The 57,671-nt window shown below is 50.6% G+C and carries 47 protein-coding genes and 2 tRNA genes (1 of these 49 running past the window's edge); 33 read left to right on the plus strand and 16 right to left on the minus strand.

All coding sequences use genetic code 11. From position 1 onward, the window contains the following. Positions 1–76 (minus strand) — tRNA-Glu (locus ACTZWV_RS09340). A 14-nt stretch (positions 77–90) separates the two neighbouring features. Further along, positions 91–166: transfer RNA gene (locus ACTZWV_RS09345), tRNA-Ala, on the minus strand. A 342-nt stretch (positions 167–508) separates the two neighbouring features. Here ACTZWV_RS09345 and ACTZWV_RS09350 point away from each other — a divergent pair. Beyond that, positions 509–1,510, plus strand: coding sequence for an ExeA family protein (locus ACTZWV_RS09350; protein WP_444786283.1), 1,002 nt, complete (start codon positions 509–511; stop codon positions 1,508–1,510). A 23-nt stretch (positions 1,511–1,533) separates the two neighbouring features. Here the strand turns inward: ACTZWV_RS09350 and ACTZWV_RS09355 are convergent, their stop codons facing one another. Genes ACTZWV_RS09355 through ACTZWV_RS09370 form a run of 4 tightly spaced genes read right to left on the minus strand, consistent with a single transcriptional unit; the run spans position 1,534 to position 6,311 of the window. Further along, entirely contained in the window at positions 1,534–3,183 is a 1,650-nt protein-coding gene (locus tag ACTZWV_RS09355) for a TIGR03016 family PEP-CTERM system-associated outer membrane protein (RefSeq protein WP_444786284.1), read from the minus strand. Continuing rightward, the gene (locus ACTZWV_RS09360) at positions 3,152–4,048 is read right to left on the minus strand and encodes an XrtA-associated tyrosine autokinase (protein ID WP_444786285.1); all 897 of its coding nucleotides are present in this window, start codon (positions 4,046–4,048) and stop codon (positions 3,152–3,154) included. The genes ACTZWV_RS09355 and ACTZWV_RS09360 overlap by 32 nt, the downstream gene beginning before the upstream one ends. After that, positions 4,045–5,640: an XrtA system polysaccharide chain length determinant gene (locus ACTZWV_RS09365; RefSeq protein WP_444786286.1), complete on the minus strand. Its 1,596-nt coding sequence runs from the start codon at positions 5,638–5,640 to the stop codon at positions 4,045–4,047. Before ACTZWV_RS09365 ends, ACTZWV_RS09360 begins: the two co-directional genes overlap by 4 nt. A gap of 38 nt (positions 5,641–5,678) precedes the next feature. Then, positions 5,679–6,311 carry an XrtA/PEP-CTERM system exopolysaccharide export protein gene (locus tag ACTZWV_RS09370; protein WP_444786287.1) on the minus strand — a complete coding sequence of 211 codons (633 nt, stop codon included), beginning with the start codon at positions 6,309–6,311 and terminating at the stop codon, positions 5,679–5,681. Between the two features lie 186 nt (positions 6,312–6,497). Here ACTZWV_RS09370 and ACTZWV_RS09375 point away from each other — a divergent pair, with 186 nt between their 5' ends. The 16 genes from ACTZWV_RS09375 to ACTZWV_RS09450 are packed head-to-tail and all read left to right on the plus strand — an operon-like array spanning position 6,498 to position 26,793. Continuing rightward, entirely contained in the window at positions 6,498–7,907 is a 1,410-nt protein-coding gene (locus tag ACTZWV_RS09375; RefSeq protein WP_444786288.1) for a TIGR03013 family XrtA/PEP-CTERM system glycosyltransferase, read from the plus strand. A 5-nt stretch (positions 7,908–7,912) separates the two neighbouring features. Beyond that, on the plus strand, positions 7,913–8,761 hold the full coding sequence (locus tag ACTZWV_RS09380; protein WP_444786289.1) for an XrtA system polysaccharide deacetylase: 849 nt from the start codon (positions 7,913–7,915) through the stop codon (positions 8,759–8,761). 14 nt (positions 8,762–8,775) lie between these two features. After that, positions 8,776–9,804 carry a FemAB family XrtA/PEP-CTERM system-associated protein gene (locus ACTZWV_RS09385; protein ID WP_444786290.1) on the plus strand — a complete coding sequence of 343 codons (1,029 nt, stop codon included), beginning with the start codon at positions 8,776–8,778 and terminating at the stop codon, positions 9,802–9,804. Positions 9,805–9,808: 4 nt separating this feature from the next. Further along, positions 9,809–11,344 carry an exosortase A gene (gene xrtA / locus ACTZWV_RS09390; RefSeq protein WP_444786291.1) on the plus strand — a complete coding sequence of 512 codons (1,536 nt, stop codon included), beginning with the start codon at positions 9,809–9,811 and terminating at the stop codon, positions 11,342–11,344. Continuing rightward, complete coding sequence (locus tag ACTZWV_RS09395; protein ID WP_444786292.1) at positions 11,341–12,534, plus strand: TIGR03088 family PEP-CTERM/XrtA system glycosyltransferase; 1,194 nt, start codon at positions 11,341–11,343, stop codon at positions 12,532–12,534. The genes xrtA and ACTZWV_RS09395 overlap by 4 nt, the downstream gene beginning before the upstream one ends. A 4-nt stretch (positions 12,535–12,538) precedes the next feature. After that, complete coding sequence (locus tag ACTZWV_RS09400; RefSeq protein WP_444786293.1) at positions 12,539–14,434, plus strand: XrtA/PEP-CTERM system amidotransferase; 1,896 nt, start codon at positions 12,539–12,541, stop codon at positions 14,432–14,434. Between the two features lie 3 nt (positions 14,435–14,437). Next, positions 14,438–16,357: an asparagine synthase (glutamine-hydrolyzing) gene (asnB, locus tag ACTZWV_RS09405; protein WP_444786294.1), complete on the plus strand. Its 1,920-nt coding sequence runs from the start codon at positions 14,438–14,440 to the stop codon at positions 16,355–16,357. Continuing rightward, the gene (locus tag ACTZWV_RS09410; protein WP_444786295.1) at positions 16,354–17,586 is read left to right on the plus strand and encodes a TIGR03087 family PEP-CTERM/XrtA system glycosyltransferase; all 1,233 of its coding nucleotides are present in this window, start codon (positions 16,354–16,356) and stop codon (positions 17,584–17,586) included. The genes asnB and ACTZWV_RS09410 overlap by 4 nt, the downstream gene beginning before the upstream one ends. Next, complete coding sequence (locus tag ACTZWV_RS09415; protein WP_444786296.1) at positions 17,583–18,899, plus strand: nucleotide sugar dehydrogenase; 1,317 nt, start codon at positions 17,583–17,585, stop codon at positions 18,897–18,899. Before ACTZWV_RS09410 ends, ACTZWV_RS09415 begins: the two co-directional genes overlap by 4 nt. Before the next feature lie 26 nt (positions 18,900–18,925). Continuing rightward, positions 18,926–19,882, plus strand: coding sequence for a transglutaminase domain-containing protein (locus ACTZWV_RS09420; RefSeq protein ID WP_444786297.1), 957 nt, complete (start codon positions 18,926–18,928; stop codon positions 19,880–19,882). Positions 19,883–19,886: 4 nt separating this feature from the next. After that, the gene (locus ACTZWV_RS09425) at positions 19,887–21,110 is read left to right on the plus strand and encodes a TIGR04063 family PEP-CTERM/XrtA system glycosyltransferase (protein WP_444786298.1); all 1,224 of its coding nucleotides are present in this window, start codon (positions 19,887–19,889) and stop codon (positions 21,108–21,110) included. After that, positions 21,107–22,183, plus strand: a complete 1,077-nt coding sequence (locus ACTZWV_RS09430) for a glycosyltransferase family 4 protein (protein ID WP_444786299.1) — start codon at positions 21,107–21,109, stop codon at positions 22,181–22,183. Before ACTZWV_RS09425 ends, ACTZWV_RS09430 begins: the two co-directional genes overlap by 4 nt. Continuing rightward, positions 22,176–23,492, plus strand: coding sequence for a putative O-glycosylation ligase, exosortase A system-associated (locus ACTZWV_RS09435; RefSeq protein WP_444786300.1), 1,317 nt, complete (start codon positions 22,176–22,178; stop codon positions 23,490–23,492). Before ACTZWV_RS09430 ends, ACTZWV_RS09435 begins: the two co-directional genes overlap by 8 nt. Continuing rightward, a complete protein-coding gene (locus ACTZWV_RS09440) occupies positions 23,489–24,841 on the plus strand; it encodes an AMP-binding protein (RefSeq protein WP_444786301.1) in 1,353 nt (450 codons plus the stop codon). The genes ACTZWV_RS09435 and ACTZWV_RS09440 overlap by 4 nt, the downstream gene beginning before the upstream one ends. Then, positions 24,816–26,213: a polysaccharide lyase gene (locus ACTZWV_RS09445; RefSeq protein WP_444786302.1), complete on the plus strand. Its 1,398-nt coding sequence runs from the start codon at positions 24,816–24,818 to the stop codon at positions 26,211–26,213. Before ACTZWV_RS09440 ends, ACTZWV_RS09445 begins: the two co-directional genes overlap by 26 nt. 13 nt (positions 26,214–26,226) lie before the next feature. Beyond that, on the plus strand, positions 26,227–26,793 hold the full coding sequence (locus ACTZWV_RS09450; protein ID WP_444786303.1) for an arsenate-mycothiol transferase ArsC: 567 nt from the start codon (positions 26,227–26,229) through the stop codon (positions 26,791–26,793). On the opposite strand, the gene ACTZWV_RS09455 is transcribed toward ACTZWV_RS09450, so the two are convergent. Both ACTZWV_RS09455 and ACTZWV_RS09460 read right to left on the minus strand, forming a co-directional pair. Continuing rightward, a complete protein-coding gene (locus ACTZWV_RS09455; RefSeq protein WP_444786304.1) occupies positions 26,752–27,993 on the minus strand; it encodes a carboxylate--amine ligase in 1,242 nt (413 codons plus the stop codon). The genes ACTZWV_RS09450 and ACTZWV_RS09455 overlap by 42 nt on opposite strands. A gap of 15 nt (positions 27,994–28,008) precedes the next feature. Further along, on the minus strand, positions 28,009–29,025 hold the full coding sequence (locus ACTZWV_RS09460) for a polysaccharide deacetylase (protein ID WP_444786305.1): 1,017 nt from the start codon (positions 29,023–29,025) through the stop codon (positions 28,009–28,011). Positions 29,026–29,191: 166 nt separating this feature from the next. Here ACTZWV_RS09460 and ACTZWV_RS09465 point away from each other — a divergent pair, with 166 nt between their 5' ends. Genes ACTZWV_RS09465 through ACTZWV_RS09485 form a run of 5 tightly spaced genes read left to right on the plus strand, consistent with a single transcriptional unit; the run spans position 29,192 to position 35,525 of the window. Further along, a complete protein-coding gene (locus tag ACTZWV_RS09465; RefSeq protein WP_444786306.1) occupies positions 29,192–30,157 on the plus strand; it encodes a glycosyltransferase family 2 protein in 966 nt (321 codons plus the stop codon). Then, positions 30,141–31,571: a DUF2264 domain-containing protein gene (locus tag ACTZWV_RS09470; RefSeq protein ID WP_444786307.1), complete on the plus strand. Its 1,431-nt coding sequence runs from the start codon at positions 30,141–30,143 to the stop codon at positions 31,569–31,571. The genes ACTZWV_RS09465 and ACTZWV_RS09470 overlap by 17 nt, the downstream gene beginning before the upstream one ends. A 5-nt stretch (positions 31,572–31,576) precedes the next feature. Further along, entirely contained in the window at positions 31,577–33,076 is a 1,500-nt protein-coding gene (locus ACTZWV_RS09475; protein ID WP_444786308.1) for a lipopolysaccharide biosynthesis protein, read from the plus strand. A gap of 4 nt (positions 33,077–33,080) precedes the next feature. Continuing rightward, positions 33,081–34,163, plus strand: coding sequence for a sugar-transfer associated ATP-grasp domain-containing protein (locus ACTZWV_RS09480; protein WP_444786309.1), 1,083 nt, complete (start codon positions 33,081–33,083; stop codon positions 34,161–34,163). A gap of 3 nt (positions 34,164–34,166) precedes the next feature. Beyond that, entirely contained in the window at positions 34,167–35,525 is a 1,359-nt protein-coding gene (locus ACTZWV_RS09485) for a hypothetical protein (RefSeq protein ID WP_444786310.1), read from the plus strand. Positions 35,526–35,540: 15 nt separating this feature from the next. Here ACTZWV_RS09485 and ACTZWV_RS09490 read toward each other — a convergent pair whose 3' ends face one another. Continuing rightward, positions 35,541–37,331 (minus strand): asparagine synthetase B family protein, encoded by a 1,791-nt coding sequence (locus ACTZWV_RS09490; protein WP_444786311.1) that lies wholly within the window; start codon positions 37,329–37,331, stop codon positions 35,541–35,543. A gap of 140 nt (positions 37,332–37,471) precedes the next feature. Between ACTZWV_RS09490 and ACTZWV_RS09495 the strand changes: the two genes are divergently transcribed. From ACTZWV_RS09495 to ACTZWV_RS09530, 8 genes are all read left to right on the plus strand, one after another. Further along, on the plus strand, positions 37,472–38,146 hold the full coding sequence (locus tag ACTZWV_RS09495; protein ID WP_444786312.1) for a hypothetical protein: 675 nt from the start codon (positions 37,472–37,474) through the stop codon (positions 38,144–38,146). A gap of 67 nt (positions 38,147–38,213) precedes the next feature. Next, positions 38,214–39,158, plus strand: coding sequence for a polysaccharide deacetylase family protein (locus ACTZWV_RS09500; RefSeq protein ID WP_444786313.1), 945 nt, complete (start codon positions 38,214–38,216; stop codon positions 39,156–39,158). Next, positions 39,158–40,306 carry a hypothetical protein gene (locus ACTZWV_RS09505; protein WP_444786314.1) on the plus strand — a complete coding sequence of 383 codons (1,149 nt, stop codon included), beginning with the start codon at positions 39,158–39,160 and terminating at the stop codon, positions 40,304–40,306. The genes ACTZWV_RS09500 and ACTZWV_RS09505 overlap by 1 nt, the downstream gene beginning before the upstream one ends. After that, the gene (locus ACTZWV_RS09510; RefSeq protein WP_444786315.1) at positions 40,303–41,406 is read left to right on the plus strand and encodes a GNAT family N-acetyltransferase; all 1,104 of its coding nucleotides are present in this window, start codon (positions 40,303–40,305) and stop codon (positions 41,404–41,406) included. The genes ACTZWV_RS09505 and ACTZWV_RS09510 overlap by 4 nt, the downstream gene beginning before the upstream one ends. Next, a complete protein-coding gene (locus ACTZWV_RS09515) occupies positions 41,399–42,205 on the plus strand; it encodes a glycosyl transferase (protein ID WP_444786316.1) in 807 nt (268 codons plus the stop codon). The genes ACTZWV_RS09510 and ACTZWV_RS09515 overlap by 8 nt, the downstream gene beginning before the upstream one ends. Further along, positions 42,195–43,067: a hydrolase 1, exosortase A system-associated gene (locus tag ACTZWV_RS09520; RefSeq protein ID WP_444786317.1), complete on the plus strand. Its 873-nt coding sequence runs from the start codon at positions 42,195–42,197 to the stop codon at positions 43,065–43,067. Before ACTZWV_RS09515 ends, ACTZWV_RS09520 begins: the two co-directional genes overlap by 11 nt. After that, the gene (locus ACTZWV_RS09525; protein ID WP_444786318.1) at positions 43,068–44,606 is read left to right on the plus strand and encodes an MBOAT family O-acyltransferase; all 1,539 of its coding nucleotides are present in this window, start codon (positions 43,068–43,070) and stop codon (positions 44,604–44,606) included. A gap of 12 nt (positions 44,607–44,618) precedes the next feature. Next, positions 44,619–45,722, plus strand: a complete 1,104-nt coding sequence (locus tag ACTZWV_RS09530; RefSeq protein ID WP_444786319.1) for a hypothetical protein — start codon at positions 44,619–44,621, stop codon at positions 45,720–45,722. On the opposite strand, the gene ACTZWV_RS09535 is transcribed toward ACTZWV_RS09530, so the two are convergent. Together ACTZWV_RS09535 and ACTZWV_RS09540 are read right to left on the minus strand one after the other, a co-directional pair. Continuing rightward, positions 45,714–46,982 carry a pyridoxal-dependent decarboxylase, exosortase A system-associated gene (locus ACTZWV_RS09535; RefSeq protein WP_444786320.1) on the minus strand — a complete coding sequence of 423 codons (1,269 nt, stop codon included), beginning with the start codon at positions 46,980–46,982 and terminating at the stop codon, positions 45,714–45,716. The genes ACTZWV_RS09530 and ACTZWV_RS09535 overlap by 9 nt on opposite strands. Continuing rightward, on the minus strand, positions 46,979–48,574 hold the full coding sequence (locus ACTZWV_RS09540; RefSeq protein WP_444786321.1) for an acyl-CoA ligase (AMP-forming), exosortase A system-associated: 1,596 nt from the start codon (positions 48,572–48,574) through the stop codon (positions 46,979–46,981). Before ACTZWV_RS09540 ends, ACTZWV_RS09535 begins: the two co-directional genes overlap by 4 nt. Before the next feature lie 157 nt (positions 48,575–48,731). Here ACTZWV_RS09540 and ACTZWV_RS09545 point away from each other — a divergent pair, with 157 nt between their 5' ends. Genes ACTZWV_RS09545 through prsT form a run of 3 tightly spaced genes read left to right on the plus strand, consistent with a single transcriptional unit; the run spans position 48,732 to position 53,064 of the window. After that, positions 48,732–48,974 carry an acyl carrier protein gene (locus ACTZWV_RS09545; protein ID WP_444786322.1) on the plus strand — a complete coding sequence of 81 codons (243 nt, stop codon included), beginning with the start codon at positions 48,732–48,734 and terminating at the stop codon, positions 48,972–48,974. Positions 48,975–49,028: 54 nt separating this feature from the next. Further along, positions 49,029–50,273: a UDP-N-acetyl-D-mannosamine dehydrogenase gene (wecC, locus tag ACTZWV_RS09550; RefSeq protein WP_444786323.1), complete on the plus strand. Its 1,245-nt coding sequence runs from the start codon at positions 49,029–49,031 to the stop codon at positions 50,271–50,273. 31 nt (positions 50,274–50,304) lie between these two features. Then, positions 50,305–53,064, plus strand: coding sequence for an XrtA/PEP-CTERM system TPR-repeat protein PrsT (gene prsT, locus ACTZWV_RS09555; RefSeq protein WP_444786324.1), 2,760 nt, complete (start codon positions 50,305–50,307; stop codon positions 53,062–53,064). Positions 53,065–53,167: 103 nt separating this feature from the next. Here the strand turns inward: prsT and ACTZWV_RS09560 are convergent, their stop codons facing one another. The 5 genes from ACTZWV_RS09560 to ACTZWV_RS09580 all read right to left on the minus strand — a co-directional run. Beyond that, positions 53,168–54,046 carry a PEP-CTERM sorting domain-containing protein gene (locus ACTZWV_RS09560; RefSeq protein WP_444786325.1) on the minus strand — a complete coding sequence of 293 codons (879 nt, stop codon included), beginning with the start codon at positions 54,044–54,046 and terminating at the stop codon, positions 53,168–53,170. Positions 54,047–54,188: 142 nt separating this feature from the next. Next, positions 54,189–55,046 carry a ThiF family adenylyltransferase gene (locus ACTZWV_RS09565; RefSeq protein WP_444786326.1) on the minus strand — a complete coding sequence of 286 codons (858 nt, stop codon included), beginning with the start codon at positions 55,044–55,046 and terminating at the stop codon, positions 54,189–54,191. Positions 55,047–55,074: 28 nt separating this feature from the next. Further along, the gene (locus tag ACTZWV_RS09570; protein WP_444786327.1) at positions 55,075–55,938 is read right to left on the minus strand and encodes a PEP-CTERM/exosortase system-associated acyltransferase; all 864 of its coding nucleotides are present in this window, start codon (positions 55,936–55,938) and stop codon (positions 55,075–55,077) included. 126 nt (positions 55,939–56,064) lie between these two features. Further along, positions 56,065–56,559, minus strand: coding sequence for a GNAT family N-acetyltransferase (locus ACTZWV_RS09575; protein ID WP_444786328.1), 495 nt, complete (start codon positions 56,557–56,559; stop codon positions 56,065–56,067). Between the two features lie 71 nt (positions 56,560–56,630). Continuing rightward, a protein-coding gene (locus ACTZWV_RS09580) for an acyl-CoA dehydrogenase (RefSeq protein ID WP_444786329.1) crosses the window boundary here: on the minus strand, positions 56,631–57,671 show its 3' portion. 1,275 nt of this gene lie beyond the right edge of the window; the window shows 1,041 of its 2,316 coding nt (coding positions 1,276–2,316); its start codon lies off the right edge, out of view; its stop codon occupies positions 56,631–56,633.

Here is a 57,671-nt window from a genome sequence, read left to right on the forward strand (position 1 = left end):
TGGCGTCCCCTAGGGGATTCGAACCCCTGTTACCGCCGTGAAAGGGCGGTGTCCTAGGCCTCTAGACGAAGGGGACGCACTAAAAAATCTTGGTGGAGCTAAGCGGGATCGAACCGCTGACCTCTTGCATGCCATGCAAGCGCTCTCCCAGCTGAGCTATAGCCCCACACTTTTATGTTTTTTGCCAACTTACGTTAGCGCTGAACACGGGGCGCATTCTAGGGTGCCACCGAAAATGTGTCAACAGTTTTTTCTGTCAGTTTATTTGTTCGGCCATTTTTTAGACGCCATGCTGAAATTATCAGCAAAAAACGACGAAAAAGACTGTTTATATAACGGCTTAGGCAAACATAAAGCCTTACTGCAAACTGTTTGCCGTGACAAAATTAAAAAACAAATCTTTGCCTGGCAACGGAACATCGTGTTCTGCGATTTTTTTGTATAAACTAGCAGCAACCGCATTGCTGAAAAGCAGTGTGTGGCTGATACAACAAAAGGATGAGATATTATGTACGAGAAGTACTACGGGTTCAGGGAACGACCTTTTCAGCTTACCCCCAACCACCACTGGTTTTATGCGAGCAAGTTACATAAACGCGCCCTCGCCTATCTGCAATATGGTTTATCCCAGGGCGAAGGCTTTATTGTTATCACCGGTGATGTTGGTACCGGTAAAACCACCATTGCCAATCAGTTGCTAAGCCAGTTAAACCAGGATGAGATTATTGCCAAACAGATCGTCACCTCCAAACTGGAGCCGGACGACCTAATCAGAATGATTGCGTCCAGCTTTAATCTGGTTGTTACGGAGCACAGCAAGGCCAGTTACCTTGACGCTATCTACAGCTATCTGAAACGATTACACGCACAACATCGCAGAGCGCTATTGCTGGTCGACGAAGCACAGAACCTGCCACTGGCTTCTATAGAAGAGCTGCGCATGCTGTCTAACTTTCAGCTAAATGGCAAACCCCTGCTGCAGAGCTTTTTACTCGGTCAAAACGAGCTCAATGCCATAGTCCAGGCACCGGATATGGAACAGTTCCGCCAGCGTATTATTGCTTCATCTAATTTGTCAGCGTTTCAGTTGGAAGATACCAAAGCCTATATTCAATATCGCCTGCAGCAAGCCGGTGGTGATCTTCAGCTACTACAAGATGATTGTTATGAGTTAATCCAGCAGCATAGCCGCGGTATTCCGCGCAAAATTAACACCACTATGGACAGGATACTGCTGTTTGGCTATTTGGAGGAGTGTGCAGCCATCAGCGTTGATAACGTCAACACTGTACTGGAGGAAATATCTCAGGAAATTGCCAACCAGGCACCATCAGCAGCCCATCCTGCCGTAAGACAGGCATCAACGCCGACATCTCAAGATGCACGTAAAGAGCTTTCTCTGATGCTGGACAGCGAGCTGGAGCAGAAAATAAAAATGGCAAAAGAACTGGATGCCTTACTGAAAAGGCAACAACATTTACTCAGTAGCCGCGATGAGAAAGACAATTAACCTTAGGCTAAGGTATTGAGGGTTCAAAATTTATGGCTGTAGGTCAACCAAACACGGTCTTCTTCGATATCAAAACTATCGAGTGTTGAATTACGCATAACCCGACGCACACTGGCACTTACATCAGCGTTGTTGTTGATCTTATGATTAACACCAAGCTCAAGCGAGCTATTGCTGTCTCTGCGTTGCCCGGAACTGTAGTCTATTTCATAGTACCGGGCATTAAACAGTAATGCATCGTGCTGCGACAGCTGCCACGACGCCTGCATTGAAAAAGTATTACGCTCAGTAAGCCTGGCGGACTCGACATATTCATCTTCGTTTTTACTGGCCTGCACACTCAAGGCAAGCCTGTTTTTACTGTAACCTACAGTCAAGGCGGCAGAACGACGCTTAATAACTTCTTCACTAAGCTCAAGCTCAACATCAAACAACTGGCGAAAAGACTCTCCGGTGCCTAATTCATAGTTATTAGACGGTGGCCTGAAGCACTCGCTGATCTGAGTTACCCCATCCGGACAGACAAAGATGCCTAAATCTTGAAATACCTCTTCCAGTGAAGACTGCGTTTGCACCGAATCAGTCAACGCCAGTCTGACAGACAAAAATCGCATGTTATAGCTTGCCTGCAAATTGGCCGTCCTGCCAAAATACCGCCGGTCCAGATTATAAGACAACGTAGTGCGCCGGCTGGGAGCCAGAAAAACTTCCATACCGACATAAGTACCACTGGCATCAGCCTGGCTTGAATCATTGTTTCCGGTGGTATAGCGATTTTGCGTCACATTAATACGCGACGCTCTGCCAAATTGATACTCCAATCCTACACCGTAAGAGCGAAACTCATTACTGAAGTTACTGGTGTTGTCATTGCTCTCATAACTGCCGCGGCCAATTAAGGAAAGACCCGGCGCAAGCGGCATTCCGGCATTACCATTGGCACTTTTGCTGACAAAGTCGTCCCTGGCTTCACGTTCAGTTTTCCGATAGTTACCATTGAACTGCCAAAACAACGTAGATTGGCGTGTTGCACTACCTAAATCCAAAGTAGCGGCGTAGGAGTTATTGTCAAAATCGCCCGAGCCATCATCAACCTCAGGTGCTTCAGAGTGCAACTCACGATACGATAATCCCAGTTGAGCGCGGACATCGGCGGTTCTTAAGGTAGTAAAACCAAGATTTGCGCCATAACTTGTCGTCTTCGATAAATTTTCAGAGCCGGTGATGATGTCTGAAAATACGCCGTTTTGCGAGTTACGCACCCTGTTATTACTGCTGGCATTTAAGCCGAAGCTAAGCCGCTTATCGTAAGCCGTAGCCAGATTACGCCAACTGTATTCTGTCAGGCTTTTGTGTGAACGCTGGGCATCTTCATACCACACCGCCTCATTTTGCAGATACAATGACGAAGACAGGTTATTACCTGTCGCATTAACCCTTAGCGATGGCGTAACAAGAGCCGCCAGACCTTTGTCCACCCCGGGTGACTGTTCCTCATCCCGTACCCAAAAGGCATAGGACCCCAGTTCCAGTTCAGGGCTTATTCTCACATCTGCCGCAACTGCTCCGCCAGTTACAACCGGCAACACAATGCTACCGGCCATAATAATACTTTGACTAACGCGGCAGTGTTTCACCACCTTAGCCTGCGCCATAGTAATAACCATAACCATAACCTTTACCCTGATTACGGTGCGCTTTGTTAATGAGAAAACCGGTGGCAATATCTTTGGGTAACAATGTTACCGCTTGTTCGATTTCGGCGATTTTAGTACGGTTTTCTTCCAGAACCACAACTGCCTGACCACACATGGACGCCATTACCGCGGTTTCATTAACCCCCAGTAGCGGCGGCGCATCAAAAATAACGATACGGTCATGGTATCGCGAAGCAAACTCATTGGCCAACATCAACATACGCTCACTGGCCAACAGTTCTGTTGACAAGTGATGCGGTCTGCCGGCGGTGATGATCTTTAACCGCTCAACATTAGTGCTAAGCATAATATCAGAGACTTTAATCTCATCTGATAACAGGTAGTCCGTCAAACCGATATCGTATTTTATGTTCAGGCTTTTCGATACACTTGGCCGCAAAACATCACTGTCAACCAGCAACACCGTTTTGTCCTGCTCCAAGGCAATACTCAAAGCCAAATTAATAGCAGAAAAGGTTTTACCCTCTCCGGGCCTGGAACTGGTTACCAAAATAAGATTCGAGTGTTTTAATGTGCTGCTCAGAGCACCAAAGGCATTGTTAATCAATTTGCGCTTTATCACCCGATACTCTTCGTTAATCAGACGACGCTCACTGGACAACGAAACAAAGTTCTTTTTCTCCAGCTCCGGCAAATTTAACTCAATAAAGGCTTTATGTTCTGCAGGTTCAGCAATATTAGCCGTTACCGCAGCAGCAACTGGCCCGGCTGTGGGCTCATTGCCGGCCTCTGTTACTGCCTGAGTGCGTTCAATCGTGCTTAACGGTTTGGTATCAGACTGCTGAACCTGTTTGTTGATGGCTTTTTCAATAATACTCACCGGATAACCCTCAATAACAATTCAGCGGACCGACCAAACAACACCTCATTGCTCAATAACGCGATGTAACAGAGCAGTAACCCGCCACTGAGCATAGCAAAATACACAAAGTGCATTCTGACCTGCTTCAAAATGGCGTACTTATCCGTATGTGATACCACACCAAATACCGGAAAATCAGTAATGCTCTGTAACTGCGATGCACGAGTCAGCACCGGTGATATCAAACTGCGTAAAAATGCTAAACAGATCCCCAGCGCAATCCCGAGGAACAGCACCAAGGTATAAAACAAACCACGATTTGGCCCGGACGGTGTCAAAGGTACCCGCGGCGGTTCAATAACATTGAACTGCACATCTTGCGCGGATGCATCGGCTCTGCGGGATAATTCCGCAGATTCCCGTCTGGACAACAAGGCTTCGTATTTTGACTTGGTAATATCATAGTCGCGGTTTAATCCGGTGAATTCAGCTTCTATTTCCGGAATTAAGTTAAGCTTACTTTCCAGCTCCGCTACGTTATCCTCATATGCTTTCACCCGTACCTTGGTCGACGCTACCTCCGTCTCCAGTCTGGAGACACTGATGCGCAGTTCCTGATACACTGCATTCTGATTCAGATTAATATTTTGCCCGGGATTCTCAGCTGAAATTTGCGCTAATGTTTCCAGTTCAGCATCGCGATCTGTTTCCAGTTGCGTTAGTAAACGTTTTGTTTCTAACACATCCGGATGAAACTCGGTGTAACGGATCAACAAACTGTCCAGTTGTGATTGTAAACTCTTAATTCGTTCGTCGAACTGTGTAGCTGGTCGGTTAGCACTGCCGGTAAAAGGTACCACGCCAAATACCGGCTCTTCACCTGCCAGTTGACTCCTGGCGGAACTTAATCGTGTTTCCAACTCCCGCAGAGCCAACTTAGCTTCTTCTAACCGGCTCTTTTCATTGCTGATCTGGCTGTAGTAATCACTTTGGTTACCCGGCAGCATATTCATACGATGTTTTTTAAAATCGGATAAACGAATTTCGGCTTCCATTAAACGCCGCTCGTAATCCGCTATCTGGTTATTCAGAAATCGCTCTGCCGTTTGTGAGTCAGCGCGGCTGGAGCCAAGTTGGCCCTCAACAAAGTTATTCAGCGTTTCCTGCACCACCTTTAACGCCATTTGCGGCTGCGGGTTACTGTATGAAATGAGGTAAATATTTTCCCGCCCGGATGCCGATATCTTGATCTGGCTTTGCAAACCATCTATCAGCGCCTCAAAAGCTTTATCGTCTTTGGCCTGAATATCCAGATCAGTGGCGCGGGCAATTTTTTCCAAATTAGGCCGGCTTAGCAAGGTTCTGGCCATCAACTTGATTTCATCATCACTGTTGGTGCGCAATGCCAGTCCCTGCAACAAAGGCTGCAGCACAGTACTGGTTTCAACGTAAAGTTTAGCGTTGGCTTCAAAGGTAGGTGGCATATTGTAGACATAAAACCAGCCGGCCGGACAAATTAACCAGGCGGTAATTACCACATAACGCCGGCGTATCCACACACCTTGTACATAGGTGTAAACCTGCTCAATTGCCTGTTGTAACTCTCTCATGTATCACTCCCTGAACCTGCGCAGCTAACCCTTGCTGCTTAAAACCATGCTTGCGGTATTATGATAATATCGCCAGGCAATATATCAACATTAGCGCTGATTTCTCCTTCACGAATAAGGTTATCCAGTTGCAGATCATACGTATGTTGCTGACCATCTTTAACTCTGACTAATTTGGCCGCATTACCATCAGCAAATTCGGTTAAACCGCCAACAGCAATCATCAAATCTAACAAGGTCATATATTCACGATAACTGATAGCCTGAGGATTCGCCGCCGCGCCAATTACTCTGACTTGCTCACTGTATGGGCCAACAAAGCCGGTCATCGATACTGTTACCACGGGATCGCGAATATACTTACTCAATATGGCTTCCATATCCCTGGCAAGCTGGGTAGGCGTTTTGCCACTGACAGGCACATCCTCAACCAGGGAGGTGGTAATTTTTCCATCCGGTCTGACAATAAAGCCTCCGGACAATTCCGGGTTACGCCAAACGAAAATAGAAACAGAATCACCGGGCCCTATCAGGTACTGGTAATTATCGACTGAAGTAGTGAGGGAGCTTTGCACTGTTGCCTGCGGCAACGGATTAACTGAGCAGCCTGACAAAAACAGGCCGAAAATCAATATTAAACCGCAATATCCTTTCGCAGATGACGCCATCATAGTACTGGTCCTTTTACTGATGCTCTGACAATATAACTTAAAAATTTACGCTTGTGATGCAAAAAAAGAAAATAAAATTTCTGTTTTGCCGTAGAAATAGTATAATTACTGAGCTAAATTTTGCAGATGGACATGCAAGACAGGTCTGCAACAGCCTAAACGCAATGGATGCACAAGGATGTCGTTATGAGTATAGCAAGTCGTTATGGAAGAAATACGATTGCAGATAAGCTGTTTCTTCTGGGTGAGTTGGTGCTGCTGGCCCTCTCCAGTATGCTGGCCAGTTATATCTACAGTTTTTATGCCTCCCCAATTTCTCTTGATCACCGTTTAATCAATGCGCTGATATTCGCAGCGTCGGTCATGCTGTGTGCCCTTTCGGTTGGCTTGTATGACCAAAAGCTACGCGAAGGCCAAAAAGGCATTATCAAACGTGTGGTTATTACCTTAGCTTTTAACGCAATCTTGCTCGAATTTATCGTGTTTCAGCTGTTTTCGTCATTGCATATCAGCACCTTGTACCTTGCGATAGCATCAGGACTTGCAGCTTTACTACTATCTTGCTTTCGCGCACTGTTTCACTACCATGACATCACCCGTATCAGCAGGCGACGGATATTAATTTTAGGTGCCGGTGAACGGGCTTCTATTATCGAGCGCCGCATGCGTCGTAATGTCGACAAACGTAATTTCGAAATTTTCGGCTTTACCCCGATAGAGGGTGACAAAAATGCAGGTATTCCGGAACATCGTTTGACCCGCTTCGATTATCAGAATGACCTGTTTCAATTTGTGTCTGAAAACAACATTGATCAGTTGGTGATTGCCTGTGATGAGCGGCGTAATATGCTGCCGGTTGAGCACTTGTTTAAATGTAAAACACGCGGCATAGATGTTATTGAAATACTTGATTTTATTGAGCGGGAAACCGGTCAGATTGCGGTAAACCTGATTTATCCCAGTTGGGTGATTTACGCCAATGGCCTGGATTTAAATCAACGCTTTAAAACCAATCTCGATTATAAACTGAACCTGATCCTCGCGGTCCTGTTGCTGGCAGTAACCTGGCCAATTATGTTAATCACCGCCTTACTGATTTACCTGGAGGATGGTCGCAGTACCGGTGCCCCCATTTTTTACCGCCAACTGCGCGTAGGTTTTGACGGCAAGCCTTTTTATATTCTTAAGTTTCGTAGCATGCGCCTCGATGCAGAAAAAAACGGTGCGCGCTGGGCCACAACCAACGACGACAGAGTCACCAAAGTTGGCCGTATTATCCGTAAATACCGCATAGACGAATTGCCGCAGCTAATGAACGTATTAGCCGGCGAAATGGGCTTTGTTGGTCCACGGCCGGAGCGTCCGGAGTTTGTCCATCAGTTAGTGAAAGACATTCCCTACTATAACCAACGGCATAATGTTAAACCTGGTTTAACCGGCTGGGCACAGCTGAAATATCCTTATGGTTCAACGGCTGAAGATGCGCAGGAAAAACTGAAGTTCGACCTGTATTACATTAAGCACCGCAGCTTGTTTCTCGACTTGATGATCCTGATCAGAACAGTAGAAATCGTGTTGTTCGGTAAAGGGCGTTGATACTGATGCCATTACCCGTAGTAAGAAGTAATGCTCTAACGGTAGATGTTGAAGACTATTTTCATGTGGCAGCATTTGATGCCACAGTATCACCTGAACGTTGGGGCTCGTTGCCGCAGCGGGTGGAACGCAACACAGAAATATTGCTACAGCAGTTTGACAAACATCAGGCCAAAGCTACCTTTTTTATTTTAGGCTGGGTTGCCGAGCGTTATCCGCAACTGGTCAGGCAAATACATGCCGGCGGCCATGAAGTGGCCAGTCATGGCTACAACCACGCTAAAGCGTCAGTGCAAACAGCAACAGAATTTGCTACCGATGTGCGCCGCGCTAAAGCCTTGCTTGAAGACATCACCGGTGTAGCAGTTACCGGCTACCGCGCGCCGAGCTTTTCAATTGGCAAAAGTAATGAATGGGCCTTTGATACCCTGGCTGAAGAAGGGTATCTGTACAGCTCCAGTACCTATCCGGTGGTACACGATTTATATGGTACGCCGGATTGGCCGCAACAGCCGTATAAAAGACCGGAAGGTATTTGGGAATGCCCGATGCCGGTATTAAATAAACTGGGTAAGCAATGGCCCATCGCCGGCGGCGGTTACTTTCGCCTGCTGCCGTATTGGTTAAGTAAAAGGTGTATCGACAGCTACTTAAAGCAAAGCAGCACACCTTATATGTTTTACTTTCATCCGTGGGAGATTGATCCGCAGCAGCCCAGATTTGCCAGCGCTCCACTAAAATCACGCCTGCGGCATTATACCAACCTGCAGCGGATGGAGGCCAAGCTGGAACTGTTATTACAAGATTATCAGTGGCGTAGTGTAAAAGAAGTTTATCAGTCGTATTTTGTTTAATTAAAGGGAAGCTGATGTATCAATTGAATACATTGTCGCTCATGGACGAGCAAGCAGTGGCATGGGATCAGTTTGTTAATAACTGCGAAGAGGCGACTTTTTTTCATTTGTCCGGCTGGCAGCAGGTTGTTGCTGCCTGCGGCCATCAATGTCACTACCTGTATGCCACCGAGCACGACACCATTGTCGGTGTGCTGCCGCTGGCCAGAGTAAAAAGCGTACTGTTTGGTGATGCCCTGGTATCCACGCCGTTTTGTGTCTACGGCGGCGCTTTGGGGGCGCCACAAGTGAAACGCTTTTTAGAGCAGGCCGCCATTGAACTGGCAACATCACTAAACGTGCATCATCTGGAACTGCGCTATAAAACCGTGCAGCAAAACAGCTTTACCACCCGCAGCCAGCATGCTTATTTTGCCTGCTCCCTGGCCGACGACGCTGAGCAGATATTAGCCAGCATTAAAAAGAAACAACGTGCGGTTATCCGGCACGCGCTGAATTCAACACTGACGTACACCTTAGACAGCGACAGCAGAGATTTTTACCAAACCTATTCCGAGAGTGTCAGAAACCTCGGCACGCCGGTATTTAGCAAAGCTTTTTTTAATAAAATCAGTGAAGTATTTCCGCATCACTGCGAAATCCTCACCGTCCGGCAGCAGCATAAAGCCGTATCGTCGGTGATGAGTTTCTATTTTAAAAATGAGGTGTTGCCCTACTACGGTGGCGGCATCAGCGATGCCAAATCGTTGAAAAGTAACGACTACATGTATTACCAATTGATGTGCCATGCCAGATTGAACAAAGCCTGCACGTCGTATGATTTTGGCCGCAGTAAAGTGGACTCCGGCGCCTACCAGTATAAAAAGCACTGGGGCATGACGGCGGTGGAACTGCCTTATCAGTACTATCTGGTCAAGGCAGAATCGTTACCCAATCTCAGTCCTGACAACCCCCGGTATCAGCTGTTTATTAAGCTCTGGCAACATCTGCCATTAGCCGCCAGTCAGTGGCTGGGGCCAAAACTTTCGCGCTATCTGGGGTAACGGTATGCAAATTAATTTTCGCCACTTCACATTAAGCCCCGTCTTTGCCAATCGCCATTACGCCGCGTTATTGGCCTTGCTACTGTTATGGCTGGTCGCTTTTTGGTCTACCTTAAGCTCAATGGTAGAAATTTGGCAACGCTCTGATACCTTTGCACATGGTTTTCTTATCTTCCCCATCAGCCTGTATCTGATCTGGCAAAAGCGGCAGCACATCGCAGCCACGGCGCTTAGCAGCAGTTTAGCCGCTTTGTTGCCGCTGGCGATATTATTGTTAGCATGGTTTTTTGCCGATGCCGTTAATGTGAATGTGGTAAAACAACTGGCGGTGATACTGCTGCTGCCAATGCTGGTTTGGTTGTGTTGTGGCCGGCAATTACTGTACCTGCTACTGTTTCCGTTAGCTTACCTGATTTTTGCTGTCCCTATGGGTGACGCCCTGGTTGCGCCGATGCAACTGATCACCGCCGACATTACCGTGGCGGCGTTGCGGCTGGCGGATATCCCGGTGTATCGCGAGGGCCTGTATTTAAGTACGCCCACCGGATTATTTCTGGTAGCCGAAGCGTGCTCCGGTGTGCGCTATCTGATTGCCTCTTTTGCCCTGGGCACGCTGTTTGCCTATCTGAACTACCGCCGCTGGTATAAGCAACTGGCGTTTTGTCTGGCTGCGATACTGGTGCCGATCCTTGCCAATGGCATCAGAGCCTTTGGTATAGTGCTGATAGCCCACCTGACCGATATGAAACACGCCGTTGGCGTTGACCACCTGATCTACGGTTGGTTGTTTTTTGGCGTGATTATTTTCCTGATGTTTTATATTGGCAGCTTTTGGGCTGACCAGGCACCTGCCGTACCGCACTCTGTCAGCAAACAACGCCGTGGTGCACCGCTGTTAGCCGCAACCCTGGCCGCATTTTTACTGTCTTTACCCTTTAGCGCAGCTTATTTACTGCCACCGTTAAATGCATCGCCGGCATACAATACGCAGCTGTTGCAGCAGCAGCTTAAACTGGTTCCGCCCGGTATCCAGCAGCCACAGTTTGTTGATAGCTCAGCAGCATTATCCGGCAAGTGGCAGCATAACAATGCGGAGATCTGGTTTTACAGTGCATTTTATCAGCATGTCGATAATGCCAAGCTGGTCAGTTGGCACAACCAGCCTTATCAGCGGGCGCATTGGACTCCGGCAGCGCAGCAGCAGCAATGGCTTGAGTTGGGCGAGCAGCGCCTGCAGGTGCAGGAAGTTGATTTACGCGCCAATGACGGCACGCGGCGTTTGTTATGGTATTGGTATGGCAGCGGCGACTATTTTTCTGCTAACCCTTATCTGATCACCGCAGCCCAGGCACTGGGCAAGGTATTTCATGTAAGTCAACACGGCAGTTTTTACGCCCTGAGTATTTATTATGAACATGATGTCGCTGCTGCCAGGCTGCAACTGCAGCAGCAGTTACAGCAGCAGTTACCGCTGCTAAAACAAGCCAATAACACCACCTTGCCCGCCGGGCCGCTGACCGCTTTGGAGCGTACACGATGATCGACGGCACGCCGCCGGCATCAGCGCTGGCCGCAGCAGGTACCACAGAACAGCTGCATATTTGTCATATCGTCTGGAGTTTTCGTACCGGCGGGCTGGAAAATGGCGTGGTGAACCTGATTAACCAATTGGACCAGCAGCAATTTCGTCACAGCATTGTTTGCCTGACCGATTACGACGCCGGCTTTTTTCAGCGCATCCACAGCGGCAACGTAGCCATCTACCCATTGCATAAAAAACCGGGCCACGATATCCACTCATTTCTGCGCTGCTACCGCTTATTACGTCAGTTGCGTCCGGATATCTGCCACAGCCGCAATATCGCCGCGCTGGAATATCAGCTCAGTGCCTGGCTGGCCGGTGTGCGTTATCGGATCCACGGCGAGCATGGCTGGGATATCAAAGATTTAGCCGGCGTTAATCGCAAATATATCTGGTTAAAACGACTGTGCAGACCGCTTGTTAATCAGTATGTCAGCCTGTCACAGGAAAACCTGAGTTATTTGCAGCAGCAAATTAAGGTGGCTGCGCCCAAGCTGAACCTGATTTGCAACGGCGTTGATACGCAAAAATTTAACCTCACCGCCAGAGATGCCTCTGCCCTGCCGGAGATACTACGCAGCAGTAACCGCGTTATTTTTGTCAGTGTCGGGCGCATGGTAGCGGTAAAAAACCACCCGCTGTTGGTTAATGCATACATTGAGCTGTGTCGCGCCGATACGCAATTTTCTGCCGCCACTGCTCTGGTCATTATTGGCGAGGGGGAATACCGTGCGCCGCTGTGGCAGCAACTGCAACACGCCGGGTTAGCACAGCAATGCTGGTTGCCTGGCAACCGCGACGATGTGGCCGCCATCTTACCCGGCTGCTCAGTCTTTGTGTTGCCGTCTTTAGCAGAAGGTATTTCAAACACTGTGCTTGAAGCCATGGCCAGCGGCCTGCCGGTGATTGCAACTGCAGTTGGTGGCAATCCGGACTTAATCCGCCACGGCGACAACGGCTGGCTGGTGCCATCAGAAGATGTCGCGGCCCTTAAACAACAGATGCTGCAATGTTACCAACAACCACAGCAGCGCCAAACCGCGGCAGTAGCGGCACGCCGTGCAGCCGAACAACAATTTAGTATTGCTGCCATGGTAAGTCGCTATCAGGCACTGTACCAAAAAGCATTAACACCAGAGGAAGGTTAACATTATGTGCGGTATCGCCGGTATTTTACACCTGCAGGATAATAACCAGGTTGACAGCAACATTCTGACCAGGATGAATACCATACAGTCACACCGCGGCCCGGATGCCGATGGCTTTCACTATGAACCAGGCTTGGGTCTGGCGCACCGGCGGCTGTCGATTATTGATATCGCCGGCAGCCATCAACCGCTGTTTAATGAAACCGGCGATGTGGCAGTGGTTTTTAACGGCGAAATTTATAACTTTGCCGAACTGACTGCCGAACTGACCGCCAAAGGCCATATATTCTCCACCCATGGCGATACAGAAACCATAGTGCATGCCTGGGAAGAATGGGGAGTAGACTGCGTCAAGCATTTTCGCGGTATGTTTGCTTTTGCGATTTGGGATCGCCCCAAACAGCAGCTGTTTCTCGCTCGCGACCGTTTAGGCATTAAGCCGCTGTTTTATGCCGTATTACCCGGCAACCAGTTGCTGTTTGGTTCCGAATTAAAGGTAATCACTGCCCATCCGGCTTTTAGCAAGGCGCTGTATTACCCGGCTATTGAACAGTATTTCACCTTTGGCTATATCGCCGAGCCCAATACTATCTACGCCAATGCGTTTAAACTTAATCCCGGCCATTATTTACTGCTGGATAAACAGCAGCCCACTACGCTGCGGCAACAACAGTACTGGGATGTCGATTTCTCGGCACCGGCCCTGGCTGAGCCTGAGGTGCGTGAACAACTGTTACCGCGGCTGAAAGAAGCGGTCGATATCCGCCTGATTGCTGAAGTCCCGCTGGGGGCTTTTTTATCCGGGGGTGTCGACTCAAGCGCTGTGGTGGCCCTGATGGCACAATTACAGCAGGATAACGCCGTAAATACCTGCTCTATCGGCTTTGATGATAAACGCTTTGACGAAAGTGATTATGCCAACAGAGTAGCGGAGCAGTATCACACCAATCACCGCACCGGCCTGGTTGACCGCGATGATTTTTCGCTGGTTGATAAATTAGCTGACTTGTATGACGAGCCCTATGCCGACAGCTCTGCGATCCCGACTTACCGCGTATGTCAGCTTGCCAGACAGCACGTTACGGTTGCCTTGTCCGGCGATGGCGGAGATGAGCTGTTCGCCGGTTATCGCCGTTACCGTTTTCAGCTACATGAAGAAAAAATGCGTGCCATGCTCCCGGCAACTGTGCGACAGCATTTATTCGGCCCGCTCGGCCGTATTTACCCGAAACTGGACTGGGCACCGCGTTTTGTCAGAGCCAAAACAACCTTTCAATCGCTGGCAATGACAGCTTTAGCCGGCTACTGCGACACCGTGTCGGTAATGCGGCCGCAGGCGCGGGCGCAGTTATTCTCACCCTACTTAAAGCAACAACTGGCCGGCTACCAGGCTACAGAAGTGTTTGAACGCCATGCTGCTAACGCCAATACCGACGATGCCCTGAAGCTGGTGCAGTATCTGGATATGAAGACCTATTTGCCGGGTGACATCCTGACCAAGGTAGACCGTGCCAGCATGGCGCATTCGCTTGAAGTGCGGGTGCCTATTTTAGATCATCACTATGTTGAGTGGGCCGCCAGGATCCCGTCAGCATTGAATATTCAACAGCAGCAAGGCAAAGCCGCGTTTAAACAGGCGTTAGAGCCGCACCTGCCACACGACATTTTATACCGCAAAAAGATGGGGTTTGCCGTACCGCTGGCCAGTTGGTTCAGAGGCCCGCTACGTGACACCTTACAACAAGCGCTGTGTAGTGAGGCCCTGACCGACTCGGGGTTATTTAATCAGGCATTTATTCAACAGCTGTATCAACAACACCAAAGCGGTCATCATGATCACAGCTCTGCGCTGTGGAGCTTGCTGATGTTTGCTAACTTTTACCGGCAACAGTTGGGGTAAGCTATGTGTGGTATTCATGGCCTGGTTGCCGTTAAACGACCACAACACTTTGCGCCGCACTGGCTGGAACTGATGGGCGATATTACAGCGCACCGCGGGCCTGACGACAGCGGCCAGTACCTGGCAGACAATATTGCCCTGGGCATGCGCCGCTTGTCGGTAATCGATTTAGCCGGTGGTCATCAGCCGATCAGCAGTGACGACGGCCAACTGGTACTGGTATGTAACGGTGAAATTTATAACTACCGTGAACTGCGCGCCGGCTTAAGCCATTGCCGCTTTAAAACACAATCAGATGTAGAGGTGATCCTGCATCTGTATCAGCAGTACGGTGTGGACTGCCTGCAACATCTGAACGGTATGTTCGCCTTTGCGCTGTGGGACAACCGTAAGCAACAGCTTATGCTGGCACGTGACCGGCTGGGCATCAAGCCGTTGTACTACGGGCAGAAAAACGGTTATCTGGCGTTTTCTACTGAAAGTAAAGCCCTGCTGGCATTACCGGATTTTCAGGCACAAGTGTGCCCGCACGGTTTACAACAATACCTGAACCTTGGTTATGTGCCGGCGCCCTACTCGATGTTAGAAGGCATTAATAAGCTGGAGGTTGCCAGCTATCTGCTGATTGGCCCCCAAGGTATAGCGCAGCACCGCTACTGGCAGCCCGACTTTACGCCGGCAGAACCCTGCACAGAACAAAGCTGGGTGCGGCGCATCCGCCGGCAGCTGGAGCAATCGGTTGAAATGCAAATGGTCAGTGACGTGCCGTTGGGCGCTTTTTTGTCCGGCGGCGTTGACTCCAGCGCTATAGTGGCGCTGATGTCGCGCCACAGCGCCAGGCCGGTTAAAAGCTATGCCATCGGCTTTGATACCGGCAATGCCGGCCAGTTTTATAACGAACTGCCCTACGCCCGTGCCGTTGCAGAACAATTTGGCACTGAGCATCGCGAAATTCTGGTGCAGCCGGATGTGGTCAGCCTGCTGCCTAAACTGCTGTGGCATATGGATGAGCCGGTAGCCGACAGTGCTTTTATCACTACCTACCTGGTATCACAGTTTGCCCGCGAAGATGTTACCGTTATTTTATCCGGTGTCGGCGGCGACGAGCTGTTCGGTGGTTACCGCCGCTATCAGGGAGAACACTACCTGCAGCAATACCGTAAAGTGCCGGCCTGGTTACGCCATAAGGTAATCAGCCCGTTGGCCGGCAAGTTGCCCGGCGACAGGCATTCAAAATGGTTAAATACCCTGCGACTGACCAAAGCCTTTGTCCAAAGTGCTGAGCTGAGCGACGATGAGCGCTATTTGCGTTATATGCAGGTATTCAGCCCGGAGCAAAGCCGGCAACTGCTGAGCGGCAATACCGAAGCGACCAGCCTGTTACAGCAGCATTATCGTAATAGCAAAGCCAACGACGGCTTATGGCGGATGTTTGATACCGACCGGCAAACCCAGCTGCCGGATGACTTATTGTTGCTAACAGATAAGATGACCATGGCAACGTCACTGGAATGCCGCGTGCCTTTTCTCGATCATAAGATGGTTGAACTGGCCGTTAGCATACCGCCGGCACTGGTGATGAAAAACGGCCGGCTGAAACACCTGCTGAAAGAGGCATTAAGCGATGTGTTACCGGCCAGCATTCTGGACCGGCCCAAGCGCGGCTTTGGCGCCCCGCTTGGCGCTTGGCTAAAACAAGAACTGGCCGGTTTGCTGCAGCTGTTTATTAACCGGGAATGCATTGAACGGCGCGGCCTGCTAAGCTGGCCGCTGATAGAACAGACCCTGACACTGCACCTGGCCGGACGCGAAGATCACACCGATCATTTGCTGGCCTTGCTAAATCTGGAAATTTGGTGTCAGCTGTATATTGATGGACACAGCGCTGAGCATATCAGCGAGACAATCAGGATGTCGGCATGAAAATTTTGTACCTTTGTCATCGTTTTCCTTTTCCGCCCAAACGCGGCGGTAAGATCCGGCCGTTTAACATGATCCGCCACTTTCATCAGCAGGGGCATCAGGTGTATGTCGCCTCGTTGGCCCGCTCCGCGGCCGAAGCTGCAGAAGGTGAAGGCATACGTGAGCATTGCAGCCACTATTTTGCGGCGCCGGTCGATGACAAGCTGCAATTTGCCCGCATGATAGTGCGGCTGCCCCTGCTAACCCCTTCATCAATGGGCTATTTTTACAGTAGTGCCCTGGCAGCGCATGTTCGCCAATTGCTGGCAGAGCATCAATTTGACTTAATCTTTGTGCACTGCTCTTCAGTGGCGCAATATGTTGCCGATGTGAAGCATATTCCGAAAATCCTCGATTTTGGCGATATGGACTCACAAAAATGGTTGGCGTATCGTGAATTTAAACCTTTCCCGCTGAACCTGGGCTATTTGCTCGAAGGGCAAAAAATGCTGCGGGCAGAAAAGCAACTGGCAACAAAATTCGATATCAGTACCTGTACCACTAAAGCTGAGCTGGACACCTTGCAAAGCTATCAGGCCGCACCGGCCACGGCCTGGTTTCCCAACGGCGTCGACACTGACTACTTCTGCCCTGATGCCGACGGCAGCAACTACGAAGCACACAGCATTTCGTTTATCGGCCGCATGGATTACTACCCGAATCAGCAAGCCATGCTGCAGTTTTGCGCCGCTGCCTGGCCGCTCGTGCTGGCACAACTGCCCGACGCCAGGCTGTATATTGTCGGCGCTGAGCCCAGTGCTGAGATCCGCGCGCTGGCTAAACTACCCGGTGTCACCGTAACCGGCAGTGTCGCCGATGTACGGCCGTTTATCCGTAACACCGCAGCCATGGTAGCACCACTGAAAATCGCCAGAGGTACACAGAATAAAATTTTGGAAGCCATGGCAATGGCGGTACCGGTTATCAGTAGCAGCGAAGCGGCCGGCGGCATAGATGCCGTCGTCAATGAACATTTTCTTATCGCCGATACGCCGGCAGAGCTGGCGCAACAAGCGCTTAAGCTGATGACGCAGCCGCAACTGCGTCAGCATTATGCTGCAGCAGGCCGGGCCAGGATGCTCAGCAACCATCAGTGGCATTTATCCATGCAGCAATTAGACAGCATCGTTACGCGCTGTCTAAACTTATTTCAGGAAAACCGGGTCACTCAAAGGGAAGTGCAATTATGAATATCAGTATTTTTGGTTTGGGCTATGTTGGCGCCGTCTCACTGGCGTGCCTGGCGCGCGACGGTAATCAGGTAATTGGCGTAGATATCGACGCCGTTAAACTGCAACTGATTAAAGATGGTCAATCACCGGTAATTGAAGAAGGTATGCCGCAGCTGATGGCCGACATGGCAGCCAGTGGCCGCGTGCGGGTAACACAAAATGTGCAGGATGCAGTTAACCAGTCAGAAGTATCCTTTATTTGTGTCGGCACGCCGTCACAAAGTAACGGCAGCCAGGATCAAACTGCGGTGCTGCGGCTGGCAGAGCAGTTAGGCCGTGCCCTGGCGGGCAAACAGGGGCACCATACTATAGTGTTCCGCTCTACTCTGTTGCCGGGTACTGTTGAGGGCAGCCTCAAAGCGTTGCTGGAGCAACATTCAGATAAAAAAGACGGCGTCGATTTTGATATTTGTTTTCAGCCGGAGTTTTTGCGCGAAGGCAGTTCAATTAAAGACTACGACAACCCGCCTTTTACCATCGTTGGGGCCAATACCGAACGCGCGCACCAGCAAATGCAGCGCCTGTTTGGCCATTTACCCGGCGTGTATCACAAAACCGATGTGAAAACGGCCGAAACGGTAAAGTACTTCTGCAATATTTTTCATGCGTTGAAAATTACCTTTGCCAATGAAGTGGCCAGATTATGCGAAGGTTTAGCGGTAGACCCGTTTAAAGTGATGGATTTGCTCTGCGCCGATAAACAACTGAATATTTCGCCGGCTTACCTCAAACCCGGCTTCGCTTTTGGTGGCTCCTGTTTGCCCAAAGATCTGCGCGCTATGCAGTATGTTGCCAAGCAAGCCGACATAGAGATCCCTATGCTGTCACAGGTACTGGCATCCAATGCTGTGCATTTACAACAGGCAACCAGAAAAATTCTGGCGCTGGGCTGTCGCGACATCGGCATGATAGGCCTGAGCTTTAAATCCGGCACCGACGATTTGCGCGAAAGCCCGCTGGTTGATTTGGCAGAATACCTGATTGGTAAAGGCATGCACCTGAGTATCTATGATCCCGAGGTGAATTTATCCCGCTTACTCGGCGCCAACAAAAAGTTTATTGAAGAGTCGATCCCGCATATCGGTGAGCTGATGACACAGGATGTCAGTGCCGTGCTGGCCAACAATAAAGTGATTGTCCTTGGCCTGAACGACAAAGCCCTGGTAGAACAAGTGCTGGCCGGTTTGACGGCAGAGCATATCCTGGTTGACCTGGTGCACCTGAAACAGCCGCAGGCTGTTAAGGCCCGCTACATAGGTTTGTGCTGGTAATGCTACTCCGGCGCTGGCGCAACTGTGTGTTGCTGTTAATACTGATGCTCAGCCCGCCGTTGCTGCTGCTTACGCAGTTTAACAGCGCAACAGAGCTGGTAAAGCTGCGCAATGCCATGGTATTTGAGGTGATAACAGCGCAGGACGCCAACTGGACTCCTGCTAATATGCCGGCAGATTTTCGCACAGAGCAGGCTGCACTACCGGCCTGGTTACCGGCTGGCGCTGTAAACTCTGCAGCGGAAAAAGACCTGCAGTATATGCTGGCGCAAACTGCCGTACTGAAACCGGAAAACCGCCGCCGCGGTACTGCTATTCAGGCCGGCATTGCGCAAACTATCAATACCATTGCCCAACAACACAGCGGTTATTGTGCCGATTACACTAAGGTGATCAATGCGCTGGCCTATGCCGCCGGGGTGCCGGTACGGGAATGGGCTATCTCGTTTGACGGCTTTGGTGGCCATGGCCATGCCTTTAACGAAGTGTGGGATCAGCGGTTGCAACAATGGGTGCTGCTGGATGTTTTCAACGGCTTTTATGCCGTTGACCGCACAACCGGGCAACCGCTATCGGTACTGGCCTTTCGCCAGCACCTGCAACAAGAGCCTGAGCAAATCCAACTGCTACCCATTGCCGGCTCTGCCTTTGGTTTTAAAGACGAGCAAACCGCAATCAACTATTACCGCCGCGGCGCTAACCAATTCGCCTTGTGGTGGGCCAATAACGATCTGAGCTATGAGCAGCAGCCCTTGCTGCGCAGTGCCGGCCGGGTGTCGTCGCATCTGCAGCAATTAACGGCCATAGTACTGGGTGAGTTCCCCCGGTTCAAAGCCATCAGCCAGACGGAAAATCAGCAGCTGATTGCGCAAATGCTAAACTTAAAACGCCTGCTTTGGCTGTTATTTTTCACTGAAATACTGCTGCTTATTTTGCTGTTAATCTGTTGCTATCGTGCGCTCAGACAGCGTACAGGGAGTTGAAGAATTGTCACAGGGAAAGTTAGACGTACTGCATGTATTTGACCACTCTGCTCCGCTGCATAGTGGCTACAGTTTTCGTAGTCTCGCCATCTTGCGGGAACAACAATGCCTTAATATCAATACCCGTCAGCTGACCGGCAGCAAACATTATCCCGCCGGGCCAACAGAAGAATACTCCGAAGGCCAGCTGTTTTACCGCACCCAACCGGGCTGGCTGGCCAGGCTGCCGTTGCTGAACCAATGGGACGTGATAACGCAGTTACAGCGCCGCCTGACACAGTTAGTGCAGCAGCAACGGCCGGATATTATTCATGCTCACTCACCTTCATTAAATGCCATAGCGGCAGCCAGAGTGGCAAAACGGTTTAGTATTCCGTTGGTGTATGAGATGCGTGCGTCATGGGAAGATGCCGCCGTTAGCCACGGCACTTGTAAAGAAGGTGACTTACGCTATCGGCTGGGGCAATGGCTGGAGAAAAGAGCCCTGAAAAGCGCAGACCATGTCGTCACGATTTGCCAGGGGCTGGCCGATCAAATTGCCGGTTGGGGCATCAATCGTGAGCGGATTTCCATTGTTGCCAATGCGGTTGACCTGGCCGCGTTTAGCCCGCAAAACCATAAAGATAGCGAACTTAACACCAGCCTGGCGTTGCAGGACAAGACGGTACTGGGGTTTCTCGGCTCGTTTTACCGCTACGAAGGTCTGCATATTTTACTTGAAGCTCTGGCCTTGTTATTACCCACTCAGCCACAGCTGCGGCTGCTACTGGTGGGCGGCGGTTTGCAGGAAGATGCACTGAAAGCTCAGGCGGCAGCATTAAATATCAGCGACGCCATCATTTTTACCGGCCGCGTGCCACACAACAGCGTTAGCCGTTACTACAGCCTGGTCGATATTTTTGTTTACCCGCGCGAAGCTATTCGTTTAACCGAGTTGGTTACGCCGCTCAAACCGCTGGAAGCCATGGCACAGCAAGGTCTGGTCGTCGCCTCTGATATTGGCGGCCACCGCGAGCTGATCAAACACAATGAAACCGGCATTTTATTTGCTGCCGACAACGCAGCCAAGCTGGCTGAAGTGTTGCAACAATTACTGCAACAGCGCTCAGACTGGCCACGGCTGAAAAGCAATGCCCGGCGTTTTGTTGAGCAGGAGCGCAGTTGGCAACATACCGTCGCCACGATTTTACCGGTATATCAGCAACTGGCCGGAGCCAAAAACCGATGAAGGTGTTACTGGTGGGGCCGGTGCCGCCGCCTAACGGCGGTATGGCAATGCAAACTGCGCAGTTACAGCAGCTACTCGGCGCTGAGCCCGGGTTATCGGTGCAACTGCTGGCGGTAAATGCGCCTTATAAACCAGCCTGGGTGGGCAAGCTGCCGCTGCTGCGCGCCTTGTGCCGGTTAATCCCTTATTTGTGGCAACTGTACCGCAGCACCAAACACGTCGATGTAGTGCATCTGATGGCAAACTCGGGTTGGGCCTGGCACTTGTTTGCCTGCCCTGCCCTGTTAATTGCCCGCTGGCACGGTACTGCCGTTATCGTCAACTACCGCGGCGGTTCAGCACAGCAATTTTTGCAGCGCCAGCACCGCCTGGTGCTACCGCTGTTAAAACAAGCGGCAGCAGTGGTTACCCCCAGCCGTTATTTACAGCGTGTATTTGCCGGCTATCAGCTGGAGGCACAGGTTATCGCTAATATTATTAATACCGCCATGTTCAGTCCGCGTGCCTGCATAGCGCCTACCGGCGTCATCCATATAGTGGTAACACGCAACCTGGAGCCGCTGTACGATATTGCCACCGCTATCCGCTGCTTTGCCCTGCTGCAACAGGATTACCCGCACAGCCGGTTATCTATCGCCGGCTCAGGCCCGGCGCTGCCGGGGCTGCAACAACTGGTTGCTGAGCTACAGCTGCTGCCCAGTGTCTGTTTTGTTGGCCGGCTGGAGCGCGAGGCTATGGTTGCGTTGTACCAAAGTGCAGATCTGATGCTTAACCCCAGCACCGTAGACAATATGCCTAATTCGGTATTGGAAGCCCTGGCTTGTGGTGTTGCCGTGGTCAGTACCAATGTTGGCGGCATCCCGGATATGGTAACTGACGGCGAACACGCTTTACTGGTGCCGCCGCGCCGGCCGGACCTTATGGCCGCAGCCTGTGCGCAATTGCTGCAACAACCGGCCCTGGCCGACACTTTGCGGCGCAATGGTTTGGCGCTGGTGCATACCTTGCAACCGCAAGCCGTATTGCCGCAGTGGCTGCAACTCTACCGGCAATCAGGTAAAGCCAATGCGTGACATAATATTGTTTCTGCTAATCATAGGGGCGGTGCCGTTTATTTTTAAACGACCCTTTATCGGTGTATTGATGTGGTGCTGGATCGCCTATATGGTACCGCACCGGCTGGCCTGGGGTTTTATGCAACACTTCCCGGTGGCATCAGTGATCGGCGGCACTTTCCTGTTGGCATATTTATTCAGCAAAGAGCCGAAGAAACTGCCGGTTGCCATGCCGGTCGTGTTTATGGTGCTGCTGAATATCTGGATGATCATTACCTTCAGCGTCAATGTGAAGGACAGCCATACCATAATGATGCTGGATAAAGTGCTTAAAATTCAGCTGTTCACCCTGGTGATCCTGGCGATGTTTACCACTAAACAACGCATAGAAGCCGCACTATGGGTGGTAGGTTTAAGTATCGCTTTTTATGGCATGAAAGGCGGTATCTATACCATTCAAACCGGCGGTAGCGGCCGGGTGTGGGGCCCCACCGGTGGCTTTTTTTACGGCAACAATGAATTGGCGTTAACCCTGCTGGTAAACTTGCCAATACTGTATTATTTACGCACCAGGGTGCCGGCAAAATATTCCTGGCTAAAATGGCTGTTAGTTGCCGCTATGGCACTGTCGGTCCTGGCAGCACTGGGCACCCAGTCACGTGGTGGCCTGGTAGCATGTATCTGTGTTGCAGCCTTTCTCTGGCTGAAAAGTCCGCACAAACTCGTCCTGCTGCTGGCGTTTTGCCTGTCGGTGCCGGTGGTGTATCAATTTATGCCCGATACCTGGCATGACCGGATGGCGACCATTATTGAGCCGGACCGCGAAAGCTATGACGGCTCTGTGCAGGGCCGCTTTAATGCATGGGAAATGAGCTATAACCTGGCTAAGGACAGAGTGTTTGGCGGCGGTTTTAATGGCTTTAAACCGACTCACTTTTTGTTATATGCCCCCAACCCAAACCGCGTTGACGGTGCACACAGCATTTATTTTCAGATGGTTGGCCACCACGGTTTTATTGGTTTAGCGCTGTTTCTCGGTATTTTTATGTTTACCTGGTTTAGCGCAAATAACATTATAAAAATGGCTGCTAAAGACCCTGATCAGCAATGGGCGTCTTTGTTAGCCCGCATGTTGCAATGCAGTTTAATTGCCTTTGCCAGCGGCGGCGCTTTTCTTGGCTTAGCCTATTTTGATTTGCCCTATCATCTGGCCATAACCATTGTTGCTGTTGAACAGCTACTGAAGAAACAGCGGGCGGCTGTTGCCGCTGAGCAAAAAGCAGCCCGCCGGAGTGATGCTGTTACGCAAGGAGCCTACAGTAAATGACGTCCTGGTACACACAGTTAGTAAGTCGCTGCTTGTTTCCGTTGCATGAGCGCTTAAAAGGCCATTCAACCTACCGCCTGTTAGCCGCGCTGGAACACAGCCAATGGTTAACCCCGGCGCAACTGGCACAGCTGCAACAAGATAAGCTGCAGGCATTTATCAGCCAGGCAGTGGCTGAGGTGCCCTACTATCAACAGCTGTTTCAGCGACTTGGCCTTAACGCCGGCGATATTCGCAGCCCGGCAGATTTAACCAAACTACCATTATTGGATAAAAGCCTGATCCGCAGCCATAGCGCACAACTGTTCAGCAACAAAAGCTATCGTTATAGCCGTGGCAGTACCGGCGGCTCCAGTGGCCAGCCGTTAACCTTTTATATGGACCAGCACCGGGTTAGTCACGATGTGGCTGCCAAGCTACGGGCAACCCGCTGGTGGGGTGTGGATATCGGCGACAAGGAAGCCGTGATCTGGGGCGCACCAATTGAGCTGGGTAAACAAAGCCGGTTGAAATCCTGGCGTGATAAGCTGTTTCGTTCGGTATTGATGCCGGCGCTGACGCTGACGCCGGAATTAATCGAGACACAACTACAGCAACTGCAACAACAACAGCCGGCCATGCTGTTCGGTTATCCGTCGGTGATTTATCAGCTGTGCCTGGCGGCAAAACGCCAACGCGCGGATCTGAGCCGCCTGGGGGTTAAAGTGGTGTTTGTCACCTCAGAAATGCTCTATCCGCATGAACGCGATACCATAAGCCAAAGCTTTCAATGTCCGGTAGCCAACGGCTACGGTGCCAGGGATGCCGGTTTTATTGCCCATGAATGCCCGGCCGGAAGAATGCATATCAGTGCCGAAGATATTATTGTCGAATTGCTGGATGATGATGGCCAGCCGGTGGCCGCGGGACAAAGCGGTGAAATTGTGGTTACTCACCTGGCCACCCCCGGCTTTCCGTTTATCCGCTACCGTACCGGTGATTTAGCGCAGTTGGATCCGCAGCCTTGTTCCTGTGGTCGTAGCTTGCCGGTATTAGCCAATGTCCGGGGGCGGCGGCGTGACTTTTTACTCACCACCAGCGGCGATCAACTACACTCCTGGGGCATCGTATATTTATTGCGCGATCTAACCGATATTGAGAAATTTAAAGTTATTCAGCACCAGGCAACCCAAATAGAGTTATTAGTCGTGGCAGAGCAGCCACTTAGTCCTGACACTCAAACAGATATTCGCCGGCAGTTTCAGCGTTTACTCGGCACTGATATGCAGATTAGCATCAGCCAAGTCGCAGATATTCCGGCCTCAGCCAATGGTAAATATTGTTATGTTGAAAATAAGCTGGTTAGTTAGCGGCCTGCTGCTTAGCAGTGCCGTTACTGCCGTGCCTCAGCCTGTACTCTGGCATGAAGGCAATAAAGATATTCGCGGCGCGACCCAGCGTTACAGTTACCATGAAGCCTTTATTGAATGGCAGACGCCGATGGGTGATTGGTACGACAGCGCCGGTAGCTATTTGGGCGATCTGCCTTTTAGCCGGCTCACAGTACAACAGGACAGTGATAACTGGTTAAGTTGGGACTTAACCGCTATGTTGCAGCAACTACCGCCGCAGCAGGAGCTGGCATTGCTGCTGAGGTTACAACCGGACAGCGCCGGTTATGTTCTTGCTACCAGTAAGGAAAGAAATTATAAGCTGGCGCCTTCACTGGTACTGGAATATCAAAACGGCAGCCGCAAGCGTATCAGCGCGGCGATGGACAGCTATCTGGATACGTCTACCCACCGTTCATTGGGCCAGCGCAAAACCATTAAAATTGCGGAACAAAATCATGCAATAATTGGTTTCACGCTACCTGATGCAACACCACATCAACTCAAATCAGCCAAGCTGGAGCTGCACCGCGAACGCCAGTCCGGCAGCCCGACTATCGGGGTTTATTTATTACAACAACCGGCATTAGATCAGCCGGCCTACCCTTCCTCTTTGGCCGGCCAAAGCATATTTACTGAAGATTTCAGCCAGAGCAACTGGGAGGCAAACTGGCATGATCTGGCTTCATACAGCAGAACGTCACGGGTGCAGGCGCCGGCGCGCAGCAAGGAGCAGTATGCACTTAAAGTATCTTTCAGTACGCAGAAAAATGTAGCGCTGAATATCAGTTTATACACCAAAAAATTGCTGGGTGCCGAACCCGACAGCTTATTCTTTGAGTATGATTTATATTTAGATAAAAACTGGTTACAAGGTGACGGTGGCGGAAAATTTCCCGGTTTTGCCGGCACTTATGGCCGTGCCGGTTGGGGTGGGCGCAAAGCCGACGGCACTAATGGTTGGTCGGCCCGGGGTCAGTTTCTCAGCGCCATTGACAGCGATGATGACTTAAAAGGCCTGACGCCGCTGGGTAGCTACCTGTATTTAACCGGCTCTGCGCAAAGCCATGGCGAAGTGCACCCCTGGCGTCAGCGCGGCAGTAAATTGCAACGCGAGCGCTGGTATAAAATCAGCCAACAACTAACGTTAAACACACCGGGTAAAGCCGACGGCGAGTTACTGGTGTGGATTGACGAGCAATTGGTGCTGCACAGAACAGATTTAAACTTTCGCACTATCGCTGAGCTGAAAATTGAACGCTTGTGGTTTAATTTCTACCATGGTGGTGCCGACAAACCGCAGCATGATATGGATTTGTACATCAGCAATATCCGCGTTGCGCGGCCCTAAGCAGTGAGTGGTTATGTTACTTCAACGGATTAATCAACAGTATGGTAGCTACCGCGGCCTTGTCCGGCTGTTGCTGGCCAATTTGCGCTGGCGGGCCAACCGCGGACACGCCTTGCGCCATCCCGATTGGCGTAAAGTAAAGCGGTTGGTATTTGTCTGCCAGGGCAATATTTGCCGCTCGCCCTACGCGCATTATCTGGCGTTACAGCATACCAACCAGGTGGCTTCGCTGGGCTACGCCACCACCAGCGGTCAGCCGGCTTATCCACTGGCCATTAAAGTAGCCAACAGCCGCGGCCTTGATCTGTCCGCGCACCGCACCACCGATATCAGCGACTTTCACTTTGCCAGCGGCGACTTACTGCTGGTAATGGAAGACCGCCATCTGGCTAAAGTGCAGGCCAGCGCACAGCAACATCAGGCGCAAGTGGCGTTGCTCGGCTTGTGGGCCAGCCCTGCTGCGGCCCTGCTGTACGACCCACATAGCTTATCCGAGCCTTACTTTCACAGCTGTTACCAACGGATAGAAAGTGCAGTATCAGCTCTTGTTACCGAGTTTTTGCAAGCGCAGCGCCCGTAACAAAGCATTGCCACTTTTGTTCAGTGCCTGGGTTAGATCAGCAAAAAACGGTGCCGGGTCATCCCATGCAAATACATAGTAGCGACAACGCGGATGGAAAAAATAGCCGACAAAGGCAGCAATTTCGGCCGCTTTATTAAAGTGGCATTGCGGATCTTTGATTAAACCCGGCTGTACTACTATACGCCATAAGCGCTTAAGCTCCGGGATCATATAGCGGCAATAGCGCGCTTTAATCTGCGGTTGCGTAATCGTTTGCTGTAACGCCAGCGCCTTAACCAAATTGCTGGCAAAGTTAGCACCGGCACAGAGTGATAACGGCGTACTGCCCCAGAAGCGGCCATTAATTTCCATCAGGACATAATGCGCTGTGGCAGGATCATAGCGATACTCCACCATAGCAACACCCTGCCAATTAAGCCGTTTAAGTAAGGCTTTGGAGCGTTCGGCACAGGCCTGGTGCAAATGATTACCGGCGGTTTTACATAAACTGGCCGAGCCCCCCTCCGGCGGCCACTCGTGCACCCTTTCGTGCTGAAAACAAACTAGCGCTTCACCTTCACGACACAGAAAAAACTGGCCCAAACCATGGCCGGCGTAATAACGCTGGATCAACGGAAAATGGCCAATCGCCTGATAAGGTGTCAGACAGGCGGTAAGCTCTGCCAGGTCACGACAATACTGAATTTTATGTAATGTAAGCCCGGCCCCGTGCAACAACGCCGACACCTGATGCGGGTTAGCCCATTTCAGGATCAGCGGAAACTGCAACTGTGGCGCCACAGCTTCCAGTTCCGCCAATGTCTGCAGCTGCCAGCTGGTTGCAGTAGCAATACCGACGCTGTCTGCCTGTTGTTGCGTCAGGCGCTTATCCAGCACCTGTGCCATCTGCGTTGCATCGGCAAACAACAAGTTATAACGCTGTGCTAATGGTTCACGCCAGCGGTTTAGCATGGCAATATCGGTTTCACTTATCGCCAACAGCGCAGCCGGTTGCCCGGCGGCGGCCAATTCCAACAACTGCGCAATTAACGGTTCGCCATCAGCCGCACGCTTTAGCGGTGTCCGGCAATAACGCGACACCAGGCCTAAGGCTGACATCTTGCGCCCCAGTGCTGTTACGGCATAACCACTGCGGCCCAAATCACGAATTAACGCCAGGCCAATCGGCGAGTCCGCGCCTAATACCACCAGTTGCATAACACTGTCCTTTGCTTAGCCCAAGTGATCATTGATAAGGTTCTGCACGCTACGCTGTACCATCTGGCGGTAACTACCGCGTAGTTTTACCTCTGCTGCGGCACCGTAGCTAAGCTGTTGCTGCGGCAGTTGGCCAAAAGTACAGCTGCTAAAGCGCTGCGGCTGCTCTGCAATAAAACGGCATAACGCCTCAAACCGCGACTGATTCAGCCGATTCACGCGGCATTGCTCAAAGCGGCCGTTACGGCGCTTAATAAATTCAAACGGATGGGTCAAGATACACACCGCAGTCAGGCCCTGCTGCCAGGCTTGCTGCAACGCCCCGGTCATTTCAGCTACTGAACAGGCGGTAATGGCCATAATGCGCTGACACGGGGCACCATTAAGCCGGTACGACTGAAAGCTGGTTAGCGGTAGCTCCGTGACGCCATGTAACTGAGAAAAACCATAGTAGCGTTGTAGCTGCGCATCAGCCCCCCGCGGCAGCAATGCCGCAGCAATATTCGATGAATACTGCAAGCCGGCGGCCGCACAAGCGGCAAAGGTATCAAGCCCGGTAGAAAAGTTACCGGTACGCACTGCAACCGGGGCTCCAAAGCCCCAATCAATAAAGCGTTGCCGCGCTTCCTGAAAAATAGCAGTCAGCTCGGTAAGCGGCCGCCCGGTCGAGGCATCATTCGGCGTTGGGCTAATCAGCCGGCCGTCGGCAAAGTTAAGCCAGCACGGATGCACATGCAGCTGCAAGTCCTGGCCGGCATCAAGAATTTGCCCGGCACGGCGCTGCATAGGTGCAATGCCAAAATAGCGGTTTTGCAGGCTTTCGGTAAAAAAAGTGGCGGTTAAATTATAATGCTGCAAGGTGCGCAACAAAAAACCGAGGGCTTCACTTTGGCCGTTTACCTCGCCATCTACCGGGCCATCAAGCAAGGGCCGGCAATGCAGTGGATCGGCAAAGGCGCCGGCAATCGAAGCTTCCGTATCTACGGTAATATAAACCTGTAACGCAGCTTTGTTGGTCGGTGCTGTATCCATAGCAGGCCAATTGGCATCCCTGTTTTCCCTGGCCAGACTATAACGTGCTTACTTCAGCGCTGGCAAGCACTGTACCGGCACAGCGCAATAATTGATTGGCTATTCGCGATAAAACTTGTTATAACAATCACCTGACTACAGTAGTTTGAAATGGAATTTCGCCTGTATGAACCCGCCGGTACCGCTTGTCTCCGTTATTATTCCTGTGTTTAACAGTGCAACCTATATTGCCGACTGCATTAACAGCATTTTGCAGCAGGATTACAGCAACCTTGAAATTATTGTGGTGGACGATGGCAGCTCTGACGGCACCGCCGACATTATACAGAGCCTGGCAGATCCACGGCTGCGCTATGTCTGCCAAACTAACAGCGGCTCAGCCGTTGCGCGTAATTACGGCATCAGCCTGTCACGGGGTGAACTTATTGCCTTTAACGACAGTGATGATATCTGGGCGCCCGGACGTTTAGCACAACAGGTAGACTACTTAAACCAGCACCCGGAATATCAGGCAGTATGCGGCCGCTTTATGCATGTAAATGCCGACTTTAGCCTGGCCGAAGCCGCCACAGTAGCGGCACAGCAACATATGGCAGAGCCGGTGTTTGACCACAGCAAATCCGGTTGGATGTACTTAACACTGCTGCAGGTATCCTGCTTTCATATCATTACCCTGCTGGTTAGAAAACAGGCGCTGGCACAGGTGCGGTTTAACCCCGATTATCGCCGCGGCCAGGATTACGATTTTTGGTTACAACTGGCCAACCAAACGCAAATTGCTCAGCTGGATAATTTGTACGCCTTTTACCGGAAGAACCTACTCAGCATTTCACATAAACCGCACAGCCGGAATTACCGCGCCGAAATCTTGCAAGCGGCAATCAGCAAATACGGCACTGCCGATCAACTTGGCCGTAGCCTGGCAGCCGGCCGGTTAAAGCATATTTTGGCACAGGTGTGGTTTGAACATGGCTACGAGCTGTTTCTGGCAAAATGGTATAAAGCCTCAGCACAGAGCTACCGCAAAGGTTTGACCTATCGCAAAGATAAAGCCGGTGCCTATAAGTTTTTATTGCTCAGCTATCTGTTGCGCCTACAAGACAGGACACCGTCTTATGCTGTCCCGCGCTGAGCTGGGTAAAATTGCCCGCAATCAACAACAACTGTTGCAGCGCTGGCGCTTACAAGCCCCTTTGTGGCTTAAGACCAAAGAAGACTCCGTGCCCGCTGCGCTGTCCGGTAGCAGTAATGACCCCTTTAGCTACTGCCGGCAGCTGATAGATTATTTCTGGCCGGCATTTTTACATTACCGGACGGCCGATGGTTGCCGGGCCTATTACCCCGGGTTTGCCAGCATTTACGGCGCCACCAATGATGGTATCGAAGGCGTAAGCCGCACCCTGCCTCTGTGGGCGGCTTACAGCAGCAGTCCTTTAGCTGAGCCGGCGCTGGCAAAAGCTATGAGTGACACCGTGCGTGAAAGCCTGCTAAATGGCACCAACCCCGCCCATCCGTATTACTGGGGCCATATCGGCAACAAAAGTACCCTGATCTGTGAAGCGGCTGATATTGCCTTAGCACTGTGGCTACTGCGGGATTCTTTATGGCCGCAGCTAAACGCCGTGCAGCAACAGCAGATCCTTTGCTGGTTAAAGCAGGTGCCCGGCAAAACTACCGCCGACAACAACTGGCATTTATTTGTGCTGCAGGTAGATGCCGTTTTGTCAGCACTGGACCCGCAACATCACTTTAGCAGCCAGTCACGGCTGGAGCGGCTTAACCAATTCTACCTCGGCGATGGCTGCTACCGCGACGGTGAGAACGGTGCCGTCGATTTATACAACGCCTGGGGCTTTCATTATCATTTTTTCTGGTTAAGCCAAATATTGCCGCAGCTTGATTTCAGCGCACAACAGCAACATTTGCTGCAATACTGTGATTGGTACCAGCACTTGTTCACTGAACAGGGCGTAGTCCTGTATGGCCGTAGCTTATGTTACCGCTTCGCTATGCCGGCACCGTTATTGATCCGCGCCTACTGCCAGCCCACAGCACATAACTGCGCCGTAGCATTTAGCACCTTGCTGCGAACCTGGCAGTTTTTCAGCCGCAATGGTGGCCTGACTCAAGGCCGTCCCGGTCAGGGTGTCTTTGGCGATGACGAGCACTGGCTGGATCCATACTCCGGCCCGGCCAGCAGCTTCTGGGGGTGTCGCAGTTTGGTGCTGTTTTATGCACTCAGCCGGCAACAGCAGCAAAGCAGCTTCGTGCTGCCGCTACCTGTGCAAACACAGGCATTGCGGCTAAGCACAAAGGCAGGCCTGATCAGCAAGGCTGCAGACAGCCAGTTAGTCACTCTGCAACCGGCGGCAGAGCCATTTCAACCACCGGCCGTGGCGCCAGTACAATACAGCAAAGCTAAAATGCGCCTGAAAAGCCTGCTGTATGGATGCAGTTGCCGCCCGGCACACAATCTGCAGAAAATGGGCTACTCAGAATTCAGTTCCGATCTGCAGCTTTACCTGCCAACCGGGAGAACCAGATAAACCCTATGAATTCGATTAGTTCCCGCGTGGCAAAAGGCGCGTTTTGGATGATCGGTCTCAGGCTACTGCAGCGCAGCCTGGGCTTAATCAGCACCCTGGTTCTTGCCCGACTGTTGCTGCCGGATGATTTCGGTGTCATCGCCATGGCATTAGCCATTACCGGCTTTGTTGAGCTTTTAACAATGCTTGGCCTGGATATGGCACTTATCCAAAAAAAGACGGCTACTCACCAGCACTTTGATACCGCCTGGACATTAGGCTTATTATTTAAAGGCGCCTCTGCTTTACTGTTGTTAACCTCTGCCGGCTTTATTGCTGATTTTTATGCTGACAGCAGATTAACAGACATAATTTATATCTACGCCGCCGTGGCGTTTTTAAGCGGCTTTGAAAATATAGGTTTAGTCGCCTACAGAAAAGAGCTGGAATTCAGGAAGGAATTTAACTTCCAGATCATTAAAAAACTGCTGTCGGTTGTCGTAACAGTGTCTCTTGCTCTGTACTTCAGAAACTATTGGGCGCTGGCTTTAGGAACCCTTTTTGCCCAGTTTATCGGCGTAATACTCAGCTATGTTATCCACCCTTACCGGCCAAAGTTAACGCTTATTTACTGGAAAGAAATGCTTAACTTTTCCTCCTGGATTGTATTCAATAACTTCGCCATCTATGCAAGAGAGAGAGGCGCAGACATCGTCATTGGCCGGCTTCAGGGCGCGCAAATGGTGGGTAACTTCAGAATAGCCAACGAAATATCCTCTTTGCCGACAACGGCCATTTACTTGCCTATCACCCGGGCCGTTTTCCCGGGCTTTTCCAAGATTTCGGATGACCCGCAGCGGCTGAAAAATGCCTATCTTTTTGCGCAGGCAGCAGTCTCTGTCATATCCCTTCCTGCCGTAATCATATTGATGTTGCTTGCTGATCCATTAGTAACGCTGCTGCTGGGAGTTAACTGGCTGCATATAGTGCCGATAATACAAATATTGTGCTTGTGCGGCGCCACTAAAGTTGCTCACGGTAACCGCCATGCATTGTTTATGTCGGTCGGAAAACCATCCTGGATTGGTTTTGTCACCGTTATAGAACTGGTCATTATGTATCCGGCAATAATATATGCGCTTATTCATGACTATAATCTGGAAGTCATTGCCTGGATCAAAGTTGCCTCGTCCCTGGCAACCATTCCGGTAGGGCTACACCTTATTTCAAAGGTAATCAATATCAAACGCCGCGACTGGTTAGCCATATCGTGGCGGCCGGTAACCGCCACTATTATGATGAGCGCGGTTGTGACAACAATACATGCTTACATTCCGGGCGACACTACGGCGTACACAGCGGCATTGCAACTGGTTATCTTAACGCCAATCTGCTTTATCAGTTATACCCTCGCAATATTGCTGTTGTGGCAACTGGCGGGCAAGCCAGCCGGCATAGAAAGAAAAGTGATTGAGTCTGAAAAATTCACCAATGCACTGAGGAAAGTAAAAGGAATTATCAGGTGAAACCATGTTGAAACTCATTTATTGGCGGATTGCGAAAGTAAAAAGTTATATTAAAAATGCGCAGTCACTGAAAAGTTACCGGGGCAAGCGGGGCGAACAAGGCAGAAAACCAGCGTTCAGAAGGTTTATTGAGCTTTTGTATATTTCACTGAGGTATGACGAAAGCTCAACGGCATACTTTGCCCAAGGCATAGATTACAATGGAAAATCCGTACTGAAAGACTACTACTCAACATCGTCATTCAACACTGCCTTAAGAAAAAAACAACAAACCAAAAACTACCGTGGGTTGGATTACAGCATCCTGTTTGAAGACAAATTGGTTTTCGAAAAGTACTTCAGTGCCAATAATATACCCTGCACTTTTTCCGAATTCGTTCTTATGCCGGATTTAAAACTGTTCGACACTGCGGGGAACTTCTGCGGATATTTGCACGAAAATACCAGCATTACCGACTCATTTTGCAAGCCGGTTGCCGGGCGGTATGGCTCAGGTGCATTCAGGCTGTATAGAAACGACAATACCCTGATGGTAAATGGCGAAGCGCTATCTACACGCAATGTCGTTATAAAATCGGCAATGCTCATTCAAAAAAGAATAATCCAGCATGACATGTTGTCGAAGTTTCACCCCGGCTCGCTCAACACAATTCGGGTGGTCAGCATCATAGATGACGAGCAGAATGTATCGGTTATCGCTGCATTTTTCCGAATGGGAAATAACGGCTCCGTGGTGGATAACGCCTCCGCCGGTGGCGTGGTATGCGATGTTGATACCGAATCCGGCATGCTTGGTGACATTGGCTATATGAATACCGGCAGAAATGTAGAGCAACTTTCAGCCCATCCCTGCACTAACATCCGCTTTAAAGACGGGAAAATCCCCTACTTTGACCAAATCATCAAAATGGTAACTCAGGCGCACAAAGTCAGCCCATGGATTTTTAGTGTTGGCTGGGATGTAGCGATAGCTCAAGACGGCCCGGTAATTATTGAAGGCAATGAAAAATGGGGGCCGGTATCTCTGATGTGGTGCAAACCGGACTTTATCAAAGTAATAAAAACACACTTACACAGCGGGACTTAGGGTATGACGCATATGAAAAACGATATTATGCAAGATGTTGATAATACGCCTGACTTATTCTATCGCAAATTTGGTATGCCGCCGCTGTTCACCGTGCAAGGCAGTGAGCATACTGCACACAGCATTTTTGATCTGCCGCTGCAACATAATGCACTGGAGATAGACGATACCGCCATGGCAGTGTTTTTACGGCTGGGTTTTTTTCTTGGGTCGGATACGCCATTCCGGCAAATTCGTGTGCAGCAGCCTGCTGAGCAAGAGGCACTTTTGCATCAGCAAGTGCAAGAGTACCAGGGCAGCTTTGACGACGCCGCGCGGGAATATGGCGAAGTGTTTAAGCGCGCCATGGCAGATTACCTCAGCACAGTGGAGCAAGACAAAATTGTTATGCCGCTGTCCGGTGGCCGCGATTCACGCCATATACTGTTTGCCATTTTAGCCAGCGGCCGCAAGGTGGATCATTGCATTACCTGTGTCAGGCCGCCGCCGTATGATGATCAAGACATCAAGGTAGCGCAACATCTGTGTCAGCAACTGAATATCCGCCATCAGTCGCTGGCTTTAGAGCCACATTACCTGGCTCAACAGTTGGAAAACTTCAGAATGTCCAGTTTTTGCGCAGAAGAAAACGCCTGGATCAGTGTGGTTGCCGATCATCTTAACAGCCTTGATAGCAGCTACGTGGCGTTTGATGGCTTAGCCGGGGGTATTTTATCCGACGGCGCTTTTACCAGCGCAAAGAAAATACAACTGTACCGTGAGGAAAAATGGCAGGAGCTGGCCAATATTATATTGTCAGCAGAGGGCTACTTGCCGGCCATGTTGTCTGAGCATGACTACCGGCGCTGGAGCAGAGACAAAGCGCTTGACCGCGTTATTGCCGAGCTGAAGCGATATCAGCAATGCCCCAATCCTGTCGGCCAGTTTTATCTGTGGAACCGCACGCGGCGGGAAATTTGCTATATGCCATTTGGCTATATGAATAAGGTGGTCAACGTTGCCACACCTTATATGTTTCGCGATGTGTATAATTTTTTACTGCAGTTACCGGGCAAATTTTTTGCCAACGACTCCTTCCATAGCAGGGCCATAGCGCTGACGTATCCGCAATACGCCCACCTGCCCTATGCTGAACGCACACCGGCGCGCCCGTTGGGCTTGCGACAACGTATCGGCACCCTGACGGAGATTGGTCGCTTCTTGCAGCAACATCCGCATCCGGTGTCCGGAGGTTTTATTTATCCGCGCCTGGCCGCTGGCATAGTGTCGGGTAACTATGCCTGCAGGGTAACAGATATTATGGCCACACCGGTTTATCTGGCTGAGCTGCAGCGTTTTATCCGCACCGGCCAGCGCAGCTGAGTTAATTCAGCTGCGCTACAGCGCCTTAGCTGGTGCGCTGCTGTGCTGTTGTAGCCAAAACTCCAGCATCATCATTACCCATATCAGCTCGCCATAATAGGCGGCATGCCCTTGTTGCTGCTGCAGCAGGGTATGGGCGATAAAGTCGGGGCGGAAAATATCCCGCATCGCTAAACTGTCAAGCTGCTGCCGTGCCAGTTGCTGCAACGGCTGGTGCTGCACCAACCATTTGCCAAAGGGTAAACCAAAGCCGTGCTTCTGCTTGGCGATGGTTGCCGCCGGCAAGATTGGGCTTAAAGCAAATTTGTAAAAATCGCGCAGGTTGTTTTTTGTCAGTTTAACGTCCGGTGGCAGCTGCAAAGACAAATTCAGCACTTGTTGCGCCAGCATCGGATACACCACATTTACCCCGGCTAACTCCGTCATGCCATTGACCTTGACCAAATCGTTGTCTGCCAGGGTAAACTTCCAGTCATTAAACAGCATTGCATCTACCGGACTTACCGCACCGGCTGCGGCGAAACGCTGCCGGATCTGGCGCAGTGGTGCGCCGGTATCAACAGTGGCAAGAAATTGCGCGCTAAACACCTGCTCTGCAGCATGCTGATGCAAAAAATTGTAGCGCTGTAGCCGGCTGGCTAAATCCAGCTCGCTTTGTTCAATAAAACTGTTCGCCTTTTGCGTCAGCCGATGCGGCAACAGCCGGCTGCCCAGCCGGACACCGGCCGCCAACAACCGGCGTAAAAATAGCGGTGATTGGCAAAAACGCTCGAAAATCATTTGCTTAGCATAGCGCTCATTGCCGGAGAACAGCTCATCGCCACCGTCACCGGCCAGCATCGTATCAACACCATGTTGTTTAGCCAGCCGGGCACAAAAATAGGTTGGCAACGCCGATGAATTACCAAACGGCTGCTGATAATAGGCCGCAATTTGCGGTAATTGCTGCACTATGTCATCGGGTGTGACGTAATACACATAGTGTTCAGTGTTAAAGGCATCGGCAACCACTTTAGCGTAGGCCGTTTCATCATAACCCGGCTCAGAAAAGCCGATAGTAAAGGTTTTTACCGGCTGCTTACTTTGCTGTGCCAGACATGCCACCACCGAAGAGCTGTCCAACCCGCCACTGAGAAAGCAACCCACTGTCGATTGATCGCGATACGCCACCGTAGCCTGCATCAGGGCATGCCGTAAGCCTGCGGCCAGCTGTGCTTTGCCTGATTTAAGTTTGCCGGCAAACTGCGGCTGCCAGTACACTGCGGTTACTGCTGCCTGCGTTGCAGATAAGCTCAAACAACTGGCCGGCTCCATTTTAAAGGCGCCCTGCCACACTGTGGCAGGGCCCGGGATAGTGTGAAAATAAAAGTAGTTAAACAGGCTTTGTGCAGCATAAGGTTGCTGCGGGCTAACGACGTTTAACACAGTCCCGAGGCGATACTCATGTTCATTATCAAGATAAAACAGCGCCAGAGCGCCAAATTTATCGCTGTAGGCTTGCAAGCAACCGGAAGCTAAATCAACCACAATGACCGCAAAGCGCCCGGAAAGGCAGGCCAGCTGCTGTGGCAAAGCGCCGGCATCCCGCGTATCTAACTGCCCGGCAGTCAAGCGTTCGCCCTGCAGGTTATGGCACTCTCCCGCCAACAACAGCAACCGGGTATCACTTAGCGATATCGCAAATTCTTTCTGAGGCCAGCAGCTGAAATCAGTTTGAGTACTGATTAGTTGCGGCGTATCCATGCCTGCAAAGCTAATGCTTAACTGTTTATCCGCTTTGTTAAACACCAGAGTAAAGTTATCCATCAACGTCAAAAATCCCTTTGTTCGTTAACTATCTATGCCTGATTACTATACCAGCATAACAAAACCTTGCCAGTCCCATCTGTTGTTGTAGAATTAACAGGCAATGGAATTGATTTGCCGGACTTACTGGAGCGATACGGATGTCAGCTGATGTGTGTTATTTTAGTGTTAAACCTTTAATCAGGTTGTTTTTGCTTGGCAGCCTGTTGGTGCCGGTTGCCTTTGTCAGCGCAAAGCTTCAAGCCTCAGAATTTTGTGATCTCAATCTCGCCAGCCGGGTAGGCCCGCGCGATTACTTTGATCAGCAACACCATAAAGCCGGTCGCATCGGTATTGTAGAGCGTATCCACCTGACACCGGAAATGCTCAGACTGGAAAAAGGCAATACAGCCTCGATCAGCGACGATTTGAACTACACCCTGACGGTCATTCCTAATCACCCGGCGGCACTCGACCTGGCATCGAGGCTGGACCGCGCGATCAGAGATTATCCTGACCGCTACCGCCGCGAAACCATGAAGCGCACCGTAGATTGCTATTTCCAACGCGCGTTTCGCTACACACCGTCACAACCTTACCTGCACTATATTTTCGCTATTCATTTGCACAGAAACCAGATCTATGAAAAAGCCGCCGATGCTTATACTCAGGCACAACGGCTGGGCTTAAATAACGCCGAGCTGGCCTATAATTTTGGCTTAACGTTATTTGAATTAAAGCGCTATGATGAGGCACGGAAAATGGCCGATAACGCCAAAGCACTAAATTACCCTTTTGATGCACTACAGCAAAAATTAGCGCAAAAAGGCTTTTAACCCTGTAGTTTTCCACCGTGCTGTGTGCCGGTTAACACAGTCTGCGAGCAAGGAGCCGCGATCGCTAATGTTACATTGGATGTTAAAACAACTTACCGCAGCTAACCGCCTGACAATTCTTATTTATCATCAGGTATTAGCAGAGCCGGATCCATTATTCCCGGGTCAGATGCACGCCGCTCGCTTTGCGCAGCATATGGCATTGCTACAGCGTTATTTCAGCCCCCTGCCCTTATCAGAGGCCGTACAGCGCTTGCAACAACACCGCCTGCCCCGGGCCGCCGTTGCCGTTACCTTCGATGACGGCTATGCCAATAACCTTGATGTCGCGCTACCCATTTTGCAGCAATACGGCATTACGGCGACCTGTTTTATTGCCACCGGCTTTTCTGATGGTCAAAGCATGTGGAACGATATCATCAGTGACACCGTGCGCCACGCCACAGCATCGGCTAAAACTGCGGCACTTAACTTCACCGCCTTTGGCCGGCAACTGCCGCCGGCGCTACCGTTACAGGATGTTGCACAGTTAATCCAGGCGCTGTTAATGGCGGTTAAATATCTGCCCCCGGCGCAGCGTCTGGCCATAGCGCAGACCTTTGCCGCCGATAATGCCTTTAGCCCGCAACCCGTGATGATGCAGCCGGTGCAACTGCTGCGCTGGCATCAAGCCGGCATGGAGCTGGGTGCCCATACGGTTAACCATCCCATTTTGGCCACACTGGATGACAACACTGCCGCAACCGAGATTAGCCAAAGCAAACAGCAGTTGAGTGCGCTTGGCGTACCGGTCAACGGCTTTGCTTACCCCAATGGCCGCTTTGGCAAAGACTTTGGCCAGCGCGATATGGCACTGGTGCAACAAGCCGGGTTCGACTTTGCCGTGTCGACCAACAGCGGTAGCAACGGCGCACAACAAGATAAATTCGCGTTACGCCGCTTTACCCCCTGGGACACATCTATGTTGAAATTTCATGCCCGTCTGGCGCTGCAAAGCCGGAGGACCACCTGATGAGCACCCATTTGCAACACAGTGCCGCTTTAGTAGTGGGTTTATGCAGCCATGGTTTAGCCGTTAGCCGGGCGCTGCAAAGTGGTGGCGTAACGGTGTATGGCGTAGAGCAAAACCCGGATTTACCTGGCGCGGCAACCAACTCCATCCGGCGGTTGTTTCTGGTCGACAGCTTTGCCGATGAACAGTTAGTTCCGGCGCTGTTGGATATTCGCCGGCAACTGTCGCAGTATCAGCAGGTGGTGCTGTTTGCTACCAACGATAACCATGTGCGTTGTTTCGGTTTACAGCTGCAACAACTTAGCGCGGCCTTTTGCATCAGCTGGGCCGACAGCTGCCAGGCGGTGTTACGGCTGCAGAAGAAAAGCGAATTGGAACTGATTGCACGGCAAAACCGGTTGAACTACCCCAAATCTGCCGTACTGGCCGACATTGACAGCCTGAAAACGCAGTTAGCAGGGTTTCGCTACCCGGTCATTATAAAGCCGGTGCAACCGTTATCCTCTTTTAAAACTCAACTGGCGGCTAACCTTAGCGAACTGAGCGCACAGCTTATGCAGTACAGCGCCGATTTACCTATTTTGGCGCAGGAATACATTGCCGGAGGCGATACCAGCTTGTATTTCGGCGCCCTGACATTGGACCACGGCAGCACAGTGCAGGCCATGGCAGGCAGAAAGTTATCCTCATATCCGGTGGCGCGCGGCCAGACTACAGTAGCAGAAGTGGTGGATGAGCCTGCTGTGCTGGCGCTGACAGAGCAATTTTTTGCCGGCTTCAACCTGTCCGGCCCGGTATCGTTAGAGCTGAAAAAAGCACCGGATGGCAGTTTTTGGGTGATCGAACCCACAGTGGGCCGCACCGACTTTTGGGCTGAGCTGTGTATCGCAGCCGGTTTTAATCAACCACTACAGGAATTTCAACTGGCGTTAGCCCAACCGCTCAGTATCGGGCCACTTAACCACAATATCAGCTGGTTCGATGCCGAGCGGGCACCGCTGAGCTACTGGCAAGCGGTGTGGCAACAAAAAAGTTTGCGCCCTTACGGTAAACAGGCGGCTTTCACTTTTTTGCGTCGCTCAGATTTGGCACCGTTTTTCCGCGCCTGTCGCAACCTGTTAAAACGTTTAAGCAGAAAACATTTATGACGCCGGCTCAGCTGTTATCCGCGCCGCTGCAAATCAGCCAGATTTCTCTGGGTGCCCCGCTACCGCCGGCGCTTAGCCAGTGGTTAACCCAACATCAGCCGCATCCGCTATTTGCCACACCCGGCTGGTTTACCCATTTGGCCGGCTTTTTACAACAACGTACTGAAGGCCACAAAGACAGTACCTTTTATTGGCTGATTGTGTCGGTGGCAGATAGCATAGTGCTGGCAGCGCCACTGGAAGAGCACAGCAGCTTAGGTTATGCGCGGCTGCGCTTACTGAGCAATTTCTACAGCCCTATGCTTGAGCTGTTTTTCGATAACGCCGGCCTGAGTGCAGAACTGGCATGGCAAACACTGCTGCGGGCATTAACCCAGCTTCGCCCGGGTTGGCTGTCATTGCGACTTACCCCGCTGACTGAACTACAGCTGCAATGCATTCGCAGCAGTGCCGCACAGCAGCAGTGCAGTGCTTTTTCTTACCAGTTTTCCGCCAACTACCGTGCCGATTGCAGTAACCCGCAACTTTACTGGCAACAACGGCCGTCGCAACTACGCAATACCTTGCAGCGTAAAGCACGGCAACTGCAAAAGTACCCGCACCGTTTTGAACTCACCGCTCACCCCGCACAGTTACAAATTGACCACTACTGGCAAATTTATCAACACAGCTGGAAGCACCCTGAGCCGTCGAAAGACTTTATCAACTGGCTGTTTCAGTGGGCGGCAACCGAAGGTAAGTTGCGTCTGGGTTTGCTGTACATTGAAGAACAGGTGGTGGCGTGCCAGCTGTGGTTAGTGCATAACGGCACCGCCTGTATCTTTAAACTGGCGCAGGATATTAACGCTAACCGCTTTTCGCCGGGCAGTTTGCTAAGCGAATATATGATTAACCAACTGGCGCAACAGGACCAGATCCACAGTCTGGATTTCCTGCTTGGCGATGATGATTTTAAGGCGCTGTGGATGGATCAAAAACAGCAAATTTATGGCATGGAACTGCTGAACCGGCAATGTCTGAGCGGGCGTTTGTTAGGCCAGTTGCAACAACTGAAACAGCGGATAAAACACACCTTTAGCGTTGGCGGCCACCGTGATTAAGCCTTTTTATTTTGCCGGTTGTCGCGGTGCAAATTTTGTCTTCAGCTACCAACCCTCTGCTGAGCACGCCTTATTGCTGCTGCCGCCGTTTGGCGATGAGATGAATAAAAGCCGGCATCTGCTGACCAGGCTGATGCAACAGGCCGCCGATGCCGGTATCAGCAGTTACCTGATGGACCCTTACGGCACCGGTGACAGCATGGGCGACCTGGACCAGACCAGCGTTATCGATTGGCGCACCGATTTACGGCTGTTGTTGCAGCAACTGGCAACCCTGGGCTATAAAAAAGTCAGCTTTGTTGCAGTACGTTTTGGTGCCATGCTGCTGCTGGACTTGTTGCAGCACAGCTTGCCGTTACCGGTGGCGCAGTTAATCTTGTGGCAACCTCAGCTGGATACAGCCAGATTTTTGCAACAGCTGTGCCGGCTGAAAATAGCCGAGCAAATGAGTGGCGGCACTAAGATTAACCAGGCGCAGCTTGAGCAGCAACTGGCTGACGGCCAGCCCCTGGAAATTGCCGGCTACCCGATAAGCCCGGCGTTTTATCACAGCGTCAGCCAATTACACACCACGGTAGCTGCCAGAACAGCAAAACCGCCGCTGTATTGGTTTGAAGTATCGGCCTTTGCCAAACCCGGCCCGGCTGTACAACAACAAGTACAGGCGCTGTCTGCCGGTTTTGATGTGCAGTTGCAGCTTATCAACAGCGACCCGTTTTGGAGCACTCAGGAGCTGGTAGACGCGGCTGAATTGCTCCGTTGCTCGTTAGCCATACTGGAGCCATCACATGCTGACTGAACGGCCGTTGGTAATTGCCGCAGAGGCCACCTTGTTAGCTATCTTGCACGAAGGTAACGCTGATACCGGTGTGCTGATACTGGTTGGCGGCCCGCAATACCGCGTTGGCAGTCACCGCCAGTTTGTAAAGTTAAGCCGCGCGCTGGCTGAGCAACAGGTGCCGTCACTGCGGCTTGATTTTGCCGGCATGGGTGACAGCCGCGGTACAGCCGCGGCATTTTATCAACGTCAAACTGATATCAACGCCGCCATCGACTGTTTTTTTCAGGCTCATCCACAGCTGAAACGCATTGTGCTATGGGGGTTATGTGACGCAGCCAGTGCCGCCATGCTGCACTGCTACCGGCAGCAGGATAACCGCATTGCCGGGCTGGTACTACTGAACCCCTGGGTGCGCTGCACGGAAAGCCTCGCGGAGGTGAAGCTTAAACATTACTATTTACAACGTTTAACCGATAAAGCGTTTTGGCAAAAACTGCTTAGTGGTGGTTTAAACTTTGGCCGCAGCCTGCGTGATTTCAGTCATACCTGGCGGCAAAGCCGGCAAAAAAACACCGGCGCGGCAAAACACAGTCCTGCCACTATTAACCAGCACAACTACATTGGTTTTATGCTAAAAGGCTGGCAGCAATTTGACGGCGATACCTTGTTGATCAGCAGTGGCAATGATTTGACAGCACAAGAATTTTTAGCGCTGTGCCGCACCGATGCACGCTGGCAACAGCTATTGAGCAAAGCAGAGCACCACCACCTTACCGACGCCAATCATACCTTTTCTACCGCACAGTGGCGCCAACACGTAGAACAGCTTACGCTGGGTTTTGTGCAACGGCTGGCCGGCACAGATAAACAGGACAGTTAAATGCTGTTTAATTCCATTGAATTTCTGTTTTTCTTCTTACCGCTCACCTTGCTGCTATTTCACTATTTCAGAACAAGCGTATCAACACACAGTGCTATTTTTGTGCTGATAATAGCCTCATTGTTTTTTTACGCCTGGTGGCAGCCACTTTACTTACTGCTGCTGGCGGCCTCGGTGCTGTTTAACTTTTATATGGCGCAGGCAATTTACCGTTATCGTAAAAACTGGCTGACTATTACCGGCGTTAGCGTCAATTTGGCTGTTATCGGCTACTTCAAGTACAGTGTGTTTTTTGTCAATAACCTGGCTGCTGTCGCCGGGTTTGAATGGCAGGCTGAGCAGATCTTACTGCCATTAGCGATATCATTCTTTACGTTCCAGCAAATAGCTTATTTGATTGATGTAAAACGGCATTATGTAATAGAGCACAGTTTAACTAACTATGTGTTATTTGTTTGCTTTTTCCCGCAGCTGATTGCCGGTCCTATAGTGCACCACAGCAATATGATGCCGCAGTTTCGCCGGCCTGAGCGCTTGCAACTGACTGCAAGCCATTTTGCCATCGGTTTCAGTATCTTTATTATTGGCTTATTTAAAAAAACCGTGCTGGCCGATGGCATCGCTGTTTATGCGAATCCGGTTTTTAACGCCGCTGACAGCGGCAGCACGCTGGATTTTTTCAGTGCTTGGGGCGGCGCTCTTGCTTACACTTTTCAGTTGTATTTTGATTTTTCCGGCTACTCTGATATGGCTATTGGCTTGGCGCTGCTGTTTGGTATTGCCTTGCCACTTAACTTTAACTCGCCGTATAAAGCTCTGAATATTGTCGATTTTTGGCGCCGCTGGCACATTACGCTGTCGCGGTTTTTACGTGACTATCTATATATCAGCCTCGGCGGTAACCGGGCCGGTTTTTTACGCCGCTACAGTAATCTGTTAATCACGATGATCCTGGGTGGCTTATGGCATGGTGCCGGCTGGAACTTCCTGATCTGGGGCGCACTACACGGTAGCTACTTAGTGATAAACCATGCTTTTGGTCATGTGCGCCGCACCAGCCTTGGCTTTATCCGCGACATTTGGTTCAGCCCTTTTGCCTGGCTTATTACCTTTGTCGCCGTGGTTATCGGCTGGGTGTTTTTCCGGGCACAAAGTTTAGCCGGTGCCGGCGCCATGCTAAAGGCCATGCTGGGGTTAAACGGCATAACACTGCCGGCCGGCATTATGGCTAACCTGCCGGGCTTACAGCCGGTGTTTGATTTTTTTGCTGTCGGTGCTGTCGCCGGTGGCGGCCTGGTGTTTGTCAAAACCTGGTTGTGGATCTTTGCTTTGCTGCTGATTGCTCTGACAGCCCCTAATGTATATCAACTGTTTTATGCCCGGCTGGCCGCTGAAACCAGTGAAGGTGTGGCCGGCACAACCAACAGTAAGCTGCAATGGCGACCCGGCGTACGCTGGGCGCTGCTGCTTGGCGCCATGTTGGTGTTATCGTTATCAACTCTGGGCCAGATCAGTGAATTTCTGTACTTTAATTTTTAACAGGCATCCGTAATGAAAAAGTACCTTCTGCTTCTGCTGCTGGTTACTCTGGCAGGTATTGCTGCGGTATCCGCATTCAGTTACCTGATCGATCCTTACGGTATCTACCGCCATAGTGCAGACAACCCACTGTTTGGCCGCAAGGTGGCCGCCGCAGATAAGGGCCGCACCATTAAGCCTTATCAGGCAATGCAACTGAACCCGGCGACTTTATTGGTTGGTAATTCCAGAGTCGAAATAGGCCTGCCGGTGCAGCATGCTTTTTATCAGGACGCAGCTGTGTATAACCTCGGCTTACCGGGCGCCGGCATTGCCATGCAGTACGACTATGCCTGGCATGTGCTCCGCTCCCGCGGCTCAGTAAAGCAGGTAGTGATTGCATTAGACTTTCTTGATTTCACGTCAAGCCGGCATAATATCAGCACGCAGCCGGACCGCAGCCAGTGGCAATCAAGGTTGCGTTATCATCTGGGCAGCCCCGATATTGCACAACAGCACCACGCCTTTTTGTTAAAAGAACGCCTTAGCCTGCTGTTTTCAGCTACGGCCCTTGGTGATACGCTGTACACCGCCTTTGCGCAAACGCAACAAACCAACGCCCTTAATACTGCCGGTTTTAACGATGGCGGGGTTTATTATCAACAGGTTGCCACTGAGGGCTTTAGTGCGCTGTACCGGCAAAAATCGGCGGAGTTGGCACAGCGACTGGCAGCACAGCCATTATTTGTCAGCACACAAAGCCATCATTTCAACACGTTGGACACCTTTATCCGCTTACTTAAAGCTGAGCAAACAGACATTTATTTGCTGATTAACCCGTACCAACAGCCCTATCTGGAGCAACTTACTGCCCATCAGTTAAACGCTGAGCTGGCTATCTGGAAACAGCATTTGCAGCAGTTGGCAAAGCAACATCAGCTGGCCTTGTACGATTTTGCGATTGCCTCGCCACCGGTAATGAACGTCGTTGATCTTGCCAGCAAAACAGCCTCCGACAGCCCTTATTTCTGGGAGCCATCGCACTACCGGCCGGCACTGGGCAGCTTAATGCTGGATGTGCTGCACAGCGGACAGTGCCGGCAGCAGTATCTGTTGTGTGACAAATATTCAGACTAGTATTTCAGTCACTGCCGCATGGCCGAGAAAATCTTGCGGGCTGGCGGTAGGGCCATAGGCGCCGGACTGGTACACCACCACCCAGTCGCCGACATCCGCTTTTGGCAACATAACTTTATCCGCCAGAATATCAAGCGGAGTGCACAGCGGGCCGACTATTGTGACCTGTTCCTGCTCATTGCTGATTAAGCAATTACCAATGGCTACCGGATAGTTCTTGCGGATCACCTGGCCAAAATTACCGGAGTTTGCCAGGTGATGATGCAAGCCGCCGTTACACACCAGATAAGTGGTTCCGCGCGACACTTTTTTATCCACCACCTGACACGCATAAACCCCGGCTTCTGCCACCAGAAAACGGCCCAGCTCAATCACCAGTTCAACGCCGCTGAAATCATCATGGTACTGCTTTAATAGCGCATTAAGCGACTGCCCTACCGGGGTTAAATCCAGCCGTTTTTCACCGGCAAAATACGGTATACCAAAACCCCCGCCCAGATTAATCAGATCCGGCCGGTACGGGCAAGCTGCCACTAATTTTGCCGCCAAAGCAAAGGTATGCTGGTGCGCTTCAATTAATGCATCGGCTTTTAAGTTTTGTGAACCACAGAAAATATGAAAGCCACGCAGCCGCAGCGGCATAGCACCAATGTCGGCCAGTACGGCAAACACCTGCTCTTCGTCTATACCAAAGGGTTTGGCTCCGCCGGCCATTTTCATGCCGGATGCTTTGAGCTCAAACGCCGGGTTAACCCGCAGCGCCACTTGCGGCGTACTGCCACACTCCAGCCCCAGCCGGCAAATACGCGCCAGTTCGGATACTGATTCCACATTCAGCGTTACGCCCAGTGTAATAGCAGCACTAAGCTCGGCATCCGTTTTGCCGGGCCCGGCAAAGCTAATGTGCTGTACCGGCATGCCGCTTTGTGCCGCCAGCAGCATTTCTTTTTGTGAGGCAACATCAAAACCGTCTACCAGTGGCTTAAGGTGTTGCACTACCGGCCAGTAGGGGTTGGCCTTTACCGCATAGTGCAGTTTTATCCGCGCCGGCAGCGCTTGACGAAAGCGTTGCACCTGCTGCGTAATAATGTTGCGATCATAGGCATAAAACACGGCTTTATTCAGCATGCGGCTGATGGCGCTCAAGCTAAAACCACCGACTAACAGGTGGCCGTTGTGCTGCGCAAACTGTGACATCGCTTCATGTTGTGGTAACTGCGCGGTAGCGCTTGTCATGTCACCGGCTGTTGGAGCACTCATAGTGTTTCCCCGTTAAAATAGTCGCGGTACTGCTCTGCCAGCAATTTTCGGTCAATTTTGCCGTTGGCATTCTTAGGTAACAGCGGCAATGGCAGCAGTGCTTTGGGCAGCATGTAGCCGGGCAAGGCGCGCTTTAATTGCTGTAACCAATCAGCCGTATCCGGTTCCTGCTCTGCTTTAACGACATACAACACCAAAATGGCCTGCCCCAGTTCCGCATGGTTTACACCGATAGCGGCAACATCAACCAGTGCGGGGCTTAACCGGTACACCGTCTCTTCCACTTCGGTCGGACTGACCCGGTAGCCGGAGGTTTTAATCATTTCGTCACGCCGGCCAATAAAGTATAAAAAGCCATCTTCGTCATAACGCACGGTATCACCGGACCACACTGCCGGTTGTTGCAGTTGAATACCTTTGGGTGCAACCGGGTCAAATTTAAAACGCTCTGCGGTTTTTTCCGGTGCATTCCAGTACCCCAGGCTAACCAGCGGGCCGCGATGCACTAACTCACCAGGCTCATTCGGCCCGCACAAGCTGCCATCTTCCCGCACCACCACAATTTCAGCATTCGGAATGGCTTTACCCATCGAGCCCGGCCGCTTAGTCAATTCAGCCGGGGCTAAATAAGTTGAGCGGAACGCTTCTGTCAGGCCATACATTAAATATGGCTGCGCCTGTGAAAAAATTTGCTGCAGTTGTGCTAATAAAGGTTGCGGCATAGCGCCACCGCTGTTGGTCAGGTAACGCACGCTGTCTGTGCTGCCAGCCGGCCAGTTTGCCTTAGCCAGCTGCGCCCATAACGGCGGCACCGCCGCTATGCCGGTTACGCCATGCTGCTGCACGGTGCGGACCACGTCCTGCACAAAGAAGAAATCCAGCAGTACCACAGATGCGCCGGTTAAAAAGGCGGTGGTTAACTGGCTTAAGCCATAATCAAAACTCAGCGGTAACAGCGCCAACAGCACGTCATCCGGCGTATTGTGTAAATAGCCGGCGACACTTTGTGCTCCTACCAACATATTGCGGTGCGACAACACCACGCCTTTGGGCTTACCTGTACTGCCGGAAGTGTACAAAATAGCGGCCATATCAGCGTCTGTACTGTGCGCATAAACTTGCAGCGCTGCGCCGTTGTGCTGTGCGCTAAAGGCTTTAATCTGAATATGCGCCAGCGGCTGCACATCATCCGCGCTGCCATCTGTCAGCAGTACGGTATGTAAGTCACTGCATAAATGCAGCTCATCGGCCAGGCTTGCCAGCCGCTCTTTGCTGGTGATCAACAAGCGTACATTGCAGTCTTGCAAAATATGCCCCACCTGGGCGGCTTTGAGCCCGGCATTTACCGGTACAAACACCGCGCCGGCCATGCTGCAACCAAACAGGCTGCTCACCGTTTCGAATTGTTTTGGCAGATACACGGCTACGCGGTCAAAGCGTTTTATATCAGCTTGTTGCAAACACTGCGCCGCGCTTACCACCTGAGCTTGCAGTTCAGCATAAGTTAATACGGCCTGTTTAAAGTACAACGCAGGACGCTGGGGAAAACGCGCAGCGGATTGGGTAATAATATCGTGGATATTTTTGGTCATAGCATCCTTCAGACCTTTCACTTTTAATCCCTTTATGTGCAATAATAAAACAGTTTTGCACAAAATCCGACTGTAATTTAGCCGCCAGGCCAATTTAGTTACTGCAACATGGATAAGCAAATCAGGGAACCGTATCAGTTACTTAAGGAAAAGCAGCATGTCTCATCAGCAGTTACTGGCAGAAATCCTCTGCGCCGTATTACAAATTGACAGAAAATTTGACCATGACACCCCGTTGCTCGGTGCCATTGCCGAGTTTGACTCCATGGCCGTTATCGCCGTAATTACTGAATTAGAACAGCAATTAGGCATTCAAATTGACGACGATGAAATCTCCGCCGAGGTGTTTGAAACCTTCGGCCACTTAAGTCAGTTTGTTGCACAAAAACAAGCCGCCTGAACATCGCAGCACTAAGTTAAAGTCAGGCCGGCAACCACATTAAAAGGAAACAGTATGTCTGGTTTTTCACGTGTTTCAGTTATTGGTTTAGGTTATATCGGTTTACCCACAGCCGCAGTTATTGCCTCGCGTGGTGTCGAGGTGCTGGGTGTTGATGTCTCTGAGCATGCGGTAAACACTATTAATCAGGGCAAAATTCATATTGTTGAACCTGATCTGGATATGTTGGTACAGGCCGCCGTTACTACCGGCAAGCTAAAAGCATCATTGACACCGGAGCCGGCAGAAGCCTTTATGATAGCGGTGCCCACACCGTTTAAAGACAATAAAAGCCCCGACCTTAGCTACATTAAAGCTGCACTGGAAAACATCGCGCCGGTTATCGCCAAAGGCAATCTGATTGTACTGGAGTCTACCTCGCCCGTCGGCACTACCGATAAGATCTCAGAATGGCTGGCAGAGCTGCGGCCCGATTTAGTTATGCCACACCAGGACCCGGATAAAGCCGACGTTTTTATTGCCCACTGTCCGGAGCGGGTGCTGCCCGGCCGCGTGTTGCAGGAGCTGGTCAGTAATGACCGTATTATCGGCGGCATTACCGACCGTTGTGCGCAAAAAGCGGTGTCGCTGTATAACTTATTTGTTCGCGGTGAATGTTTACTCACCAACGCCCGTACCGCTGAGATGGCAAAACTGACAGAAAACTCATTTCGCGACGTCAATATCGCTTTTGCCAATGAGCTGTCGATGATTTGTGATCATCTGAAAATCAATGTCTGGGAGCTGATTAAGTTGGCCAACCGCCACCCGCGGGTAAATATACTCTCGCCGGGCCCGGGCGTTGGCGGCCACTGCATCGCGGTTGACCCCTGGTTTATTGTCGACTCGGCACCGGAACAGGCACAAATTATCCGCAAAGCTCGCGAAATCAACGATAGTAAACCACACTATGTGGCAGACAAAATCAGGCAGGCGGCCGATCAGTTCAAAAAACCGGTTATCGCCTGCTTAGGCTTAGCCTTTAAAGCCGACATTGACGATTTACGTGAGAGCCCGGCACTGGATATTGCCATGTCACTATTGACAGACAATATCGGCGAAGTGTTATTGGTAGAGCCTAACATTAAGCAGCTACCGGCAAAGTATGCCGACTATGCTGCGCAGTTAACGCCGCTACCCCAGGCCTTAGAGCGGGCCAATATCCTGGTGGTGTTGGTTGATCACAAACAGTTTAAAGCGCTGCATCCGGTGGATGTTGCAACCAAAGTAGTTATTGATACCCGGGGTATTTTTGGCTAACTGAGACTATACAACTACAGGGAGTGTAACGATGAAAAGAACCACTATACTGGCCAGTGCTATTGCACTGGCTTTACTCAGCGGCTGCGGCAGCAAAGACGCCACAGAGCACTACAGCGATGCGCTGAATTATATCGATGCTAAGCAATACAGTGCGGCAGTAATTGAACTAAAATCAGCTATTCAGCAAATGCCGGATAATGCCGACTATCGTTTTGCGCTGGGTAAACTGTATCTGCAGATCGGCGATGCCGTATCAGCCGAAAAAGAGCTACTGCTGGCTAAAGCCGGCGGCATCGATGTTGAGCTGGTTACGCTGCCACTGATACGGGCCAGTTTTCTGGCCGACAATTATTCTGCGATACTGTCGCGACACCCTGATGATGAAGCATTGCCAGCGCAGTTGCAGGATTATGTGCAGCTGTATAAAGCCTTATCAGAGCTTGAGTTAGGCTCGGCTGAAAATTCTTTGCGCTTATTTTCCGGCCTTGCCGACAGTGACAAAGCCGATGTCGCCGCCTTTTCTCAGGCTAATTTGTTGATCCCCGGCGCTAAATATCAGGATGCTTTCGATCTGTTGGCAGTTATTTCAGCAGAACATCCGCATTTTGAGGAAACGCTGTACCTCAAAGCTAATCTGCTACTGGCGATGGAAAAAAATGCAGAAGCATCAGGCCTGCTGCTGGACTATATTAAGCTACAGCCACGCCAGCTGAAAGCCCGGTTACAAGCAGCCCAGGTGTTGGTTAAGCTTGAACAGTATCCGGCAGCTCAGGCACAGTTAGACTATATTTTAAAAGCTGCACCCGACCAACCCTTTGCCAACTATCTCGCCGCTGTAACGGCGCTAAATAATGAGAACTTTACTGCAGCCAAAGAGTTTGCCGATAAAGCCATTGCAAAGGGGTATCGTACTCCTCAGGCAAGGATCCTCGCCGCAGTGGCATCGATAAGATTAGGGCTGGAAAGTCAGGCCTTACATCATCTGACATCAGTGGCACCACATTTAGATGCTTATCCACAGTTAGAGCGGCTTTATATCGCACTGCAATTAAAAGAAAGCAAAGCCGATGATGCACAGAAAACGCTGCTGGATATGAACATGACAGACGCCGATATCCAGTTGGTTGCCGGCACGGCGTTGAACCTGGTAAAACAAGGTAATACTGCTGCGGCACGCGAGCTGGTATCGAAATACGAAAGCAGTATGTCGGGTGAAGCACAAAGCTTAAGTTCACTTGGACAGTTAAGAATGGCGATTCCGGGAGAAGAGCTGGCCGCCATCCGGGATCTGGAGCGCGCCCTGCTGCTGGATCCGGGTATGCATGACACCCGCTTAGTGCTGGCTGCAAACTACCTGAAGAACGAACAATTCGATAAAGCCGACCAGTTGGCGCAAGAGTGGGTAAATAACCCGGAAAGTGCAAACTTAGGTTATAACCTCAAAGCCTACAGTGCCTTGCTACAGAAAGATGTTCCCGCAGCCAAATCTATGTTGGCCAGTGCTGCCGAAAGCGCCCCCGACAATCCGTTAACCTTGCTGCTGCAAGCTACGGTGGCTCAAGTTGAGCAGGACTACCCTTTAGCTATCCAATTAAACAACAAACTTTTGCAAGCCAGGCCCACTTATTTGCCGGCGCTACGCCAGGCCTACGCGCTGGCAAGGCAAAACAAAAACACCGCTGCGATCCTGGCGACTGCACGTGAAACGCAACAACGTGAGCCGGATAATTATCCGCTGCGCTTAACCGTTGCACAGTTGTTTCAAATGGAAGGAAAAGCAGACCAGGTCGTAGCATTGCTTGAAAAAACACCGGCCGATAATAGCCAGCGCCTGCCGGCACATTGGACCATGTTGATTGAAGCCAATGTTAATTTGAACAAGGCCGCAGATGCACTGCGTCTGAGTAAAAACTGGCACGAGCAGGACCCCGCAGCATTTCAAGCAGCTGTTATTTATGCCAACTTACTGCTCAGACAAAATAAGCCGCAAGAAGCGCTACGGGTAGTACAGTTGCAACAAAGCCGTTATCCGGACAATGTACAGCTTCGCATGACGCAGATTTCTGCACTGGAAGCTTTGCAGCAATACAGTGCCGCCACCGATGCCTTAGCCAAATTACCGGAAAAAATACGCGACAATGCTTATAATCTGGCACTGAAAGGACGGCTGCTGTTATTACAAAAGAAACCGACACCGGCATTAGAAGCCTTGCTGCAAAGCTATGACCTGCAACCGGCCAACTCTACCGCTACCGTGATTGCCGATTTATATGCTAAAGAGTATTCATTTCGCCGCGGTATTGAATTTATCGAACAGCACATGAAAGACCATGAGCCATCAGATATGATGCAGTCTTATTACGCGAATTTGTTAATGCAATCTGATCCGCAAAAGGCACAACAGATCTATGCCTCTTTGACGGAAGCTCAGGCAAACAACTTTATTTTCCTGAACAATTACGCCTGGTTACTACTCAACGATAACAAAGTTACCGAAGCAGAAAAATATGCCAGGCAAGCACTGGCACTGGCACCGGAAAATCCCGATGTTATCGACACCTACGGTACAACTCTGATGCGTCTTAACAATACATCAGGTGCCATAGCACAGTTTGAGAAGTCGTTGTCACTGAGGCCAGGCAGCAGTGATGTACAGCTAAACTATGCCGAAGCCTTGTTGATGGCAGGCAAAACAGCCGAAGCAAATAACATATTGCAACAAGTAAAATCTGACGACCGGAAAGTTAACCAACGCCTTGCCGAATTGCAGGCAAAAGCCAGCCAATAAACTGAAAGACCAAACACGACAGCAATTCTGTCGTGTTTTTTTACAACTAAATATGCACATAAAAAAGCCGGTCTAAGACCGGCTTTTTAGTTAGTGATTAAACTCAGGCTTTTTCAGCAGCTTTACGTCTGCGAGCTGTAGCACCTAAACCTAATAAACCCAAACCTAAGATAGCAATAGATGCAGGCTCTGGTACCGCAAAAATGCCGGTTGCGTTAATATCTGTAGTACGGCTTAATGTTTCACAATCTGCATCATCGCAGGTTGGTACATAGTTAAAATCAACGTTAAAGTCCATACGGAAATTAATAACCGGTGGCGGTGCTAACTGGCTTAACTGATAAAATGACATACCGGAATCACCATCGGTAAAGAAGTTATCAACAAAGGCATTACCACCGGCATACCAGTCATAATTCACTTCCATAAAGAAAATCACATTTGGCGAAAATGGCTGTAATTCAGTACCAACCAGTTGCAACTCCAGCACTTTTTGGCCATCATTTGCGCTGCCCGGATTTGCTAAGTCAGTGAAGAAAATCTCTAAAATACCCGCGGTGAAATTAGGCACTATCGCATCGCCAAAATCCACTAAACCGTTATTGTCAGCATCTAAAGTACCGTCTGGCGCAAATGGGAACACACCATCAACAAGCGTCGCACTACCGCTAAAGTTGTAGTTAAAGCCCAGTTGCCAGTCGGTGTTGTAGTTCAGTGAAGTGCCACCAAAAATAGGCACTAACTCACCAAACCAACCACCGCCAACGTCATTAAAGCTAAGTGGCGCACCAATCAGATCATCTGCACCACTCACTGCACCGGCTCCCAAACCGTGGCTATAAGTAGAGGTTACCGGAATATTGCTGGCACCCAGCGCTTCAAATAAACCTGTAGTACCGTAATCATTGGTAATGCTGATATCCCCTGCCTGGGCGGCTCCGGCAGCGCCAAGTAAGGCGGCAGCGATAAGAATCTTTTTCATAGTAACTCCTTGTTAAACTCTGTAGTCATATACAACACACCTAACAAAGCAATGACCATGCCATAAAAATATTTTAATCATATTCAATAGGTTAAGTTGATGATATATGACCTGAGCCAAGTAACTGATAAAAAAGCTGACACTAGCTGTTGACAATTTTTTTTGCGATCCGAAACATCAGCCGGGGCACCAGACCGGCATTACCAAAGGGCCGCCAGGTTTTTACCAGTTTGTTGCGGTAAGCATCAAAATGCAGGCCGTAAGGAGCACATAGGATATCTCCTCTGCCCAGCAGAATTTTCAGCACATAGGTGCCGGCGATGCCGGCGCACAATTGCACTGCCATTGGAGTTGAAGGACCACGCTGCTGTTTAAAGCTCACCCGGCTTTGATCAACCAGATAGCTGCGTTGCAACATAGCAGGTGACAAGCCAATCAGGAATTGTATAAGTTGATCTTCTCTGCTGCGGCCATTAAAACGAAAGTACTGTTCAAAGCTCATTGCGCCTGGCATAAAACATAAAAAGGCACAGCCCATGCCTAAAGGCGCAGCGGTAACCACCGGAATGCGCTTATCGTGACATTTCTGAAACACTAACTGCCGTGCTTCCAACGCAAAAAAATCCAGGCTGTCGACATAAATATCGGCATCCTGCAAAAAAGCGTCGACATTATCAGCATTGATACCCTGTTCAAAACTGTTAATTTCAGCTTCAGGATTAATATCCCTGAGCATTCGCTCCATTACCGTCACTTTGTCTTGCTGTACGGTAGACATAAAAGCGCCCACCTGACGGTTAAAATTGTGTACTTCAAACTGGTCAAAATCTGATAAACGAAACTTACCAATACCAAGCCTGGCCAGCGTTAAAGCATGTGCCCCTCCTACCCCGCCTGCACCGGCTATCGCTACGGTAAAATTACGCAGCTTTTGCTGCTCAGCCAGCGTTACCCAGCCAATATTGCGCGAAAACGCGGTGTTGTAGTCAAACATTGCCATATTCCCTATGTGTAGTCCGGCATAACGGCTAATGTGCGGCAATAAGTTTAGGCGAGAATACTGCGCCGGAAGAAGGTGAACCCGGTTTTTTCAGTTCAAACAAGTCACGCTCTATTGCCTGCAGCAATTTCAGATAACCCTGGCTCAGGGTTTTTTTCAACTCTCTGGAGTCAATATAGTATGCCGCCCGCTTACCATGAAACTCTATCGGTTGACCCAATTGACGAAACATAATGCCAACAAAGCTTAAGCTTCTGGCCAACCTGGGCTCCATCATGACAAACACATGGTAGCGCTTGGTCTTATAAGACATGGCGGCGGCAGACAAATATAAGCAGACAGCAATATAAGGGAAACAGCGTAGTTCAGTTTGCGAGAATACCTGTTCGTTAATGGCGCCGGTGGCGGCACCGGCATGTTTATCAATTTCACGTTTCCGGAAGGCCGCCGGTACCGCTAGCCTGGAGATTTCACACACCTCATGCCTGGCATATTTCATTGGCGAAATATCGGTGTCGGTTAACGCATGTGAGCAAAACTGCTCTATCGGCAACAGTTCATGATCTTGCGCCGAAGTAATTAACCGCACGGTACCGGCCAGATTGTTGGAACTGATATGGCGAACAAAACAATGAATTGCCCTTAAATCAAACTCGTCTTTTTCTTCATAGGTTTCTTTTACATCTTCGAAATGCAGCTCTTCGCAGTACACATTGTGGCGTAATTTGTATACTTCATGCCGCAATTGGTCTGTGTCGGCAATTTGCGGTTTCAGGTATTGCGAAAAGTGTTCCGAAATAGTCTTTGCATCATTGCTGGCCAGCGACGCCATGGCTTTTTTCACCACACCACCAATAATAGGTTTATCTGCCAGCGCTTTTAAACGTTTCATAAAACACCCCGTAAACCTGCAGGCTACATAGTAAGAGGGAAATAACTCTACATAGCTTAGACTGAGTTAGGTGAGTTGCCACAACGAATAGCGCTTATTTTAGCGGCAGTAGCCAAACACTATAACTCAGTCGGTATACTGCTGCGCCAATTGCTGCAATTGCGGCCCGGTAACACGATTAATACGCCAGTCGTGCAACATGCTGGCACCCTGCGCCTGATAAAAATCGATCGCCGGCTGGTTCCAATCCAGCACTGACCATTCCAGACGGCCGCAGTCGCGCTCTACTGCCAGCTTCGCCAGATAGCTCAGCAGCAACTTGCCCAGGCCCCGGCCCCGATGAGCCGGCAGCACAAATAAGTCTTCCAGATAGATACCGGGTTTAGCAAGAAAGGTTGAGTAATTATGGAAGAACAGCGCAAAGCCGGCCGGCTGCTGCTGATATTCGGCAATCACCACTTCGGCATAGGGTTTGGCACCAAATAAGCTGGCCCGCAGCTTATCTTCCGTGGCCACTACCTGATCGGCCAGTTTTTCATAGTCTGCCAGGCCCTGAATAAACGCCAATATGGTTGGTATATCCTGCTCTGTGGCTAAACGTAATGTGATATCTGCTGACATTATCATTCCTTAAAAACAAAAAAACGCCGGCAGAGCGAAAACCCGGCCGGCGTTTGAGTGTAGCAAGTTGTTTAAGCCGCGTCAGCAGAGGCTATCGCCATAGCATCCAACTCGCCTGGTTTAAAGCTGTCAACACTGATGGCACTGAAGCGCAATGTGTTCATCTTTGTCAGTTGCTCTGCTTCTGCTGCGCTAATTACCTGTGCAGCTAAAGCTTGCTCGATGGTTTGAGCCAACGGCTGTTTACGCGCCAATTTACCTTCGCGCTGTGCCTGGTATATTTTCTTCATCAGCGGCTGTGCTGCGTGCATGGCGACAAAAGCACTTTCCATTAACCCGGTGGCGTCATTTTCATCTGCGCCGATATAACACAGGTGGGTTAAGCGGTCTCGCACGACACCAGGCTTAGACAGCGCTTCGCAAATTTGAATGGCGGTGTCATCATTTGGCATCTTGTAACCAATACCGAACGGGAAGATCAGCGTTTTTAATAACCGCGCCACCACCCGGTTCGGGAAGTTGGCAAAGAAACCATCAAAGGCACGACCAATATCAAACAGCGCGCGCTGCAGGCTGTAATGCACAAACGGCAGGTCACATTGCTGGCGGCCATTATCTTCATAAAATTTCAGCACTGCTGAAGCAATATACAGCTGGCTTAACACATCACCTAAGCGGGCCGACAGCATTTCCCGGCGTTTTAACTCGCCGCCTAAAATCAGCATGGAAAAATCCGCACTTAATGCCAAACCACGGCTCATTCGGCTTAACTGTTTGTAATATTTAGCGGTTTCACCCGATACCGGGGCAGAATTAAAGGCAGCAGCCGTTAACCCCTGCCACAACGCACCAAAAGTATTACCGATAGCAAAGCCAATATGCTTCAGCAACAGGTTATCAAACTGCTTTAAGCCCTGCTCTGCATCCGGGTTAGCCGCGGCTTCCAGCTCTGCCAATACATAGGGGTGGCAGCGCGTGGCGCCCTGGCCAAAAATCATCAGGTTGCGGGTCAGAATATTAGCCCCTTCTACCGTGATCGAAATAGGAATACCCATATAACCATGTGCCAGATAATTCTTCGGCCCAACCTGAATAGCGCGGCCGGCATGAAT

This window comes from Rheinheimera sp. NSM, from assembly GCF_052380015.1.
Lineage (GTDB): Bacteria > Pseudomonadota > Gammaproteobacteria > Enterobacterales > Alteromonadaceae > Alishewanella.

Excerpts from the sequence above, each read along its gene's own strand:
- ACTZWV_RS09350 (WP_444786283.1), top strand. The coding sequence starts at position 509 with ATGTACGAGAAGTACTACGGGTTCAGGGAACGACCTTTTCAGCTTACC.
- ACTZWV_RS09355 (WP_444786284.1), bottom strand. The coding sequence starts at position 3,183 with ATGGTTATGGTTATTACTATGGCGCAGGCTAAGGTGGTGAAACACTGC.
- ACTZWV_RS09365 (WP_444786286.1), bottom strand. The coding sequence starts at position 5,640 with ATGAGAGAGTTACAACAGGCAATTGAGCAGGTTTACACCTATGTACAA.
- ACTZWV_RS09370 (WP_444786287.1), bottom strand. The coding sequence starts at position 6,311 with ATGATGGCGTCATCTGCGAAAGGATATTGCGGTTTAATATTGATTTTC.
- ACTZWV_RS09375 (WP_444786288.1), top strand. The coding sequence starts at position 6,498 with ATGAGTATAGCAAGTCGTTATGGAAGAAATACGATTGCAGATAAGCTG.
- ACTZWV_RS09380 (WP_444786289.1), top strand. The coding sequence starts at position 7,913 with ATGCCATTACCCGTAGTAAGAAGTAATGCTCTAACGGTAGATGTTGAA.
- ACTZWV_RS09385 (WP_444786290.1), top strand. The coding sequence starts at position 8,776 with ATGTATCAATTGAATACATTGTCGCTCATGGACGAGCAAGCAGTGGCA.
- xrtA (WP_444786291.1), top strand. The coding sequence starts at position 9,809 with ATGCAAATTAATTTTCGCCACTTCACATTAAGCCCCGTCTTTGCCAAT.
- ACTZWV_RS09395 (WP_444786292.1), top strand. The coding sequence starts at position 11,341 with ATGATCGACGGCACGCCGCCGGCATCAGCGCTGGCCGCAGCAGGTACC.
- ACTZWV_RS09400 (WP_444786293.1), top strand. The coding sequence starts at position 12,539 with ATGTGCGGTATCGCCGGTATTTTACACCTGCAGGATAATAACCAGGTT.
- asnB (WP_444786294.1), top strand. The coding sequence starts at position 14,438 with ATGTGTGGTATTCATGGCCTGGTTGCCGTTAAACGACCACAACACTTT.
- ACTZWV_RS09410 (WP_444786295.1), top strand. The coding sequence starts at position 16,354 with ATGAAAATTTTGTACCTTTGTCATCGTTTTCCTTTTCCGCCCAAACGC.
- ACTZWV_RS09415 (WP_444786296.1), top strand. The coding sequence starts at position 17,583 with ATGAATATCAGTATTTTTGGTTTGGGCTATGTTGGCGCCGTCTCACTG.
- ACTZWV_RS09430 (WP_444786299.1), top strand. The coding sequence starts at position 21,107 with ATGAAGGTGTTACTGGTGGGGCCGGTGCCGCCGCCTAACGGCGGTATG.
- ACTZWV_RS09435 (WP_444786300.1), top strand. The coding sequence starts at position 22,176 with ATGCGTGACATAATATTGTTTCTGCTAATCATAGGGGCGGTGCCGTTT.
- ACTZWV_RS09440 (WP_444786301.1), top strand. The coding sequence starts at position 23,489 with ATGACGTCCTGGTACACACAGTTAGTAAGTCGCTGCTTGTTTCCGTTG.
- ACTZWV_RS09445 (WP_444786302.1), top strand. The coding sequence starts at position 24,816 with ATGTTGAAAATAAGCTGGTTAGTTAGCGGCCTGCTGCTTAGCAGTGCC.
- ACTZWV_RS09450 (WP_444786303.1), top strand. The coding sequence starts at position 26,227 with ATGTTACTTCAACGGATTAATCAACAGTATGGTAGCTACCGCGGCCTT.
- ACTZWV_RS09455 (WP_444786304.1), bottom strand. The coding sequence starts at position 27,993 with ATGCAACTGGTGGTATTAGGCGCGGACTCGCCGATTGGCCTGGCGTTA.
- ACTZWV_RS09460 (WP_444786305.1), bottom strand. The coding sequence starts at position 29,025 with ATGGATACAGCACCGACCAACAAAGCTGCGTTACAGGTTTATATTACC.
- ACTZWV_RS09465 (WP_444786306.1), top strand. The coding sequence starts at position 29,192 with ATGAACCCGCCGGTACCGCTTGTCTCCGTTATTATTCCTGTGTTTAAC.
- ACTZWV_RS09470 (WP_444786307.1), top strand. The coding sequence starts at position 30,141 with ATGCTGTCCCGCGCTGAGCTGGGTAAAATTGCCCGCAATCAACAACAA.
- ACTZWV_RS09475 (WP_444786308.1), top strand. The coding sequence starts at position 31,577 with ATGAATTCGATTAGTTCCCGCGTGGCAAAAGGCGCGTTTTGGATGATC.
- ACTZWV_RS09480 (WP_444786309.1), top strand. The coding sequence starts at position 33,081 with ATGTTGAAACTCATTTATTGGCGGATTGCGAAAGTAAAAAGTTATATT.
- ACTZWV_RS09485 (WP_444786310.1), top strand. The coding sequence starts at position 34,167 with ATGACGCATATGAAAAACGATATTATGCAAGATGTTGATAATACGCCT.
- ACTZWV_RS09490 (WP_444786311.1), bottom strand. The coding sequence starts at position 37,331 with ATGGATAACTTTACTCTGGTGTTTAACAAAGCGGATAAACAGTTAAGC.
- ACTZWV_RS09495 (WP_444786312.1), top strand. The coding sequence starts at position 37,472 with ATGTCAGCTGATGTGTGTTATTTTAGTGTTAAACCTTTAATCAGGTTG.
- ACTZWV_RS09500 (WP_444786313.1), top strand. The coding sequence starts at position 38,214 with ATGTTACATTGGATGTTAAAACAACTTACCGCAGCTAACCGCCTGACA.
- ACTZWV_RS09505 (WP_444786314.1), top strand. The coding sequence starts at position 39,158 with ATGAGCACCCATTTGCAACACAGTGCCGCTTTAGTAGTGGGTTTATGC.
- ACTZWV_RS09510 (WP_444786315.1), top strand. The coding sequence starts at position 40,303 with ATGACGCCGGCTCAGCTGTTATCCGCGCCGCTGCAAATCAGCCAGATT.
- ACTZWV_RS09520 (WP_444786317.1), top strand. The coding sequence starts at position 42,195 with ATGCTGACTGAACGGCCGTTGGTAATTGCCGCAGAGGCCACCTTGTTA.
- ACTZWV_RS09525 (WP_444786318.1), top strand. The coding sequence starts at position 43,068 with ATGCTGTTTAATTCCATTGAATTTCTGTTTTTCTTCTTACCGCTCACC.
- ACTZWV_RS09530 (WP_444786319.1), top strand. The coding sequence starts at position 44,619 with ATGAAAAAGTACCTTCTGCTTCTGCTGCTGGTTACTCTGGCAGGTATT.
- ACTZWV_RS09535 (WP_444786320.1), bottom strand. The coding sequence starts at position 46,982 with ATGAGTGCTCCAACAGCCGGTGACATGACAAGCGCTACCGCGCAGTTA.
- ACTZWV_RS09540 (WP_444786321.1), bottom strand. The coding sequence starts at position 48,574 with ATGACCAAAAATATCCACGATATTATTACCCAATCCGCTGCGCGTTTT.
- ACTZWV_RS09545 (WP_444786322.1), top strand. The coding sequence starts at position 48,732 with ATGTCTCATCAGCAGTTACTGGCAGAAATCCTCTGCGCCGTATTACAA.
- wecC (WP_444786323.1), top strand. The coding sequence starts at position 49,029 with ATGTCTGGTTTTTCACGTGTTTCAGTTATTGGTTTAGGTTATATCGGT.
- prsT (WP_444786324.1), top strand. The coding sequence starts at position 50,305 with ATGAAAAGAACCACTATACTGGCCAGTGCTATTGCACTGGCTTTACTC.
- ACTZWV_RS09560 (WP_444786325.1), bottom strand. The coding sequence starts at position 54,046 with ATGAAAAAGATTCTTATCGCTGCCGCCTTACTTGGCGCTGCCGGAGCC.
- ACTZWV_RS09565 (WP_444786326.1), bottom strand. The coding sequence starts at position 55,046 with ATGGCAATGTTTGACTACAACACCGCGTTTTCGCGCAATATTGGCTGG.
- ACTZWV_RS09570 (WP_444786327.1), bottom strand. The coding sequence starts at position 55,938 with ATGAAACGTTTAAAAGCGCTGGCAGATAAACCTATTATTGGTGGTGTG.
- ACTZWV_RS09575 (WP_444786328.1), bottom strand. The coding sequence starts at position 56,559 with ATGTCAGCAGATATCACATTACGTTTAGCCACAGAGCAGGATATACCA.